Origin of the sequence: Pseudomonas palmensis, assembly GCF_049942755.1 — a bacterium.
Classification (GTDB): Bacteria; Pseudomonadota; Gammaproteobacteria; order Pseudomonadales; family Pseudomonadaceae; genus Aquipseudomonas; species Aquipseudomonas palmensis.
In genome coordinates, this window is record NZ_CP187958.1 from 4452689 (window position 1) to 4508681 (window position 55993).

Sequence of the window (55993 nt, forward strand, 5' to 3'; positions counted from 1 at the left end):
AAAAATAAAAATCTCCTGTGGGCCGTGACCACGGGCGGAGAGCATGATCATTTTGAAGGCGGTGACCATCCGGGTTTCGCGGTGCTGTCCCAGCCTCTTCAAGCAACCGCGAATTACTGTGGAATGCGTTGGTTAAGCCCAGTCGCAGTTCATGGTGCATATAGAGCAGACCAAGACGGACTGCTCAAGCAGATCCGCCATTACGGCGAGCGCCTGGCCTCGTGGAAGGAAGATTGAATGGACACTCATAGCCTGATTGAAATGCTCATTTACTTGGGCTCAGCTGCCTTGATAGTCCCAATTGCCGTTCGGTTAGGTTTAGGCCCGGTTCTGGGGTATCTGATAGCCGGCTGCTTAATCGGCCCGTGGGGCTTGAAGCTTGTGACCGACGTCGAGTCCATACTGCACTTCGCTGAAATTGGCGTGGTGTTGATGCTGTTCATCATTGGTCTCGAACTCGACCCCAGGCGTCTTTGGGCTATGCGCCGGATGGTGTTCGGTGGTGGTGCGATGCAGATGCTGGCATGTGGTGCAGCCATCGCAATATTTTGCGCTGCACTAGGCTTGAACTGGACAGCTGCGCTGCTGGTAGGGCTAACGCTGAGCCTCTCGTCGACAGCTATCGCGATGCAGGCCATGAATGAGCGGAACATGACCTCGACCGCCGTGGGTCGAAGCAGCTTTGCCGTGTTGCTTTTCCAAGACATCGCGGCGATTCCCCTGGTGGCTATGATTCCACTGCTGGCCGCAAACGGTGGCACGCCCTCGGGTGCGGAACTGGCCCTGTCTATCGCGAAAATCGTAGGTGCAGTTGTCGCAGTTGTTCTTTTGGGTCAGTACGTATCCAGACCCGTCCTTCGCTTTGTAGCGCGCTCTGGCCTGAGAGAGATCTTTAGTGCTGTCGCGCTGTTCCTGGTATTCGGATTCGGCCTCTTATTGGAAAAGGCAGGCTTATCGATGGCCATGGGTGCTTTCTTAGCGGGCGTTCTGTTGGCTAGCTCGGAATATCGTCATGCCCTAGAGAGCGATATCGAGCCTTTCAAGGGATTATTGCTGGGTCTGTTCTTCATCGGCGTAGGCATGTCGATTGACTTCGGAACGCTGATCGACGCCCCTTTGAAAGTCATCACTCTGACGTTGGGCTTTATCCTGATCAAGCTGCTCGTGATAAAGCTTCTGGGGCGTTTCTTGAGTGTCCCAAGTGATCAGCGCTCGTGGCAGGCGGTGTTCCTCGGCCAAGGCAGTGAGTTTGCCTTTGTGGTATTTGGCGCAGCGACTGTCGCCGGCATCCTGATCGACCCTTGGGGTAAAAGCCTGACGTTGGCGGTGGCGCTGTCCATGTGTATAACGCCTCTGCTGATCCTCTTGCTCAATCACTTGGACTCGTCGGGCAAACAGGGTAGCAAGGAATCGGACATCATTGATCAGAGCAATCCTCGGGTCATCATTGCTGGCTTCGGTCGGTTCGGTCAAATCGCTGGGCGTCTACTGATGTCCTGTGGCTTTGAGGTAGTGGTCTTGGATCATGATCCCGACCACATCGAGACACTGCGAAAATTCGGAGTGAAGGTGTTTTATGGGGATGCCACACGTCTCGATTTACTTCACGCTGCGGGTGCCGCGAAAGCCGTGGTGCTGATCAACGCCATCGACAACCAGGACGATAACCTGGCACTGACCGAGCTGGCTCAAGAGCATTTTCCATCCCTGAAACTGGTGGTGCGTGCTCGTGATATGGGGCATAGCATTACCCTGCGCCAGATGGGCATAGAGGCCGTCGAGCGGGAAACTTTTGAAAGCGCGTTATCCCTTGGGCGTAGAGCCTTGGAGCAACTGGGTGTAGGGCGCTACGAGGCTCGTGAGCGTGCGGATCGGTTCCGTCGCCTGAATTTGGAAATGCTGGAAGAAATGGCCGCTCAGCCCGCTGATGACACCGAATTCAAGTACGACGCTTACAAACGAGCCAACGCTTTACTGACGGAAATATTCAACGAAGATCGTGCTCATCCAATTGACGCAGGCCCAGGAAAAAATGAGTCTTCAGCACCGAGAGGTGAATAGCCGGCCAGACTGCGAGTTATGGAGAACGCTCCGTTAGCTAGCGTCTTCCAGCTCAGTGATAATTGCTTTCTTCAAGGCTGAAACTGACTTAGACCCAGCGAAGACTTTCAATAAGCGGCCTTCGTGAAACACCGCCAAGGACGGCACAGAGCGGATGCCATACATCGGCGCAATTGTCGGAGACACCGCAATATCAATCTTTCCAAAGACCGCTAGAGAATGGAGTTTTCCCTCCAGTTCCAAGAAGATCGGCTTCATCTCTTTACAAGGTTTGCACCAGGAGGCTGAGAACATTACGACACTGCTCCCTTTGGCTACGAAGCGAGCAAATTGGGGAGCGCTCAACTCAACGATACGACTCATCTGGATTTCTCGTTCTGTATTGAGGAAAGGCGGCACCTTGAGAATGCCGCCATCCATTGCCAGTCAAATTTTGCAGCCATCGATCCCGCAGACTTGGCCCATTGATGAGCTATCCAGGGATTTCGCCTCAGCTGCCATCTGATTCAACGCCTGAAGAAAGGATGCGTCTGTCTGTGCGCCTGATACCGAGAACGCATTATTGAAGACGAAGAGCGGTACGCCGGAACCCAATTGGGCGGCAAACTGTTCATCCGCCTTCATCTCAGCGCGCAACTCTGCAGATGACCAAGCCAGCTGGATGGACTCGTCCGACACACCTGCGCCTTTAGCAATCGCCGCCAAGCTGGCGCGATCAAAAAGGGACTTACCGTGGCTTGTACTCTGCTCGTACAGCGCTTCCACAAGACGCTTCTTTACCTCCGAGTCTTCAACAGCTTTTACCAGCACATGAGCATCCGCAGTATCGCCAAACATCATGGTGTCAAAGCGGTAATCAAGCCCGTCGACCTCGCCATATTTACTGACGGTACTCATCATCGATAAAGCGGAGTTTGCGTTACCAAGCTTACGCTTCAAGGCAGGAATCATCGGCTCCGGAGCATGGTTGGCAGCCAGCCGATAGGCCCGAACGTTGACCTGTACGTCGTCCTTCTCTGGGAAGCATTCAAGTGCTTTCTCAAAGCGGCGCTTGGCAATCCAGCACCAAGGACACACATAATCAGACCAGATATCGACAACGTATTTTTTCGAAGGAGTTTTCATAATCTATCCTGCACGAAGAAATGAAGACCGAATTGCCGCCATTTCAAGCAAATGGTTAAAACCAGCCAAAGGGTCGGTTGATCGACCGAGTGTCCAATCAATGAGGCTTGCTCCCTCCAACATACTCAACAGCATGAAGGCGAAGTTTTCAGCCGTTGTTCCCAGCGACCAGTTGTGCTGGCGGACTGCGTCATTCAGGGTGCTTTGGAGCCAGGCGAGCTGAGAGTTGAAGAAGTCCCGCGTGAGCCCTTGGAGCGACAACGGCAACGCAGCCATTTCCGCAGCCAAGGCGCCGCATAAAGGCAGCAGCCCATCATTCGCGCTGATCACGAAAAGTCGAGAAAAGGCCTGCAGACGCTGCAGTGGCTCGGGATACATGGCTTCGATTGAGGCCAGCGTTTCATTGAACCGGGAGATGTAATCGTTGATCAGCTCTGCGCCCAAGCACTCCTTCGTAGGAAAATGATGGTGAATGCTGGCTTTTCTGATACCGATCTTCGCAGCGAGATCAGCGTAACTGAATGCTGAGTAACCCTTTGAACGCATCTGGGTTTCCGCGTAACTCATGAGCGCAGCTTTTGTCGTGATAGGCATTTGGAACTCCTACAGCCAGCACCTTTTTCCACCGGAGGCAGTGCACTGGGAAAGCGCCTCACTGAGAGGCGCTATATGCAGCGCTTGCTACGGTATTAGGCCCGTACTGCCATCACCCCTGCATCAACGTCCCAGATAGCACCTGTCACCCAGGAAGTTTTATCCGAGAGCAGGAAGAGGATGGTGTTGGCGACGTCCTCGGGAACACCGACACGCCCCAGCGGGTGGAAATCGTTGAGCGACTTCATCGCATCCGGAATCGCGTCCTTGTCCATGAAACCTTCATAGATCGAGGTGTGAACGATGCCAGGAGACACGGCATTAACTCGGATACCGGAGTGCGCCAGCTCAATTGCCAGGTTTCGGGTGACTGCGTGCAGACCCGCCTTAGCCATCGAATAAGCAGTCGCTGGAGAGCCTGCCAGTGCAGCTTGGGCGCCAATCGAACCGACGTTGACAATGGAACCTTCGCGCTTGGCGGCGAGCATATTCTTGACCACGGCCTGCGTGATAAAGAACGTGGCGCGGTTCAAATCCAGATACATGTCGTAATCAGCCTCATCGTGCTCGATGAAAGGCTTCGGAATGAATATGCCTGCGGAGTTCACCATGAAGCCAATGTCACTGTGATTGGCATTGATTTCGTTGCGTACGAAATTCATCCCTTCTTCGGTCATGAGGTTGGCAACGATCACCGATACGTTCCCCAACGAACTCAGCTCAGCGCGAACAGCGTCGGCTTTATCCTGTTTACTGCCGGTGAGAACCACGCTGCCACCAGCCTTCAAAAACAGGCGTGCTGTTTCCAGGCCCATGCCGCTTGTGCCGCCCACGACCAACAGTTTTTTGCCTTTAAAAAAATCGTTCATTACAGACTCCAGTACCAGATAACCGAAAGGTCGCTGGCCGCCAGGTGCCGTACACACCTGCGGCCATGACAGTTAGCCTTCGATGACTTCGAGCTTAGGGAGCATGCGGATGGCTTTAGAGAAGTTTGCGTAGTTGACCGAAGTCTTAAGCACCACCTTGTGCAGCTCTTCCACGCGCTCACGGGAGGCGTCGGTGTGCAGGCGGATTACGACGCTTACCTCGTCGTAGCCTGGGTTAACGCTTTCATCGATACCCAGGAAGCCACGCAGGTCGAGAGTGCCGTCGGTCTCAATTTCCAGGCTGTGGATCTTGATGCCCATCATCGCGGCATTGGCGGCATAGCCGACCGACATGCAGGCGTTGAGAGCAGCCATCAGCAGTTCCTGAGGGTTAGGCGCAGTGTTTTCGCCCAGCAGTTCATTGGGTTCATCGGCGGCGATTTCGAAATCACGCGAGTAGGTTTCACCGGCCAGGCTATAACGGCTGACTTTGGCTACAGAGCGGGTCTGGCCTTTCCACGCGGTCTTAACGTTGAAACTGGCGTGGCGCTTGCTCGCATCCTCAGCAACGGCTTGGGCAAATTGTTGCAGGGCAGCTACGTCAATACCGTTCAGATTGGTAGTCATTTGATAGATCCTCGGTGCACGCATTTACGGGGGTAGGTTGTTCGCTGAGAAACAACTCTACCAACTGGTAGGTTGGCGCGCAAGAAATTCTTTTCCCGTGAAGTGTGCGCACGCATGCGGCGACGTTTCGATCCGAAGAGGCTCGTATCTTAAGCTTGGTGAAATACCTGCTATTTCAGCAGGTTAGGCGACTGAAATGCCAGGCTCTCGGAGGTTTTAGATTTACACAGAGGGGAAGAGGCCAGCTCCGTTAAGAACTGGCAGCGGACAGTGCGGAGCTCCACTGCGAAGAGGTGGTAGCGGCTCAGAGTGAAATACTCCAAGACGTTGTTTTTAATATAATTAATGAAAACATAAACCAGACAAGAGGGGTTTTAGGCTGGCAGCAGTTGTCTTCGGCTGATGCACCTTAGGGGCACGTTTTTCATGCATGTTTTTGGTCGAACAGGGAGGGTGGCGATGATGGCATCGACCATCGACCACTTGCGCAATGAGAGACCTTTGTCGAGAAGAAGTCGTCGATGATCTCCAGAATGCCCCTCGCAAGCAGATGCTCTTCCAGCAGATGCCGGTAACTCACCATCGTGGTGCCCTCAGGGGTCGGGGCGCTGAGTGTCAGCTGTGCAGACTGGCGCATCGAGGTGATCTCTTACAGCGCTTCTTCCATGGCTGGATCGCTAGTGAGACCAGTATTGCAGAGGTGGATGCGCAGCATGGTTTCCAGTGGATAGGGCTTCCTACCGCTGTCAGCTTTTGGATTATGCGGTTCGCAATGCAACCAGTGCATGCCACGGCACGACCTGTTTCATCTCAGCCAGGAAACGCTTGTGGCGTGTTTGCAGAGCACGGCGAGACTGATCAAGTTGTTTGCGCTCTCAAATCTGTGGCTGGTGCGCCTACATTAGTTGGGGGACGTGCGTCCGTGAAGAATGTAACCAGGGCGTTGCCCTGGTTTCTCAATAATCAGCGCATGAAGAACAAGCTTTTCTGAGCCCCAAAACGCCTAATTAATGGTAAGGGGCCGGCGAACACACCTTCCCGATGCAAACGCCGGAGGCCATGGTATCCACCTAATTTAAGTGGGCGCCATTTCTGACCCATCAGGCGGACTCTTCATGCGCCTTCAGCGCCGTACCTACAGCAAATCCTTCAAAGCCCAGGTCATTCAAGAGTGTTCAGAGCCCGGCGCCTCCATCGCCAACATCGGATTGGGCCCCAGCCTCAACGCCAACCTCGTGCATAAATGGATACGCCTGCACACGCAGAAATCCACCGCGTTGCAGCCAGCGTTCATCCCTCTGCATACCCAGATGCTCCCGACCAGATCACAAGGCCAACCCGCCTACATTTGCCTTGAAATCCAATATCCGCGCACGCTCATCAAAATGAGTTGGCCCGTCGACAGTGCCGCCGCCTGCGCAGCCTTAGCTTGAAGGCCAAGCGGGACGAGGCTGGCCTGCATCATTTTCGCCCTATCTCCCGAGCGTCTCCGCCACCAGGTGCAGGCCAATTCAGCATGCGTGAGCGCTTCAGATCCTCACGACGAATCACGTAATGGCCAGCGTCAAAAAAAAGTTCGAAATTTTTGGGGCGCGCTGCAAGCCAAGCGGTATGCAGCTTGGGCTGTACGCCCAACAGGATATGCACACATTATCCACAGGGCATATGTGTCTTCAACGCTTGATAACTAAGCGGAAATCGCTCATCTTGTGGTTGCTGCGACAAAGACACCCTAGATATGGTGTTTGCAGTGCCGTGTCCCTAGACGGGAGGCGAGTTCAGCGAGCGGTCACGTTAGGTCGCCAAACGTTCCGTGATCCACTCGCTCTCAAAGCCATACGGTTGGACAACCTGACTTGAGTGAACGCATTACATCGAATTGCGCACTGCCGCGTCAAATGAAAGGTGACGCGTGGTTCGATGCGCTAGCGCTCGGTCGGGGCACTTAATCTCTGATCAAAAGGTAAGACTATGAGCTTTAATGCGAAACAAACCAGCAGTTCGATCGCCAGCCTGGCCTCGGCTGTACTGCTTGACTCTAAATCCTCCGCTTTGGCCAAGGAGCTAGCTGGCTCGGCGCTTTCTCAGGCCTCATCTACCAAGCAAACCAGTGCTCGGATGGAGGAGCTAGCCAGCAAAATTCTGGGTGAGTTGGGCCACAGCCAGACGGTGTTGAGCCTGGCCGGCTCCGTGCTTTCGCAGGCGAACAAAGAGCGCTGAGTTCGGTGCTGGTAACCACGCCCCGCCCAGGCGGGGCGTTTCTATTTCTGTTGCGGAGCCCGACGGTTCATCTCCTACCTGTGACACCCCGCCATGAGGTAGTTTTTGCGAGGTGGAGCTTGGCTCCGGCTGCCCGTTGAGGCGAGTACCGTAGCGGGATTTCTTGATTGTGGGCCAGCAATGGATAACCCCCGTCTGCTTTAGATTGAGCTTCGAGTTGTTCCTGTGCATTGATGGCCTATTGCCCTGGCGATGCCTTTTCGGTCTTTGAGCGTTAGAGCGAGTGGAATGGAAAGCATAATCGTCAGTGACGTCTGGGGCGCGCCTCGGGTTGCTATGGCGAGGGCGTCGCGAACGCCCTCAGCGAATTGCTGGACGGATACAGGCGTATGCTAGGGAAAGATGACCCTGTTCGAGTCACGTAAGAGGTCGAAGAACGCACCTTCAAAACCCCAGTATTGAGGGCGATGGTGTCCACTCGATTAGGTGGACACCATGGCTTGCAGCGGGTGGGGCGGGAAGATGTGTTGGCCGGACGGTTACTATCAATGTTTAGTTTCAGAATTCAAAAGCCCAGCCAGAATCAAATCAAACCCAGAAGACTTCTGGTAATCATCGTTCATGGCCCAAGACACAAAGCTGGCACCCTCCAGGGCATTCAATATAAATCTTGAAACCTTCGTAACGTCTAGGTCGGCCTTAAGCTCACCCAGAACCTGGCCATGCTTGATGTTATCTTGAAGCCAAGTGAGATGGATTTCGAAAAAATCCTTTGTTATCGCCTTGAGGCTTTCAGGTAAGGCCAGCAGCTCTGCAGCCAACGCCCCGCAGAGTGGAAGCATTCCATTTTCACTACTGTGCGCGAACATAAGAGCAAAGGCGTTCAACCGGTCAACAACGCCAATATTTTCATCATTGATGGCATTCAACTGCTTCTTGAAACGAAACAGATAGCTTTCGACGATGGCAATTGCCATGCCTTCCTTGGTCGGGAAATGATGATGAATACTCGCCTTCTTGATGCCAATTTCCTCTGCCAAGTCGGCATAGCTGAAGGCTGCGTAGCCCTTCGTGCGCAACAGAATTTCAGCGCTGGTCAAAAGGTCTGAACGTGTACTCATGATGCGGCATCCAAATTTGTCATCCAGACATCATAAATTAGTCACCCCTCATAAGACAGCGCTCGCCATGCGCGCACTGGGCTTCCTAACCCTTAGCGCCCATCTCGAATAGGCTCCATGCGGGATTGGCGAGCCTAGGAGCCTGCTTAGGACTACCGATCCACCAGGCGGCGGCTGATCTGAGGCCATTTCGAAATGAGCCAGAAACGCTAAGACGCAAACTGGTTCGGGATCAACGAATTTTGTTGGGATTGGTTGCGAATGCGCAGATCAAAATCCATACGTGAGCAATGAGGCTTCCCAGCCAGGCTATCTATTTTTTGGAGGGCAGGGCGGGAAAAAGCTTACCAAGAGCGGGAGTACGGGGTCATGCCGTTTGCCGCCTTGCTTGATCACTGAGTTTTCTGGGGTGATTCTGCGTCTGACACCCGCTTGCCTAATTCGACGACGTCATCATTGAGGTCGGGCACGCAAAAAATGCATTCGTTTGGATCGATTTGCGTTCCTTCAATGTAACGCATTCGCTTATTAGCCGACGATCGATTGATGCCGAACCGAAAGGTAGCTCGGGTGGGTGGTTTATCGTTTGTGTCCACGTGTAAATTCCTCCGACTTGTGAAGTCAGGATACCATCCAGTAGGTAGGCTTGCAATGGGTGGTGCCATCTGGCATCACTTATGTCGCGGGGCAGTACTAAGGAATTTGGATTCAGAGGTACACGGAATGGGGCACTGCTGCATCCTTGTGAGCTGGAGTGTGGCTGTGCCAGTCCTGCTGGTGCGCGGCTGGCTGGCTGGCTGGTGTATAATGACGCACGAGAAATGGTACGATTTCATTACAATTTGGCGAGCCAGATAGTTGTTTAGGTTATCGTCACATTTTCAATGTGGTTGGCTGGAAATTATTCCATGATCGATTGCATATTTTACTAGCGCTGCAGGTTTGTCGATTTTTAATTTTCGTCGAATGCTCAGGCGGTGCGTCTCTACTGTTCTGACGCTTATATTAAGTTCACGGGCCATTTCTTTGTTGTTCAGTCCTTGAGCCATTTTATAAAGAACTTGGCTCTCCCTGGGCGTTAGTTCGCTGGACTCGCCGTCTTCAAGGAGAAGTTTTTGTGCTATTTCGGCACTGTAAAAAGTACCTCCAGTTGCGATCGCTTCAATCGCCGCAACTATTTCTCTCGAAGGGGAGTTTTTTAACACGTAGCCGCTCGCGCCTGCACGCAGTGATTCGCTGACGTATTCTTTACTGTCGTGCATGCTGAGCACCAGAACCCGCAATGAAGGATGCTTTTCGCGTATTTTTCGTGTGAGTACAAGACCGTTTATGTCTGGTAGATTGATGTCTACTAGAAGTAGGTCTGGCTTGCACTGTTCAACCATTTCCATGGCGCGTGCGCCGTTTTCGGCCTCACCAACAACAGTCACGTTGTGTACTACTGAAAGCAGTGCCTTGATTCCATCGCGAACGAGCGAGTGGTCATCGACTAAGGCTAAACGAATTTTTGTTGATAGGCTCATTGGGGGTGTCCATCGTTATCGAAATAAGTGATTCAAACTTTTCTACAGGGGATGCTCATTGGGATCTCAATGTCGACCTCACTCCGGCCAGGTGAAGATGCCAGATGAAATCGACCACCCAAGTGTTCGACGCGTTCGCGTATGTTTCTGAGCCCGATCCCGGCATGGCGACGCTCAACTTCATCGACGTTAAAGCCAATTCCATCGTCGATGACTCTTAAACGAACAGATTGCTCGGTTCCAAACAAAGTAATGGCTACATCCTGAGCTTGAGCGTGTCGCTCGATGTTGGATAACGCTTCCTGAACAATTCGAAAAAGCGAGACGGGCACCCCGTCGTCCAGCAGGCACTCAAACTCATTAGTCTCAAACGTTACCCGCAGCCCACTGCGCTGCTCGAACTCCTCAGATAATTGTCCAATCGCGGCAGGAAGCCCCAGGGTGTCCAATAGCGAAGAGCGAAGGTCGTGTGAGATGCTGCGAACCTCCCCAATTGCCTCCCCAAGCCGCTCGGTAGCCTCTTTTAAGATGACTGCACCTCGGCTTTCTTCGTTTTCGAGCAGAAAGCCTGCTAGCTCAAGTTTGTATTTTATGGATACGAGAACTTGGCTAATGCCATCGTGAAGCTCGCGAGAAACGCGCGAACGCTCCTCTTCCTGAAGGCTGACAATTCGCTGGTTCAAGCGTTGCAGCTTGGTGTCGGCTAGCCGATGCTCACTCAGGTTCAGCGTCATTCCGCTTGCAAATACGAACAAGACCGCCACAAGTGCGACGACGGCAATTGAAACCATCGTCTTGCGGATACCCTGGGCCACTTCATCACGAGCTTGCTGAGTGGCTTTCTCAACGTCTTCGAGGTAGATGCCCGTACCGATCATCCACCCCCATTGTTCTAACATTACGACGTACGCTAGCTTTTCGGTCACTCTTCCGGATGAAGGTTTGTTCCACGCATAGCGTTGAAAACCCTCTCCAGACCGGGCACTTTGCAGCAACGCTTGAATTACTAGCAGACCGTGTGGATCTCTCATATCCATGAGGTCTTTGCCGACAAGCTCCGTCTGCCGTGCATGCATCAGACTGCGGCCTTGGCGGTCGTAGACGAAAAAATAACCATTTATACCAAAGCTTAGCTTCCTCAGCTCGTCTAGGACTTTTTGCTTGGCCTGGTCGTCACCATGGCCATCGTTATAGAGGGGGGCGATCAAGCTCCTCGCCATCGCTACGTAGTTCTCCAGCTCTGCGCGCTTACTGACCAAAATACTGTCTTCGATCAGTTGTGCTTGCTGGTCACCTAGCTGGTTGTTCAGGGAGATGACAAGCGCGCAGATAGCGGCAATAGCCAGTACAAGTGGCAAGATCCCCAGGGCGACAATTTTGTGTTTGAGCTGCATTCCTACTCCTGTCCAGACCTTGTACTCGACCAGCGGTCTTGGGCTCTGCGGTTAGAGACCACCGAGGCACCAGCATCTTATGTCAATCCCCGATGCACCGAGTAGCCGAAAGCGGCTAGCGGTCGAAAGGCCCGATTGCATAGCCGGCAGCTCAGTAGAACTACGTAGCCTTGTGGGCGTAGTTCTGCGGATTTATTTGTGGTGGGTATACGCGGATATTGGCCGCTGCCGCGAAGCGGACACAAATATAAAAATCACGGTCGACGACCTACAGGCTGTCGACAGGAGACACGTAATGACCCATATGGCTAAACACATTGCCTGGTTTGCCGTGGCTGTTCTGGGAGCATTCGCGCTGAGCGTCGTGGCCTTGCGCCGTGGCGAAGCTATCAATGCTCTCTGGATCGTAGTCGCAGCAGTCGCCATCTATCTCGTTGCATACCGATACTACAGTCTGTTCATCGCCGAGAAAGTGATGCAGCTAGACCCTCGTCGAGCCACTCCCGCCGTAGTCAACAACGACGGCCTGGATTATGTGCCGACCAACAAACACGTGCTCTTCGGGCATCACTTCGCTGCCATCGCTGGTGCGGGGCCTTTGGTTGGGCCGGTACTCGCTGCCCAGATGGGCTATTTGCCTGGAACGCTTTGGCTGATAGCCGGCGTGGTGCTTGCCGGCGCGGTACAAGACTTCATGGTGCTATTCCTGTCTACCCGCCGCAACGGTCGCTCTTTGGGAGACATAGTGCGAGAGGAGATGGGCAGAGTTCCAGGAACGATCGCGCTGTTCGGCTGCTTCCTGATCATGATCATCATCCTTGCCGTATTAGCGCTGATTGTGGTCAAGGCGCTGGCCGAGAGCCCTTGGGGTATCTTCACCGTCATGGCCACCATTCCGATCGCCATGTTTATGGGCGTCTACATGCGCTATGTTCGTCCCGGGCGCATCGGAGAGATCTCGGTAATTGGGGTGCTGCTGCTGTTGGGCTCAATTTGGTTGGGAGGGCAGATTGCTGCTGATCCAGTTTGGGCCAAGGCTTTTACCTTCACCGGTATTCAAATCACCTGGATGCTGATTGGCTACGGCTTCGTCGCTGCGGTGCTGCCCGTCTGGCTGATCTTGGCACCGCGTGACTACCTGTCCACATTCCTCAAAATTGGCACGATTCTCGCACTTGCCGTCGGGATTCTCGTCACTATGCCCGAGCTGAAAATGCCGGCGTTGACTCAGTTCACCGATGGCACGGGGCCGGTGTGGAAAGGCGGCTTGTTCCCGTTCCTCTTTATTACCATTGCATGCGGTGCCGTGTCGGGGTTCCACGCGCTGATAGCCTCTGGCACAACACCTAAATTGCTCGCAAGCGAAGGCCACGCCCGCTACATCGGCTACGGTGGCATGTTGATGGAGTCCTTCGTAGCGATCATGGCTATGGTGGCTGCGTCGGTAATTGAGCCTGGTGTGTACTTCGCCATGAACAGCCCTGCGGCTATCGTTGGTGGTGATGCAGTGTCCGTAGCGCAGACGGTTAGCAGTTGGGGGTTCACAATTTCACCTGATCAGCTTGAGGCTGTTGCCCGAGATATCGGTGAAACCACAATTCTTGCCCGGGCAGGAGGTGCACCGACGTTAGCTGTAGGTATTGCCCAAATCCTGCACCACCTCTTGCCGGGTGAAAATACCATGGCGTTCTGGTACCACTTTGCGATCCTCTTCGAAGCGCTGTTTATCTTGACCGCAGTCGATGCTGGCACCAGGGCAGGACGCTTCATGCTGCAGGATTTGTTAGGTTCGTTTGTTCCTTCCCTACGCCGCACAGAGTCCTGGACGGCGAACCTTATTGCCACCGCTGGCTGTGTGGCACTGTGGGGCTACCTGCTCTACCAGGGCGTGATCGATCCGTTGGGTGGTATCAATACGCTTTGGCCGCTGTTCGGCATTTCCAACCAGATGTTGGCAGGTATCGCTCTGATGCTAAGTACCGTCGTGCTTATCAAAATGAAGCGTCATCGGTATGTTTGGGTGACCCTGCTACCAGCGATTTGGCTGCTGATTTGCACTACAACTGCAGGATTCATCAAACTGTTCGATGCTAACCCTGCTATGGGCTTCCTGGCGTTGGCCCGTAAGTACAGTGATGCGCAGGCCAATGGTCAGATTTTGGCGCCGGCGAAGGACATTTCGCAGATGCAGCATGTGATCTTCAACGCCTATACGAACGCTACGCTCACAGCCCTGTTCTTGCTTGTTATGTTTAGCATTTTGTTCTACGCGCTTAAGGTTGGGATTGCGGCGTGGGGTAGCAAGGAGCGGACGGATAAAGAGTCGCCTTACCAAGCACTGCCTGATGCATAAAGGAGGGTGGTAGCGTGTTCAATGACCTGAGCCGCCTCGGTAAATACCTGGGTCAGGCAGCGCGTCTGATGGTGGGCATGCCTGACTACGACACCTACGTCGAGCACATGCAGAACAAGCACCCTGACAAACCTCTGATGTCATATGAGGAATTCTTTCGGGAGAGACAGGAAGCTCGATATGGCGGTGGCAACGGTCAGCCACGTTGCTGTTAGCACCTTGAGGTATTTATCTGCGTAGTCAATCGCGCCCGATGCAATGCATCGGGCGCTTTGCGTCTTGGTCTGCGAAAACGGTGTCAGTCATCTAAATGGTTGGTAACGCCATGGTTGAGTTGCTTTCCGAGTGCTCCCGAAAATTCCAACGCAAATGCTAGTCCCCGTCTGACATCCGGATCAGAGGTCATCCGAAGCAAACGGATTAAAGAGGGGGGTTCCGAAAGCTTGCTCACTTGCGCGCTTGCGACGCGAGCTGCGTTACCCGCTAACCATGCAGCAGACGTGCCTTCTTCGAAGACATTTGCTAGCTTTTCGACCATGTAAGAATCGCTCATGTCGACGATGTCGGTCGCAACTGACATTAGGTCGACCAGCCTTGAGAGTCGATCTCCGGCCAAGAGTGGCTCAAGCTTTACGACAAGCAGCCTGAGCCCTTCGAGCGCCGCCTCGCTAAGTTCCAACGATTCCAAAATCGAGGGCGCTCCCGGTTGATTTTCCGAGGCGCTTCCTTGTTCAGAGAGTAAGCTCATCTGAGGTGTCCTGTAAAATTATTGATCGTGTTACACCAGGCCGCGCGCGACCGCCCAATATATGCCTCTATTGAAGCTTTTCCTCATAAGTCCGCCAACCTTAGTGGGGGGCGTAGGCTTTACATCACTTTCATAGTCGTACCAGAGCGGCATTCCTGCCTCCAGTCCCATCTGAGCAATTGCAGCAACCTTGCCCTCGTAACTGTCGCAAGTCCGCCCGAAACGAAGCTCGGAGGCTATGTTATTTACTACAACGGGGGACTGGCTATGGCATGCGCCTCCGGCCTTGCTCACGGGGAGATCAACGGTATCGCCCAAAACATAGACGTTTTCTAAGCCATAGACTTTCATGGTTTGATAATTTGTAGGGAGCCACCCTTCATCGTCTGCAGCTTGCGATAGTCCGGAGTTTCTGACCGCCTCTACGGCGCGGATAGGTGGGGTTGCCATAAGGATATCGAAATCTTCAGCCCCACCCTCTTCTGAAAAGGCGATATTGCTTTCTGGATCAACTCTGTTGAGAGTAAAGCTTCTTTGATGCTTGATGCCCCTTTGCTCAAATATGCTTGGTAGTACTTCGCAGGTGTCCTTTTGCAAAAAAAGACAGTTTCTTAACAGTTGAGCTACGGTGGGGTACGTGTAGACAATTTCCACCTTGTTTCTAACGCCGCGTTTACGTAGCAGGTCGTCAAGCATTAGTGTAGTTTCAATGGGCGCAATACCACATTGATGAGGTACATTGGGCGTCTTGGGGAATGTTACCGTGACTAGGATGCGACCTTTTTCGATCGACTTTAACTTATCTGCAAGCTGCCGCGCAGGCTCATGCTGATAGAAGTGATCACCGCCTTCTTTTAGGCCGTCGATTCGTTCAGGGCTTGGTATGCACCCTGTGGAGATAATGAGTTGGTCGTATCCGTATGCTTTTCCGCTCTTACATTTCACGCGGTTTATATTGAATTGGAATTCCTCGACCTCTTCAATAAGAAAGTCAATCTCAGGGCGGAGTAGGCTGCGCTGAGGCCGCCTGAGTTCATTCTTGAAGAAGCTGTCAAAGGCGATGTACATGAAGGCTGGTTTGTAGTAGTGCCAGGGGGAGTTTGACAACATCAAGATTTCTACTTTACCACTGCGTATTTCAGGGTAGAGTTTGGTGGCAAGGTGATTGGCAGTCATTGTGCCGCCAATACCGCCGCCGACAATAATTATCCGATGGGGCATGTGTTCTCCTTAGCTTTGTCTAAATGAAGGCCAGTCTTGCTCTGAGCGAGACTGGCCACAATGAGGCGCTAGCGGATTAGACCGAGGGGATGCCTGTATTCACTGCACCTTCTGTAGACATATTGAGTTTTGAGTGTTTTTTGGCGTATAGGAAGTAAATTGCGGCACCAATGAGCAGCCATGCTCCGAATGCAATCCATGTGTGCAGTTTCAGATACGACATCAGCGTAATGCAGGAAATAATTGCGAGTGCTGGTACGAGCGGCACGAGCGGGCACTTGAAGGCGCGTGGCAGTTCGGGACGCTTCTTCCTAAGCACGATTACTGCAAACGAAACTAGGCAGAATGCGGCTAGCGTGCCGATGTTCATAAGTTCGGCAAGTACATTCAGTGGTACTACTGCTGCGATAAGACCAAAAATGATGCCGATCGCCCAAGTAGTGAAGAATGGTGTGCCATATTTAGGATGAACTTCGGAAAACTTTGAGGGTACCAGTCCATCGCGAGACATAGCGAAGATAATTCTGGATTGCCCATAGAGCATTACAAGAACACCCGTGGTCATCCCCAAAATAGCACCCAGGTCGACAAAGCCCGCTACCCAGTTCTCACCTGCATACTGGAGGGCGAGCGAGACGGGATGGTCGACGCCGAGGAACTCACCGAATGGAACGATACCTGTCATGATCATGGATACCACGACGTACAATATCGCGCATATACCAAGTGAACCAATAATCCCGATTGGCAGATCACGCTCAGGTCTTTTGACTTCCTCAGCTGCAGAAGATACTGCGTCAAAACCAATGAACGCGAAGAAGACCAATGCTGCTGCGCTCATTATTCCATTGAATCCAAAAGGCGCGAAGGGCTGCCAGTTCTCGGGCTTTACGTGTCGGGCGCCGACGAGAATGAACAAAAGTACTACTGCAATTTTGAGTGCCACCATGATATTGTTGATTTTTATAGATTCACGTATTCCAATAGAAAGCAGCCAAGTGATTACCATCATGATGACAAACGCAGGCAGATTGAAGAACGTACTAACGCCTGGCAGCGCCCCAGGTGCTGCCGTCAACGCAGTGGGTAACGATAATCCGAATCCGCTTAGCAGGGATTGAAAGTAACCAGACCAACCAACAGAAACTGCTGCGCTAGCCAGGCCGTATTCGAGCATAAGATCCCAGCCGATCATCCATGCAACAATCTCCCCAAGGGTGAAATAGCTGTAGGTATAGACGGAGCCTGCTACTGGAATGCTTGATGCAAACTCTGAATAGCAGAGTGCTGCGAGCCCACATGCTAAAGCAGCTATGATGAACGAAATTGTTAATGCGGGGCCGGCTGTTAGAGCCCCTGTGCCCGTTAACACAAAAATACCTGTTCCTACAATGGCGCCCACACCGATAAAAATCATATCGACTGGCCCTAGCACTTTTTTCAGAGATGCGTTCGAGTTCTGTAATTTGCTTATTTCGTCTAAGCTTTTTGTTCTAAAAATGCTCACAATTGCCTCCGGTTTTATTATTCGCGGCAGTACGTGAAGAAGGGGGGTAACCTACCGGCTCCCCCTGTTTTAGCGTGCGCAAGGCTTTATTTATCTTCTCGGTTAATTAACGCTAGACCAATGTTAAGCCTGATGGCAAATCAGATCGAATCTATCAAAGCCTAGTTTGAGGTCGGCGATCAGGTCTTCTGCATTTTCCAAGCCGATATGAAGTCTAATCAGGTGACCTTCTTCCTCCCAAGTGGTTGTGGTACGCATTTTTCGTGGATCAACTGTCATCGCTAGGCTTTCAAAGCCACCCCAGGAATAGCCGAGTCCGAAAAGACTTAGATCATCAAGAAGAGCTTTGACTGCTTCAATGGGGGCGGACTTGGTAACAAACGATAGGAGGCCTGTTGCGCCGGTAAAGTCCCGGCGCCATAGGGAGTGATTTTTGTGGGATGGTAGCCCAGGGTAAATGACACGAGAAACTTGGTCTTGCTCTTCCAACCATTTTGCCACGCACAGGGCGCTGCGTTGATGTCGCTCCAGACGAACGTCTAATGTCCGAAGTCCTCGCAGTGCCAGATTCGCGTCGTCCGGGCTCACATATGTGCCCGATTGGAAATGGTAGGCTTTCAGTTGCGGCCATGCGCGTGATGATGCGGCGATGGTGCCGATAAGGGCATCAGAGTGACCAACGATATACTTGGTGGCAGCCATAATCGAGAGATCAACGCCATGATCGATCGCTTTGAAGTAAAGCGGCGTCGCCCAGGTGTTATCGAGCAGAACCAGTGCGCCATGGGCGTGTGCGGCCTTGGCGATTGCCGGGATGTCTTGAATTTCAAAGGTGTGAGAGCCTGGGGACTCAGTAAACACCGCCTCAGTATTAGATTGGAAAAGTTCGGAGATGCCCGCTCCAATTTGAGGGTCGTAGTAGGTTGTCTGAATACCCAGCCGTTTTCCTGCAGTATCCAAAAAATGGCGTGTCGGGGCATAAACACTGTCCGGTACCAGAATATGGTCGCCTGAGCCTACAACGGACAATATCGCGGTAACGCACGCGGATAGGCCGGAAGGGCACAGAACGGCCCCAGTGGCGCCTTCCAGCGTTGATATAGCTTCGCACAGGGCCTCGGTCGATGGATTGTTCCATCGACCGTACTGATAGCGCTGGTCGCCATTCTGCATACAGTCGACGCTTGGGAAAACGACTGTCGAACCTCGGTAGATAGGAGGGTTGACGAAACCGTAGTGGTCTTCGGGATGGCTACCTGCGTGAGCAATCACCGTCGCGCTTGAGGTGGTTAACTTATTGTTATTCAAGGCTTTTCTCTCTGATCGATGCGTGGCTAGACCAGTTAATTATATTTATTTCCTAGAGAAATTTTCTTTCGTATATTTCTTGCATGGCGGTTATCTAGTTAATATTATTAGGGCTGTCTAGGAAAATTCCGTATCCGATTAATTTAGATTTTTCTGCCATTGCCCGAGATGCGCCCATGATTGAGCTGGATAAGGTGGATCGAATGATCCTTGAGATCGTTCAGTTGAACGGTCGTCTCACCAACGCTGAGATTGCAGCTCGCGTCTCGCTTTCGGCCCCTGCAAGCTGGAAGCGATTGAAGCGGCTTGAAGAAGAGGTGATCGAGGGGTATCACGCTTCCCTTAACCGAAAAGCTATTGGTTTGAATGTTTTTGCTTTCATCAGTATTACGTTGGATACGCATTCTGAGGAGGCGATGGACAACTTTGAGAAGGGAATCAATTCACTTCCAAGTGTGATTTCCTGTCATAACATATCTGGGAAGTATGACTATTTACTTCAGGTGGTGGTTAAAGACATGGACGATTTCCATCAGCTGGCTATGTATAAGATCCGCCGCTTGGGAAATATTAAGGAGATGTATACGGGCTTTTCTCTCAAAGAGATCAAAAGGTGCCCGACTCTTCCTTTGTGAGTGCCAAGGTTACGCGCGATGTGGAACTTGCCTCAGCGATTGATGCAGTGCGTGCAGCCTAAGATCGACTGTGCTGCACGTGTCGATGCTTTTCAGTCTCTCGGCTTTAATGAAGCTGTTTGCTTAGCTGACAGTACCAGGGCAATGCCACCTAGTACTGTGAGGGAGCTTAGGCCAAGTCGAGTAGTAAAGGTTTCCCCTAGCAGTAGAACTCCGGCGATAGAGGCAATCACTGGCACGGTCAGCTGTACCGTAGCTGCGCGAAAAGATGAGAGATTTCGAACCGCCGCGTACCAGATAGCGTATCCCGCGCCTGATGCGATTGTGCCTGATACGACGGCAGAGGTAATACCGACAACGTCTGCATGGAAAGAGGATATGAAGGGCAGGGAGGTAAGCATGATTAGCGGCACAGACATCATGAAGTTGCCAGCTGTAGCCGCCAACGGATCAGTTAAGCTTTTACCGAGGATTGAGTAGACCCCCCATGCCACCCCTGATGTTAGCATTATTACTACGCTTGTCAGCGGCGGAGCGCTGGATCCAGGAAGAAGCAGCACGACAAGGCCAGTAACCGCCAACACTAGGCCTAGCAGTGCCAAGACGCCCATACGCTCTCCCTGCAGAACTCCGTACCCGAGCATGGTTAGCTGCACTGCGCCGAACAGAACAAGTGCGCCGGTACCGGTGTCTAGTTTCAGGTACGCGTAGGAAAACGCAAAGGCATAAACATAGAGTGATACAGCTCCCCCCCAGGAGCCTGTCGCCTTTTTTACTGGCCGCTGAAACTTAAGAATCACCCATAGGATCAGTGCACCACTCACCAAACGTATGACACTGAAGCTGATCGGATCGATAGCGCTGTGGCGCAGTGCGACGCGGCACAGCACTGAGTTCGCAGCAAAGGCGGTCAAAGCGATAGCGGTGAGAATGACAACGCGTTGTGTTTTTTTTGTGGTGAGAGCGGCAGATAGACGTGTATTCAAAAGAAGTCCTCCACTGGGTAGGGTCAGATTTCCAACCGAGAATCTGTTATAGAGTGTCAACCTTAAAGGTCGCTTCAGTCCATGTATTTGAGTTCAATTTCCAGAGCTTTCTGCAACTCCCTGTATGAATTCGCACCCATGATCAACTTAGAGAGAATCCCCTCTCTAAATACTGCGATTGAAGGAACGCCGTGAATATTTGATGCTTTCGCAACCGTGGGGGATAGGGCGACATCAACGTGTCTGAATGACGCGAGCTGAGAGTAGGCGTCAGCGAGCTTTTGGAAGACTGGCTTCATTCCGGTGCACGGGCCGCACCAAGGAGCAGAGAAGTAGACCACAAAAAGTCTATGGGGTACGCTAAGTTCTCTATACAGCCCGTCTGCATCTAAGTCATGAACGTCACTCATAGAAACATATCCAAGCTTGTTCTTAAAGTGCTGCGTAGGGCCGCCAGGTAGTACTTTGGCGTCCCTTCAGCGATGATGCTGCCAGATATTATATGATCTCTAGTTTAGGTGATACTTTGATTTCTCTCGCCATATTATGGAAGTTTGGCGAGGTTTTAATGACGTGTGCATGAAGCTCCTCGATTTGATGCTGAGGCGCGTCTGCGCAAATTTTTACTTTGTAGTTAATTTCATTTATGCCAGGGTTGAGGCTTTCATCAAGACCCAAGAATCCACGTAGATCTAGATTAGTGTCCGTTTCAATTTCAAGACTCTTGATTTTGATGCCCCTCGCCGCAGCGCCTGTTGCGTAACCCACCGACATACAAGCATTCAGGGCGGCAAGCAGCAGCTCCATTGGGCCGGGAGCTGTATTCTCACCCAGCAGCTCAACAGGCTCGTCCGAGACGATCTGGAAGTCTCGCGCTATTTGCCGACCGGCAAGCCTGCATTGAGTAACATTCGTAACGCTTTTGGTTTGGCCCATCCACTTAGTGTGGACATTGAAGCGGACTTCAGCTTTTGTGTCATCCGCCGCTACTTCGCGAGCGAAGTTCTCTAGATTAGTAACGTCGATACCATTCACAATGTTGTTCATGCTGACGGCCTACAGAAATTAATATTTATCGTTAATGTGCGAGCACGTTCATCAGCTGTCACATCCGTTTAGGCCGCAGGTCTGCCCTTGAAAAGATTCATCTTCGGTGGCATCCGAATGCATTCGTTGTAGCGCCAGTTTGAATGCGTCAACGGTTTGGGCTCCCGAAATGTAGAAGCCGTTGTTGAAGACAAACAGAGGAACGCCGTTTGCGACCTCACGAGCCTCTTTCTCATCCTTGGCGACTAGGTAAGGCAGCGTCTCATCATTCCAGGCATGCTGGACGAAACTTTCTGAAAGGCCGACTTCTCCCGCAATTTCCGCTAATGAGTTCACTTCGAAGATCGAGCGTCCATCTGTGGTGCAGGCCTTATAAAGGCGTTCGCTGAGAGCCTTTTTGATGTCGTTATCGTCGACTGCTTTGACGAGAGCATGTGCTTTTGTGGTGTCTCCAAAAAGCATAGTGTCAAAGTTGTAAACGAGGCCTGTTTCTGTGGCGTTCGCAACAACAGCCTGGATCATCCCCTTGGCAGACTGCTCGTTGCCAAACTTCTGCGCAAGAACCTGTTTTATCGGTGCAGCTTTTTGGCCAGCAGCGAGTCGAAATGCCTTGTAGTTAACTTGAACCAAGTCCTTGTGCTCGAAATCGGCGAGGGCAATCTCGAACCGACGCTTTGCAATCCAGCACCAAGGGCAGACGAAGTCCGACCAAACGTCAATCGTGATCAATTTGGATTCTGCGCTCATTTTGTATCACCTGAAAGATTCAGCAGCCCAGTTATTAGTCTGGGCGCGGACGGGAAAAGGATGGCTGCTCATTAGGAAAACAGCCCCTTTAGGTCATTCTTTGTCGAAGGCGTCTAGCACATGGGTGCTATAAACCAGAGCTGCGCCTGCGTTCATGTTGATTGCGACTCCCAGAGCTTCTGAGACCTCCTCAACCGTAACACCAAGCTTCTTAGCTTCGGCTACATGGAATGCAATGCAGCCGTCGCAGCGAGTGGTCACCGCTACCGCAAGAGAAATCAGCTCGCGGGTTTTCGCGTCTAGGTGATTGGTTTTTGCGCCAGCCCCACCTAGTGCCATTACGCCTTTAATGGTTTCTGGCGAAAGCGAGCCAAGCTGCATAACGCGGGCGTTGATGTCTTGTCGGGCCTGTTCCAATCTTGCATGTGATCCTCTCAGCTACGGCAAGGCGTAGAACTGAAACATTTAGTATGGTTACGTGAAAGCAAAACAAGCCTACCACCTAGTAGGTAGGAATAGCAATCCTGTTTCATTTATTAGGATTTCCCAGCCAACAGGCGCAATCACTTGCGCCGAGCCTCTGTGTCTGGTCGGCTGGACTTGGCTTGATATCTGGCTTTCAGAAGCTTCCGGCGGTCACGGAGCGCTGTGGATGCTGAGCTACCTGTGCTTTCCTCACCCCTGCCGCTTAGCCGTTTCCCGCAGTGGATATGAGTGAGCCGATGCTGTACGTGATCGACTCGACTGGCGGAATTGGTCTGAAGGGGAGCTACGGCCATTCGTTAGGTGTCTAGGATGGCTTCACGATTGAGCTCGTCATTGGTGGCGGCAACAACACAGCCTTGCGACCGCTGAAGAGTAGGGTGCCAGCCCTATGCAGAATTCTCGCACCTACGCTAACGCTGGGATTAGGACGATTGCATTAGAGCTAACGCAAAAAACGCCACTAATATGATGAGAAATATCATAGACCAGGAACTGCTACTGGCACTCTCTTTCCCTTGTCGCTGTGCCGATTCACTATCGCAGCAGAGGGGAGTTTCTTTCCCTTGTTCCCTAGCCTTCTTTAGGGCCAAAATTGAGCAGTATCGCATAAGACAATTCCTTTAGATCGAGGCAGTAACACTGTTATAGATATCTAGAGCTCCAGGCGGCAATGCATGAGGCAACATACTCCGCATCTCGACTGTTAGTTAATAGATGGTCGGCGGAATCCAGTGAAATGAAGCTTTTAGGGTGTTTAGCTGCTTGGTAAATCTTCTGCGCTTGTTCTATCGATACGATGTTGTCCGTGGGGGAGTGAAAGACAAGAAGCGCACGTTTCAAGTTCGCAGCACTGTTATCCTGCTGGTGGCTCTCAATGTCGTCAAGAAACTGCTTTTTTATTGTGAATTGTCTATCTGCAAGCGTTACGCTGTACTCACCAATGTCTCTGATGGTTTCCACCTGACCTTTGAACTGTTTCATGACATGGGACGCATCGGCGGGAGCGCCGATTGTAACTACCCCCTTTGCCTCTGGAATGTGCTTGGCCGCTGCTATAACTGCGGCGCCGCCTAAACTGTGTCCAATCAAAAGGGATGGTGCCTGGTGGAAATTACGCAAATATTCTGTTGCAGCTACTAAGTCGGCAACATTAGAAGAGAAATTACTGTTGGAGAAATCTCCATCACTGCCACCAAGACCTGTGAAGTCAAATCGAAGCACAGCGATATTATTGTCTACCAACGCTTTGGCAATTCGGGCGGCTGCTTTTATATCTTTTCCACACGTGAAACAGTGCGCGAACAATGCGTAAGCTTTAGCTGACTGAGGCGCCTCAAGCAGACCTGAAAGGTTCATGCCCTGGGAATTTGGAAACGTAATTTTCTGTTTGGTCATGTTTAGCTCCGTAGGAAGCATTGGTCTTGGAGTAGGCTTGCTGAGAGTTTTGCGTGTGTGAATTGTCGCAAAGGTGGTAGGGAATTGAGGGTCGAACTCGAATGGATCGAAGCCTACCATCTAGTAGGTGTGCTTGCAATCGTGATTGACAGCCTCGATTTTTAGAGGGGGGCGAACTGGCACAGGGCTGCACGGTGCTAAGCACTGAGGGGGGGGACTGATCACCAGAGCGTGTTTTATACGTTACTATTGGAGCGCCCGGTTAAATGCCGAACTTCACGGACAGCGTCAGACCAATCTTGTCATTCGCGACGCTTTTTGTCAGTTAACGACTTTTCCGTCTGGTTGGACAAACCTATTGGTTGGAGGCATGCCGAGCATTCGCAATGCCTTGGCCGGTCTGGCCAAGGGGTTGTTGCCAAAGAAATTGACTGCCACATGGTGGCCTACACCCTTCACACGGCAGCTTCGGCCATCGTACTATTCGTGCAGTCTCACCAGGCTCTGCCTGAGGCTCAAAACGAGCCTAACCAATAATCTAAAAGGAACCGATATGTCTAGGCTCGCTGAATTCCGCGCCCTTGAACAACAGCTCGCTGCACAGTTGGCTGAGCTGGAAAGCTTGAAAAACGATGATGGTCTCAAACGCGAGATCGAATTTGAGAAAAAGCTTCGCAACTTATTGGGCGAGTACAATTATAGCTTGCGTAACGTTGTTGCCATCCTCGATCCTCAAGCCGCTTCTCGCCGGGCAGCTCCTATCGCAGTTGCTGAAAAAGGCAATCGCAAGCCGCGCCAGGTCAAGCAGTACAAAAACCCGCACACTGGTGAAGTCATCGAAACTAAAGGCGGCAATCACAAGCAGCTCAAAGAGTGGAAGGCTGAACACGGTGCCGAAGAGGTCGAATCCTGGTTGGCTAAGTAACACTGTTTGAGTACAAATCAGGGCCCTGCGGGGCCCTTTTTTATGGGATAGTGAAATCCAGAGAAACCCAATCGGCGTCCCTCAGAAGCTGATTTTTTGTAAGGTTTCCAACCATCTACGGAAAGGAATCCTGTGATGGCAAAGCGTTGCGAACTCTCGGATGAGGCTTGGGCTGTGATTGGTGATCTCTTCACCGAAACCCATGGCCGGGGGCGGCCCCGTCTGAGCGACCGCCTGATGCTAGATGGCGTGCTCTGGGTGCTCTGCTCAGGTGCTGCGTGGCGAGATATGCCGGAGCGCTTTGGCCCGTGGTCAACGGTGTATCAACGGTTTCGGGTTTGGCGAAACCAAGGCACGTTCGATCAGATGCTCATACGCTTGCACCTGAGGTTCAATGAGCAAGGTTTGATTGATCTACAGACCTGGATGATCGACTCAACTGCTGTACGCGCAACCCGAGCCTCATCAGGCGCCGGGAAAAAAGGGGGCCTGACGAGCCTGCCGATCACGCTCTAGACCGCAGTCGCGGTGGCTTGACAACCGACGCCAACGGGACACCGTTGCACTTCCTCCTCTCTGGCGGTCAGGCCAGTGACATCAGCTACGCCCAACCCCTGTTGGACGAGGTCAGCATTCTATTGAGCCAACGTGACCGCCCGCGTAAACGCTGTAAATGGTTACTTGCCGACAAGGGCTACGACGCCGAAGCGCTACGCCGTTATTGCGACAGATATCGAATGCAACCCGTCATCCCGCTGCGCTCGATGAAGCGCAACCCCAAGCCTGGCTTACCAAGGCTGTTTGATCGGCCCAAGTACCGACAGCGCAACATCATCGAGCGCATGTTTGGCTGGCTGAAAGAGAACCGACGCATCGTGACGCGCTTCGACAAGCTCGCGAAAAGCTATGCCGCTATGGTCTCGCTGGCTTGTTCCATGCGGTGTTTGCGACATCTCTTTTCGTACAGAACCTAGTGTTAAACTTGTCTACGCAGAATGTTCATTACGCTACATTTCCATTTGTTTCGCTTTCTGGTAATTCGATGTTCGCACTGAATGATCAGCAGGCCATTATTAGTTATCCAGTTGGTCAGTGAAATGATGATGTGAGGCCTGGTTGGAATCTAGGCCTCACATGAATGAGTGCTAGCTTTTAAGTTGGGCTGGTACATAAAGCGTAGCAAGATTGAATTATGTCAATTTTGCCTAGCGAGTAGCAGACAAGCATTCCTAATAGCAGGGCAAGTGCGACCCATCCTGTCAAAGGTATTTTGTCTCGCCAGAAGCTAAATTTCTTCTGCTCTTCTACCCAGTCGATTTGATACTGCCAGAAAAATTTGTAATGAGCGTACCAGTCGCTGAAAAGGATTTGCTTGCTAATCGAGTTGGAATAGTATTCGTTTTCGATTTCCATTAGCTGATTGTAATGTTCTTCGTTCTTCGAGTCGTCTTGGCTGTTTTGAGCGGTGCGATAAAGGTCGCGAAGCGAGTTGAAGTTTCTAGTAATCGATTTGGCTGCCTTTTCGTAGTCGCTCTTTTTAGAGTCGTAGAAAGATATGTACAGTCCTATTACGCCAAGCACAACTAGAGCTGCAGATATGTCTTTAGCCGAGAGGGAGTCATATACCAGGGCAAAAACACCCATGGCAGTCGAGAAGAAGCCGATGAATCCTGGCACCTTGTCGACTATGTCGTAGGTCGCCCAATGCTTCCTTCCGCCGAAACCTACGTTGTAGCCGGTTTCGGCGATGCATTTCAACAGCGCGTCTTTTTTCATACGGTCTCGCTGATAGGGACAAGGACTTGGTCGCGAGCTACAACGACACCGTTTTTGAGAACGTAGCATTCAACGAGATGGTCGCCTTTGAAAGTCGTTGACTCACTGACCTCATGCCTGCCGTAGTCATTGAAAATCTGCCCGCGAACGCAGTCACGCTTTTCGGCTTCCTCGCCAATATTAAGAACTTTCCACTTAATATCATACGGCTCTGGAACACTGTTCTTCGTGATGTGAAATTTCAAGTTCTTGCGAGCCCTGAGCGGCATTCCCATCGCGATAAGCTCGCTGAGCAGGCGCTCACGGAAGCCGTTTTGGATCACTTCGCAGTCGATGGTCAGTGGGTAGCGGATATCAACTGGAACTTGATCTTCAATCTGCTGCTCGGTGTCGCGGAAGCTGCGAGTATTGGTGATTAGGCTCTCCATGCCGGCTTTGGCCAAAAATACCCTCGTGCTCGGAAACTCAGGGCCAAAGACCTTTTTCCAGCGATCGCCCTCGTATTCCTTACCAGTTGCTTCAATGGCCTTCACGCACAAGTCATGGGCTTTTCCCGCAGATTTCTGAAACTTCTGTTTTACCTTCACGTGCTGACGGCTTCCCAGCGCAGCCCAGCGATCCTGATTGGGCAGTTTAGACGCATACCCGAAGAAGTCTCGAATCATGCAGTCGTGCCAAGAGAAGCTCTTGTCGGCATACAATGTAGTCGACTTCAGGAAATTATGCGCTAGGGTGTCGATTAGAAGTCCACCAATCCCGATCCCGTGCTTGTTCTTCCAGGCGCGGATCATTTTGCAGAGATAGCGAAGATTGCGGTTGTTCTCATCGTTGGTTGTTTTCGTAGCCTCGATTTCTTCTCGCGGCTTGGTGATCTTCCATGATCCACCATTGTAGGTGTCCGGGTACTTGAAGCTTCCGTCGGCCTGCTCGAAAACAGGTTGTACTTCCACGTGGAAGCTGGCGAACGTAACGCATACCACTAACCGATCAACGTAGATGTTTGTGTTAGGGTACCGTTTCAGTAGCGAATTTTTGACATCTGTCAAAAGGCTGAATTGACCTCCAGATTTATTGTATGTTTGCCAAGCAGATCCTGGCATGATGTACAGCATGTCGAGATCTGAGATGCCTTTGATAGCTGTCCACCGACCATAAGACCCAACCTGTAGGTTGTATCGTGTGCGAGATTCGAGATCGCGGAATCGCTTGTTCAGTGAAAGCGTAATTTCCTCGTACCTGGTCTCAATGGTCTCATGGTTGGTGATTTTGATATTGTCGAAGAACGTTTTGAAATTGGTAGCAGTCGACATCGTGGTCTCGGTTTTAATTGTCCATAACATAAAGGCCGGGCGCAATCGATTAGGCAGCCCTAAGCTGCTTTAAATAAAAATCCACAACGCAAATCGATAGCCGTCCTTCATACGAATCAAGAGAAGAACAAACTGCATTTAAAAGGGGGCAGCATCTTGGCGTGCCCCTGGAACTGTTTAGAAGTCGAAAGATAGCTGCCCTGGATGGCACCGGAAATGGGATGTCACATTCTCCCAGCGTCCAAACCGAAACCGGTGATAGGCATGCACGAATACTGTCTTACTACGAGGTCGGTTGCGGGGGCGGCGGCGGAGAAGGCTGAGCGAGCTCATTGGCCACCTCCCTTCCGACGCTTCACCCTTAACCGCCAAGCTTTCAGGCCGAAGGCGTCCAGCAGACGCTTGCCACTGCACCTGAAGCGGCAGTAGATGGACTCGAAATTTTCGTCGTTCGACTTCTCGTTCTGTGTATCCATACCGCACTCCTAATGAGTCGGTAGGCAGTAAGAAGCTCGGATAATTTTTATGACACAGCCCTTGACCGCTCAGCCCTTTCAGGCTTAAAACGATTGTGCCACTGCGGGCTGGTACGTATACTCCCGCGCCACCTCCTGTCCTAACCGACTTGGGCAAAAGCGATCTTCAGAGCCTAGTTTTCCAGACAAAATCTCTGTTGACCGCATCGAGACCTCTCTCACGTTGGCGCGTGGGAGGGGTTTTTTTTCGCCTGTACATCTGTACAGACGCCTTCATGTTACCACTTTTTCGTATGAGGGAAGTGCAACCGAACATGGCAAGAATTTTGTTCAAATCCGCTTCGCTCTAGACCGAACACAAGATATGCCAACTCCTGGGTAAAGTGCAAGGCGAGCACCTGTGGATAACTTGTGTTTTTTTTGGAGCGCCTGTGGGCTATTTCCGTTACGCGTAACGGCGAGTATGGGCTTTCCCCTTAAAGTGGACAAAAAATGATCGCTGTACGTTTTTTGTACAATCTAGCGCGTTAGAAATTTCTAGACTACTACATGTTGTGTTTCCAGCGGTGGCTTGAGCATATTTGCACAGCGCATTTCTGTGGATAAGTCGGTTTATAACCTGGCCGCCCTGTGCAGAAGTATGCTCTGAATACCTCTGGTTCTAGATGCCATTTCTGCCAAAAGGGACGGTTATTGAGTAGCTAATGACAGGAAAAATTATTCAGAATCCGTAGCTTTCCCTTCTGGTCGGGAAGAGGTCTTTGATTTAGGTTCTGTACGAAAAGAGATGTCGCAAACACCGCATGGAACAAGCCAGCGAGACCATAGCGGCATAGCTTTTCGCGAGCTTGTCGAAGTGCGTCACGATGCGTCGGTTCTCTTTCAGCCAGTCAAACATGCGCTCGATGATGTTGCGCTGTCGGTACTTGGGCCGATCAAACAGCCTTGGTAAGCCAGGCTTGGGTTTGCGCTTCATCGAGCGCAGCGGGATGACGGGTTGCATTCGATATCGGTCGCAATAACGGCGTAGCGCTTCGGCATCGTAGCCCTTGTCGGCAAGCAACCATTTACAGCGTTTACGCGGGCGGCCACGTTGGCTCAATGGAATGCTGACCTCGTCCAACAGGGGTTGGGCGTAGCTGATGTCACTGGCTTGACCGCCAGAGAGGAGGAAGCACAACGGTGTCCCGTTGGCGTCGCAGAGCATGTGGATTTTGGTTGTCAGGCCACCGCGACTGCGGCCTAGAGCGTGATCGGCAGGCTCGTCAGGCCCCCTTTTTTTTTCCGGCGCCTGATGAGGCTCGGGTTGCGCGTACAGCAGTTGAGTCGATCATCCAGGTCTGTAGATCAATCAAACCTTGCTCATTGAACCTCAGGTGCAAGCGTATGAGCATCTGATCGAACGTGCCTTGTTTTCGCCAAACCCGAAACCGTTGATACACCGTTGACCACGGGCCAAAGCGCTCCGGCATATCTCGCCACGCAGCACCTGAGCGGAGCACCCAGAGCACGCCATCGAGCATCAGGCGGTCGCTCAGGCGGGGCCGCCCCCGGCCATGGGTTTCGGTGAAGAGATCAGCAACCACAGCCCAAGCCTCATCCGAAAGTTCGTAACGCTTTGCCATCACAGGATTCCTTTCCGTAGATGGTTGGAAACCTTACAAAAAATCAGCTTCCGAGGGACGCCGATTAGGTTTCTCGGGATTTCGTACAGAGCCTAGCTTGATTTCAGCCCATGGCAGCCCCAATGAGTGCCCTGAGAGTGGGATCCTCGGCTGAGGAGGGGAGGATCTATAAGAAAGCCGTGACAAGACATCTCTCCCTGTTGTCTGGGGTGGGGGAGGGGTAGCCGGGTTGGTGGTTTAACCCCGATGGAGTCCACACTTAATGGATCGCGGCCTCAACCAACTGGGTGTAGCAGCCGAGAGCAGTACGTCTTATCGCGATGGAACGCTACTGAGAATAGATTAGGAGCGTTTCCTTTGAGAGGTGCGCGATTGGGCTGGCAACGAGGTGATGACCTGATGGGCAGATGTCCAGATGTCCAGCCAAGACCATCATCTCGCGCTCCGTTAATGCCGAGGGGCGCAGTCAAGCGTTTAGCCGTTCGGTAAGATGCAACACCCTAAGCTGCAACTAGTTGCGTCTTTCTGGGCGAGAAAATGAAAAAGCTTGAAAGGCCCGGTTTTATTGGGTTAAGCTTGTTTTCAAGGTGAGCAGTGAAAAGAGCGAACCACCCGTATAAGGGGGCTCTCCTTAGAGAAGGGTTCGAATCTCTACGCTTCCGCCACTTCTAAAGCCCTGATTATTCAGGGCTTTTTGCGTTTCTGAGGGTAGGGAAAAAGGCCTTGGAAACATACTTGGGAATTCTTTTCTTTCGCATTGTCCCCCCTATTGTTCATTCTGAGCCAGGATGATGCTGATCATGGCCACTAAACTGCGCTCTACTCCGTAACCTCAAGCAGGGCCCGCAGCTTTTTGTGTGTCTTCTGCTGCTTCACGCCCAGGGCAACGCCCTCGATGTAGTTCCTCCTCAGCACCCGCACGTCCGCAGGACGCTGTCCTGTCAGATACGCCAGATCCATGGACAGCATGGCTTGAAGCGTTATACCCAGTTTCATTCGGGCGTACTGGCTGCCAACCAATAGTCATCTGCTGCGGCGTTCGGTGAAGTGCCAATGGAGCTCTTCAAGCCAGCCGCGCTGGTAGCTACCTTCTAGCCGGTCAGCTCAGCCAGCTCGTTGTCCAGGAGTATTTCGATTTACGTGGGATAAGCCCCACGTCGCAAATGGTGGCGGAGGCGGGGAGGAGGTAGTCGCAGCTGAAGCTCGAACCGCTATCACTTGAGCTGGATGAGGTGCAGTTGGCGCTGGAGTAACCGCTGTGTGTGCGTATGATCTCGTAGCTGCCGACCTGGTTTCTATCTAGAGTCCATCTTGTATCCGAAATGTGATACTTGCATGAATCGGCTTGGGCAGTTATGTTCAAAAGTCTTCATTGAATTAATCTTGCATCGAGATTCTCCCGAAATGAATAATTAATGCGTATTTGCTTTTTGCGGATTTGCCAAAAGTCAAAGCACGTAATTGTTTGAGTTGATATGGCCTGTTACCTTGAATTGATCGATGGTGACGGCTAATAAAGCCTTCTTGCTTTACTGTTTGGCGTTGTTCTCTTCTGTAGGGATAAGTAACGATGACTGCCCGATTCTCCTCAAAAGATGTTTATGATCATAATCAGAATGTCTGGAACCGACTTGCTCGCGAAGGTTGTGATTGGTCGAAGCCAGTTTCTGCCGAAGTTATTCAAGCTGCTCGAAGAGGGGAGTGGAAAATACAACTTATCCCCGCAGAGCTCCCGACAGCGTGGCTTAACGATGTGCAAGGGAAGCGCATTTTGTGCCTAGCTGCTTCCGGAGGGCAGCAAGCCCCCGTGTTGGCGGCTGCGGGGGCTGAAGTGGTTGTGATGGATGCCTCTCGCGATCAGCTGGCATTGGATGATATGGTTGCAAAGCGAGACGATCTTTCTCTACGCACGGTCTTGGGAGATATGCAGGACTTGTCTGAATTTGATGATGAGTCATTTGACCTGATTTTTCATCCGATCTCGAATCTGTATGTGCCCGATATTCGTAAAGTATGGGCTGAATGTTATCGCGTACTCGGTAAGGGAGGAAAGCTGCTCAGCAGCTTTTACAATCCGGTAGTATTCATTTTCGACCGCTCTACTGACCTGGCTAAAAGCGGTTTGATGAAACCGCGCTTCACACTGCCTTACGCAGACATAACCGATCTGAATGCTGACGAAATTGAGGGTAAGATAGCGAGAGGTGAGGCATTCGTATTTGGTCACACGTTAGCGGAGCAAATAAGCGGGCAGCTGGAGGCGGGCTTGCTGCTAACAGGCTTCGAAGAAGCTTTTCAGCCGGTGCCCCGATTTCTGATCGACAACTACATGCCAACATTCATCGCAACGTGTTCCGTCAAGCCGGGGTAGCTTTTGTCTGGCCCCGCTAAAAGTGCGGAGCCAGCAACATCCGGTCTTTGCAATGACATTCGATACGTTCAAATCTCTCTGGCCACGCCCTTGGCCCTGATACCGAGGTCGTGGCACCTGCCTGTCTTCCGCAAGCTCCATGAGCTGCTCAGCGCACAGCGGTGCGTCGAGCATCTGGCGCGAGGCGGAATCATTGAATAGGGGTGATATGCTTTGCCGCTGACCAAACAGGGAGCGTGGCAATGGGGTGGAGAAGCAAGCTGGTAGCGCTCAGGCAGAGGTTCACGCGTCGGCAGCGGTTAGTTGTTGGTGGCGGCGTGTTTGTGGTCGCCCAAGTGGGCTCTTTCTCGTACCCGAGCCAATACTGGCTGTACCTGGTGATCTTCGGGGTTATCGTCCTGAGCAGCGCCTGGTCACCCGAACTGCACCGGAAGCGTTGATGCTCTGACGGGCAGCGTCGTCATTGAAGCACTCGCCAGCTCTTGGTAGGCCCGCTAATTGGTCTGGCTACGAGTGCCAGTCCGCCCGCACCGAACATCGCTGTCGAGGATGCTGGCCTCACTGTAAGCGATGACCCGGCGCACAACCAGTAGTGCTGCCTGGTAGATAGACACTTATTTTCTCTCTGAAAAAAGTTAGCCGCGCAAAATAATCGGGCTGTTTCGTGCACTATTTTTTCAAGGCGCTCAGGTGCGTGACGAGTGAACGACGATTGGCGGGTGGGCTGATCAGGGCCTAAAAAGAAAAACTTGCGAGCAGGCCATGGCGGCCTGCTGCAATAACAGTCAGGAGTAGCGAGTGCAATAGTGTTTTTTACTTTACAGCTTTTCTGGAGGGCTACTCTTTTTACGGTGCTTTCTGGCTTTTAAGATGCACTCCGGCAGCTTTCGCAGCGCCATCCCTTGTAACTTTCGGCTTTTTCAAGCGCTGCAACCAGATCACGACCGGCTATCGTGTTTTGGCAGTTGTTGTGTTTTTCGTTTGGTTTTCTCATCCCCTCGCATTGTTTCTTCAGGAAGGGGCTCACCACCGCCTGCTGCCTTGACGTAAGCGCTCTGAACCCCTTGTCTACGGCTAGCTGGGCGTAGCTTTGTACGCTCGGCTTTTCACCTTGGAATGCGTTCTGCGCGATAAGGGCCGAGAAAATCTCTCGCTCGATAGTCATTCGTTAATCCTTTATTCAACCAACAAGTTTGCTCATGTTTTTTATTATTCTGAGCAATGCGAAAGCATACGTTACCATCGGGTGAGGTTTTATTGAACTGGGTTTCCATCCAGCTATAAAAACGCACGGCTTCACATTTTTTGGTCAATAAAGGTTGGGTTCCTGGTATTTAAAATATTTCAATAGGTCATTGTTACAATTTATTTCTTGTTCAAAAAAAGTTTCGCTCTCACTTTAATGGGTTCGTGCACCGTGTAAGTTTCCTGCCTTTCCCGCTAAGTTTTACGGTGACGACACGCCTTATGAGTTTTTATGAAGTTCCGCGATTTCCTGTGCCGGGCTGCCACTGAGTGCGCAGCTCGTGGGGAGCACTCGCCCTGTCGATTTCAGTTGCAGGTCGTGCAGGTCCTTCGTCAGCCCCTGGTTCATCGCCACAAGCTTGGCAATGTTCCTGCGCGCCTTGCCCAGCTCTCGGGTCAGGTATTCGGCCTCATTCGTAATGAGCACCACCTGGTGCTTCCACATCTCCAGCTCAGTGGGCGCTCCGAAGCCGTCAAAGTCTTCAATGTCTTGGGTCATTTCCGCCACCATATGGGTACTGTTTGTATATACAGTAATCCAGTCGAGCGAGCGCGGCGAGCCGAGGCGACGAATTGCACGGGGAGGGGGATTTTTTCGGTCGGCAGGACGCCGGAACAGGGGTGAGAATCGGTTTCAGAACGCCAGCGGCGCCACTTGCAGCATGCGGCCTGTCGCATTCCGAGTTATCGCCAGCACCACGCCCCTTCAGTCATGCTCCATCTGAACATACTCCAGCATCTTCTGGCTCCCATCCAGAATGTCACTGCAGATCGCCAGGCGAGCCGCCGCACCATCGCGCTGCTTCAACGCCTCCAGCACATCCCAGTGATGATCAATCGCCATGCGCTCGTTGAACCCGCCGTAGGCCCGGGCAATCAGCGGCCCGGTACGCATCCACAACCCATCCAGCAGGCTGACCAGCACCGGCATATCGGCGATTTCCGCCAAACTGAAGTGAAACTCGTGGTTGAAGGTCAGCGCGGACCTCAAGTCATTGTCCTTGATCGCCACCAGGTTGTTCTGAATGCAGGTTTGCAGCCGCGCCACTTGCTCCTCGGTCGCCAGCGATGCAGCTGTTTCGGCCGCCAACCCCTCGAGCGAGAGCCGGATGCTCCTGATCTCCAGGTACTGCTTGGAAGTCAGTACCGGCACACGAATGTCCCGCGGTGTCTTCAGAACCAGCGCCTGCTCCTTTGCCAGTTGAAGAATCGCGTCCCGCACTGGTGTGACACTCGTACCCAGCTGTTCGGCAAGGTCGCGTATGCGCAGCCGGTCGTTAGGCTGGAAGCGCCCTGTAATCAGGGCTTCGCGCAGCAGGCCATAGATACCGCTGCCAAGGTAGGAGTGTTTCAGGTGCTCAATCGGATAATTCATCGCGTACTCGTGTGCGGCGCAGGCCCGGCGGGAGAGGGGAGGCTACCGGCAGCGATTATCGAGTAACTCAAACATGTTGCCCACCGTTTACATGGATTTCTGCGCCATTGACGTACGAAGCGCCCTGCGTGCAGAGAAAATGCACCAACGCCGCGACTTCCTCGGGCTTGCCCATGCGTTTCATCGGAATCGATCGCTCCACGATCAGCTCGGTGCCAGCGGACAGGATGGAGGTGTCGATCTCCCCCGGGGCGATCGCGTTCACCCGAACCCCATAGGGCCCGAAGTCATGCGCCATCTCGCGCGTCAGCGCCGACAGCGCCGCTTTGGAGCAGGCATACGCCACCCCTGCGAACGGGTGCACCCGCGAACCGGCAATGGAGGTGACGTTGATCACCGAGCCCTTTGCCGCCTTGAGCTCCTCGAACAACCCCCGTGCCAGCAGGGCCGTCGAGAAGATGTTCACGTTGAACACGTTCAGCCAGGTCGAGTAGTCGGACTCCAGCACCCCCAGTCGCTCCCCATCCGGGCCTTTGGGTGAAACGCCGGCGTTGTTGACCAACGCATCCAGCCGCCCCCCGAGTTTTTCCCGGATTTCCGGAAGCCTGCGCTGTATGTCCTCCACGCTCCCCAGGTCGAGGTGAATGTGGTTGGCGATGCCTTCGGCCCAGGGGCAGCCTTCGCCCAGGTCCTGCCTCGAGGCGGTAAACACGCGCCAACCCGCAGCACTGAAATGTTTCACGGTGGCGTGGCCGATGCCCCGGCTGGCACCGGTGAGAAGCAGCGTACGTTGATCGGTCATGGCGGGTTCCCTGTTCATTGGTGAGGGCAAGTGTAGCGTAAAATATGATGCATCATATTTATTATGTGTTTTAATGCGTCCCGTCCCCACCGGGGAAGCGTCACGTTCGATCGATTGCTGCCACTACAAGAAAACTGCCATCCCTTTAAAGCTGCCCACGACCCGTAGCTGACCTGGAGAGACGCATGAATAAGAAAATCGCAGCTGTACTTTTGCTCGCAACCATCGCAAGCCCGCTGTATGCCGCTGAAAAGCTGACCGTGGTGTCCTTCGGCGGCAACAACCGCCAGGCGCAGGAGAAGGCGTTCTACAAACCCTTCACCGCCCAGACCGGCGTGGCCATCACCGCCGACGACTACAACGGCGAAATGGCCAAGATCAAGGTGATGGCCGACACCGGCAAAACCAGCTGGGATGTGGTGGAGGTCGAATCGCCCGAGCTCATCCGTGGTTGCAGCGAAGGGGTGTTCGAACCGCTGGACTGGAGCCGGATAGGCAACAAGGAAGACTTCATTCCTGCGGCCGTCAGCGACTGTGGTGTCGGCATCTTCATCTGGTCCACCGTGCTGACCTACGACCCCAACAAACTCGCCTCCAGCCCGCAAGGCTGGGCCGACTTCTGGGACCTGAAGAAGTACCCCGGCAAGCGCGGCCTGCGCCGCGGCGCGAAGTTCACGCTGGAGTTCGCGCTGCTGGCCGATGGGGTAGACAACAAGGACCTCTACACGCTGCTGGGTACTGAAGAGGGTGTCAAACGTGCGTTCAAGAAGCTCGATGAAATCAAGTCCAGCATCCAGTGGTGGGACTCCGGCGCGCAGCCGCTGCAATGGCTGATCGCCGGTGACGTGGTCATGACCTCCGCCTACAACGGCCGTGTCACCTCTGCCCAGGAGGAAGGCCAGTCGTTTGCGATGCAATGGAATGGCAGCCTCTACGATCTCGATCACTGGGCCATCGTGAAAGGGGCGCCGAAAAAGGAACTGGCCGAGCGCTTCATCGCGTTCGCCAGCGAGCCCATGCAACAGAAGAACTTCGTCGAGGCCATCCCCTACGGGCCCAGCAACACCGGCGCGATGGACCTGCTGGACAAGCGCGTGGGCGAAAAACTGCCCACCGCCCCGCAAAACCTGAAAAACGCCCGTGCCACCGACGCCGAGTTCTGGATCGACCACGGTGAGGATCTGGAGGAACGCTTCAACGCCTGGGTCAACAAGTGATACATGGCGCCCCTGAAACCGGGGGCGCCATTCAAAGGCCGTATAAGGATGCGAGTCATGCCCCTTGAAAATCTGGCTGTCGATGACAGCCTGCTCGAAGCTGCTCCGGCACGGGTCACCGATGCGCAGGCGTGTGCAGTGCTGCGCCAGCAATTCGGTTTGACCGGCACGCTCGAAAAACTGGGCGGCGAGCGCGACCTCAATTTCCGCGTGATGCTTCAAGACGGCTCATCCCGGTTGTTCAAGCTCTCCCACCCGCTTGAAAACCCCGATGTGGTCGACTTCCACAACCAGGCGATGCGAAGAATCGAGCTTCGCGATCCCGGGCTTGCGGTTCAGCGCGTGCACCCCTCGCTTGAGGGCCAGTACGCCACCTTCGTCGAGATCGACGGGCAGCGCATGCTGGCGCGGCTGCTGTCCTTCGAAGATGGCATGCCCCTTCACTGCGTGAGTCACCCCACACCGACGTTTCGCCGGGTCATCGGGCAGTCCATCGCCCGGCTTGACGTGGCGCTGCAAGGGTTTGCCCACCCCGCCGCCGGGCATGCGCTGCTGTGGGACATGCAGCACGCCGCGCACCTTCGACCGCTGCTGGTGCACATCGAACCCGGCCCCGGACGAAGCCTGGTGCAGCGCAGCCTCGAGCAGTACGCGTCGGTGGTGGTGCCAAGCATCCCCGGGCTGCGCAAGCAGGTCATTCACAATGACACCAACCCGCACAACATCATCGTGGATGCCCACAACCCCGATGTGCTGCGCAGCATCCTCGATTTCGGTGACATGGTGCATGCGCCCCTGGTCAACGAGGTCGCGGTTGCCGCTTCCTACCACCTTGGGCAGGTGGGCGATGTACTGGAGCCGGCCCTGGATGTGATTGTCGGCTACCACCAGTGCAACCCCCTGAACCAGCAGGAGCTGGCGCTGCTGCCCGAGCTGCTGGCCACGCGCCTGGCGTTGGCCCTGTGCATCAACTCCTGGCGCGCCGAACTGCATCCGGACAATCGCCAGTACATCCTTCGAAACACCCAGCGTGCCTGGGCAAACCTGAAGGCACTGTCGGCGCTGTCTCGTGCTGAAACAGAAGACCGAATTGCTTCGGCCTGCCTGCGAGCAAATCGAGCATGAGCATGATCAACGGCTTCACGTCAGCCGACGCCACCCGGCTTTCGGCATCGCAGCGACGCCTGATCGAGCGCCGCGAGCGGCTACTGGGCCCGGCATACCGTCTGTTCTACGAGCGACCGCTGCACACCGTTCGAGGGGAGGGCGTATGGCTCTTCGACGAGCAGGGCCGTCGCTACCTGGACGCCTACAACAACGTTGCCTCCATCGGTCACTGCCATCCCCGGGTGGTCGAGGCGATGCATCGGCAGTCGCAGGTGCTGAACACGCACACCCGTTACCTGCAGGAGGGCATTCTCGACTATGCCGAGCAGTTGCTCGGTACCTTCACCGATGACCTGGATCGCGTCATGTTCACCTGCTCCGGGAGCGAGGCGAATGATCTGGCGCTGCGCATCGCCAGGCACTGCACCGGTGGCACTGGCGTCATCATCACCCGGTTCGCCTACCACGGCGTCACCGCAGACATCGCCGAGCTTTCACCATCGCTTGGCAGCGCCATGGTGCTCCCGGCGCATGTGCGCACCGTTCGCGCACCTGACGCTTACCGTCTGGGGGCCGAAAACGTGGCGTCGATGTTCGCCGCAGACGTGCGCGCCGCAATCGATGACCTCAAGGCGCACGGCATCCGCCCGGCGGCAATCCTGCTGGATGGCATCTTCTCCAGCGACGGCGTGCTGCCCGGGCCGGCGGGCTGTATCGCCGAGGGTGTGGCGCTGGCCCAGGCCGAAGGCCTGCTGTACATCGCCGATGAGGTACAGCCGGGTTTTGCGCGTACCGGCCTTAACATGTGGGGGTTTACCAGGCACGACGTGCGCCCGGACCTCGTCACCCTCGGCAAGCCCATGGGCAATGGCCAGCCCATTGCCGGCATCGTCGGGCGCTCCCAGGTGGTCGATCACTTCGGCAGGAGCATGCGCTACTTCAATACCTTTGGCGGCAACCCGGTCTCGTGTGCGGCAGGTCAGGCGGTGCTGGACGTCATCCGCGAAGAACACCTGCAGCAGAGGGCCCATCACATTGGCAGCTATCTGCTGGACGGCCTGACACGGCTTGCCCTGCGCCATCAAATGATCGGCGACGTCAGGGGGGCCGGCATGTTCCTTGGGGTTGAGCTAGTCACCGACCGCGCCACCAAGGCACCCGCAGCCAGGCAGGCCCGCCAGGTGGTCAACGCGATGCGCGAGCAGGGCGTACTGATCAGCGCCGCTGGTCCGCACCAGAACGTGCTCAAAATCCGTCCGCTGCTGGCGTTTACCCAAGAGCATGCGCAGATGCTTGTGGAAGCGGTCGATACCGCGATGCAAGGGGCTTGTTGAGAAGGCCAGGCCCCTGGTTCCTCAGCCTGCGCCGTGGGCGGCGAGGTTGCAGTATTGCCCCTTGAAGTACAGCAAGGGCTGTGTGGCGGCAGTTTGCTGCAGGTTCAGCGCCTTCACTTCGCCAATCACGATCAGGTGATCACCGGCGACGTGTTCGGCGTGGATCTCGCAATCGAGCCAGTGCAGGCTGCCGGCAATGATCGGGTTGCCCAGTGGCGATGCCTGCCATTGCACGCCCTGCCACTTGTCGGTACCTCGTCGGGCGAACTGATTGGAGATCCCGACCTGTTCACCGGACAGGATATTGACCGCGAAGCGGCCTGCCTGGCGGATCCTGGGGTAGCTGGCCGAACCGGCCATCACGCTGAACGACACCAGCGGCGGGCTCATCGACACGCTATAGAACGACTGGCAGGTAAAGCCGACCGGCTCCTTCTCGATCTGCGACGTGATCACCGTGATACCGGATGCGTAGTGCCCGAGCGCTTCGCGAAAGCGCAATGGCTCGATGGCAGTACTGGAACGTGACATGGTAGGTCCTGGCTGAAGGGGCGGGTCCAAAGGCGGCGGGGAGGGGGCAAGTCGCTCGATCAGCGCTGCAACCCCTCCTGCACCCTTATCGGTTCAAGAGCTCTCTGCGCACGATGTCCGCGCCGGCGCTCAAGGCGTTCAGCTTGCCGCGCGCCACCTCGCGGGGCAGAGGGGCCATGCCGCAGTTGGTGCACGGGTAGAGCTTGTCGGCGTCCACGAACTGCAGCGCTTTGCGCAGGGTGTTGGCCACTTCCTCGGGGGTTTCGATGGCGTGGTTCGCCACATCGATGGCCCCCACCATCACTTTCTTGCCGCGAATCAGCTCGATCAGGTCCATCGGGACATGGGAGTTGTGGCACTCCAGCGAGATGATATCGATGCCGGATTTCTGCAGCTTGGGGAAGGCTTCCTCATATTGGCGCCACTCCGAGCCCAGCGTCTTTTTCCAGTCGGTATTGGCCTTGATGCCGTAGCCGTAGCAAATATGCACGGCCGTTTCACATTTGAGCCCTTCGATCGCCCGTTCCAGGGTGGCCACGCCCCAGTCATTCACCTCGTCGAAGAACACGTTGAAGGCAGGCTCGTCGAACTGGATGATGTCCACGCCCGCCGCCTCCAGCTCTCGGGCTTCCTGATTGAGGATCTTGGCAAATTCCCAAGCCAGCTTTTCCCGGCTTTTGTAGTGGCTGTCATACAGCGTGTCGATCATGGTCATGGGGCCGGGCAGGGCCCATTTGATAGGCTGGCTGGTCTGCTGGCGCAGAAACCTGGCATCTTCGACAAACACCGGTTTTTGCCTGGCAACAGCACCCACAACGGTCGGCACGCTTGCGTCATAGCGGTCACGAATTCTGACGGTTTCGCGCTTCTCGAAATCCACTCCGCTCAGGTGCTCGATAAAGGTGGTAACGAAATGCTGGCGGGTCTGTTCGCCGTCGCTGACGATATCAATGCCTGCGTGTTGCTGTTCCTGCAGGGCCAGGCGCAAGGCATCCTGCTTGCCTTCGAGCAGTTCCTCGCCGTGCAGCTTCCAGGGCGACCAGAGCGTCTCGGGTTGTGCAAGCCAGGACGGTTTGGGCAGGCTGCCCGCAGTGGAGGTGGGTAGCAGTTTTTTCACGATAGATGACCTTGTATGTTCTGAATGATCAAAGCGCGTATTGGGCGGACCACTGCTCAAGCACGGTCTGGTAGGGCTTGATGAAGTGCTCTTCGACAAACCTGCCCTGTTCGATGGCCAACTGACTGCGCTCTTCTCGATCGTAGACAATGCGGGTCAACGAGTAATCCTGGTGATTCAAGCTCGGCTGATAGGATCGACCTGCTGCTGAATTCGCGTTGTAGATTTCAGGGCGATAGATCTTCTGGAAGGTATCCATCGTGCTGATGGTGCTGATCAGTTCAAGGTTGGTGTAATCCCCAAGCAGGTCCCCAGCAAAGTAGAACGCCAGCGGTGCCACGCTGTTGGCAGGCATGAAGTAGCGAACCTTCAGGCCCATCTTCCGGAAGTACTCATCGGTCAGGGAATATTCGTCCTGCTGGTATTCGGTGCCCAATACCGGGTGCTGGTTTTCGGTGCGCTGATAGGTCTTGCTGCTGGAAACACTCAGGCAGATGACCGGTGGTTTTTTGAAGTGTTCTTTATAAGTGCTCGAGTTCACGAAATGCTTGAACAGCTTGCCGTGCAGCTCGCCGAAATCATCCGGCGTGCTGAACCCCTGCTGGTTCTTGTTGTGCCCCAGCAACAGCACGCTGAAGTCATAATCGCGCACGTACGAGGAGAAGTTGTTGCCTACGATACCCTCGATGCGTTCGCTTGTTTTGCGATCCACAATGGTGGTCTGCAATATTTCAATCAGCGGCAGGGCGGTGTCCCTGTGCTCGGCATCCATGTTCATTTCCACGGAAATGATTTCAAGTTCGACGTTGTAGCGGTCGCCTTTCGGGTTGTCCCAGTGCGCCAGGGCGTTGAAACGATTGTCGATCATCGTCAGGGTATTGCGCAGGTTCTCCTGGCGACGCTGCCCCCTCGCCAGGTTTGCGAAGTTGGTGGTCGTGCGGGTGTTTTCAGCGGGGCGATAATGTTCGTCGAAACGAATACGCTTGATCGAGAATGTAAATGCTGTGCTCATTTTAATCGGGTGCCCTGATGGTCCGAGATAAAAACCGAATCTACATTTTCCCTCTTCGGCAAGTTTGATTCGTTGCAGGTTTTTTTGCTCGGGCGTCTTGAAGTGTTCCTTAATTGGGGCGTATTTTATGTCCGGGCATCGAACGAGTTAAATTGAATTGATTTCATGGGAACGTTAGCCACCCTCATGATGCTCATCTGCAGGGCTTGTGATTATTATTTTCCGCCTTGGCCAATAAGCGGCAGGTTCGCTTTTTCAAGATGCGCGCAGGCCATGGTGACCATTGAGGCCTCAAGGCGCTGGAGGCCATGGCGTCACTTGTTGCGGATATATAAATGAAACCACTGATCACGGCCCTTGCGCTGTTCATCCTCGCCGGCTGTACCTCCAGCGGCGCTCCCGCGGCTGAGCAGCAAACCCGGGAATGCATGAACTATCACGCCATGATGACTGCGCCCATGGCGCCCGATGCCATGCAGCGCCTCAAGGCTGCATGCGAACAGTCCAGGCTTCGATAACGGCCTAGGCTCTGTACGAAAAGCCTTGATACTCGGTGATGCTGCGTTGAAAACAGCCTGACCTTCGTCTCAAGACTTTTCATACAGACCCTAGTCCCAGGCCATCACCACGCCTTCCAGCCGGCGAAATTCATCCAGTGTGCGGTGGAATTCGGCGCGTTCAAAGGTGGCGGTGCAAGCGGCCTCGAACCAGCTGACGCGGGGCTGCTCCAGGGTGATCACCTCGTGCAGCAGGCCGAAGCGCCGCCAGTGGATGTGGTCCTCATGGGCGTGTTGCTCCACGACGATGACCGTGCAGCTAAGGTCCAGGTCATCGGAGCACACCAGCAGCGGCACCAGGGTGGTCCACCCAGGGGCAGTGGAGTAGCTGCGGTCCCACACCAGTTCATTATCGTCTTCGCCGTAGAGGCCGGCATGCGCTGCCACCAGATGAAGCTGTGCAGCGGGGTCTCGTGTTGGCAGCCAGACTTCCAGCGGCGCGCCATCGATGGCGAAGGTCGAGTAGAAGCCCTGGCTGTACTTCGATTTGAAGCTGGCGATTGAAAGCTGGTTCACGTTGGTTTCTTTCCTTTGGCAAAACCTGGCAGGCCCTCAGTGCCCGCCCTTCATCCGCCGCGCTACCAGGTAGATCCCCAACCCCACCAGCGCAGTCGCCGCGCCAATGTAGCCGGTACTGGTCCAGCCGAACCCCGCAGTAATCGCCATGCCGCCAAACCATGGCCCCAGCGCATTGGCCAGGTTGAACGCCGCATGGTTCGATGCCGCCGCCAGGCTCGGCGCTTCATGTGCAATGTCCATCAGGCGAATCTGCAAGGGGGCGGCCAGTGCGATCATGGTGCCGACCAGCCCGCAGCCCAGCAGCACGCCCCACGGCGAACTGGCCGCGAAGGGGAACAGGCTCAGCACGAGAATCGACCATACCAGCACCAACCCCACCGCGCGAAACTGCAGGCGGTCGAACAGCTTGCCGCCCGCGATGTTGCCGATGATGCCGCCCACCCCGAACGCCGCCAGCCCGAATGGAATCCACTGTGGCGACACCTTGGTCACCTGCAGCATGGTCGGCGCCAGGTAACTGAACACGCAGAACATGCCGGCAAAACCGATCGAGGCGATGGCCAGCGCCATCCACACCTGCGGCAGGCGAAACGCCTGGAGCTCCTTGCGCGGGTCGCTGCGCACTTCATCGTGACGCTGCGGCACGTAGCGCCACACCAGCCCGATGGTGCACAGCGCAATCGCGCCCACCAGCACGAACGCCGCACGCCAGCCGAAGAACTGCCCCAGGAAGGTCGCCACCGGGTTGCCCAGCAGCATCGCCAGGGTGAGCCCCATCATCACCCGTGCCACCGCGCCCGCGCGCTGGTCGGTGGCCACCATGCTCGAGGCCACCACCGCCGCGATGCCGAAGTAGGCGCCGTGGGGCAGGCCGCTGATAAAGCGAAACGCCACCAGCCCGGCGAAGGAGGGCGCGAAGGCCGTGGCCAGGTTGCCGATTGCATACAGCGCCATCAGCAACAGCAGCATGTGCTTGCGCAGCAGCTTGGCGCCCAGAATCGCCAGGGCCGGCGCACCCACCATCACGCCCAGGGCATAGGCGCTGATGGCATGGCCCACCTGGGGCTCGCTCAGGTGCAGGTTGCTGGCAATGTCGGGCATCAGCCCCATGATCGCGAACTCGCCGGTACCGATGGCAAAACTTCCCAGGGCCATGGCGGCTTCCATCTTGCCGACGGTGGCTCTGGAATAGGCGAGTGGCGGCGCTTGCTGAATGGTCATCTGAATCCTTGAAACAAACTGAAACGTTAAAGCGGGAAGCTTAATCAATCTGCACCCTACGCGTCGAGAATCAGGGCACGCGCATTGGAATCGCCGCACAAGGCGCGGTGAGTACCGGGCCTGCTCGCGTCAATCACGCTACCATTGCCCGCGTTCCCCAAACGCCCAATGGAGTTGGTCTTGACCGGTTACCCAACCACCCGCAAACACCTGATGCACGCCCTCGGCTTCTCGATGGCAGCGTTGCTGCTCGGCGCCTGCACCAGCGCAACCCCGCCTGCGCCATCCAGCACCGCCTTGCCCGCCGCCCCGGAAATCGCCTCGGGCTACCGCGCAGGCATGGCCCCCGTACAGGCACAGCACCATATGGCCGCGGCAGCCAACCCCCTGGCAAGCGCCGCCGGCCAGGCGATGTTGCGCAAGGGCGGGTCTGCGATCGATGCCGCCATTGCCATGCAGGCGGTGTTGACCCTGGTGGAGCCGCAGTCCAGCGGCATCGGCGGCGGCGCCTTCATCCTGTACTGGGATGGCAAGCAGGTGCAGGCGTTCGATGGGCGGGAGACGGCGCCCCAAGGGGCCGACAGCCGCCTGTTCCTGAAGCCGGACGGCACGCCGATGGGATTCAAGGACGCCCAGATCGGCGGTCGCTCGGTGGGCGTGCCCGGTGTGCTCAGGGCCCTGGAGATGGCGCACCAGCAACACGGCAAGCTGCCCTGGCGCGCCCTGTTCCAGCCGGCCATCGATTTGGCCCGCGACGGCTTCCCCGTGTCTGCGCGGCTGCACGCCCTGATTGCCGCCTCCACCTCGATACCGCAGTCGCCTGCACTGGCCCGCTACCTGCTCACGCCCCAGGGCCAGCCCTTGCCCGTGGGCACGCTGCTGAAGAACCCCGAGCTGGCGCAAACCCTGGAGGCCATCGCCAACCAGGGCCCGGACGCCTTCTACCACGGGCCCATCGCCGAGGCGATGGTGCAGCAGGTCAGTACCCACAGTAACCCCGGCACGTTGTCGCTGAGCGACATTGCAGGCTATCGGGCCAAGGTGCGCGCGCCGGTATGCGGGCCGTACAAGCAGTGGACGGTCTGCGGCATGCCGCCACCGTCGTCCGGTGGCGTCGCGGTACTGCAGACGCTGGGCATTCTGGAGGCGCTGCAGCACCAGAAACCGGCACTGGACCTGGCCGCGATGGCGCCCGAAAAAGCTCGCCCCGGGGGCGTCATGCAACCCTCCGCCCAGGCCGTGCACCTGATTGCCGAAGCCGAGCGCCTGGCCTATGCCGACCGCGCCCTGTACCTGGCCGACAGCGACCAGGTGCCGGTCAATGTGCCCGGGCTCACCAGCAAGGCGTACCTGGCCCAGCGCGCCACGCTGATCGGTGATCGGAGCATGGGCGTCGCCACTGCCGGTGTGCCGCCCGGCATGCCCCTGGCGTGGGCGCCTGACCGCTCGCCATTGCGCATTTCCACCTCGCAGATCGTCGCGGTGGACGATCAGGGCGGCGCGCTGTCGATGACCACCTCGGTCGAGGCGGCGTTCGGCTCTCATGTGCTGGTCAAGGGCTTTCTGCTCAACAACCAGATGACCGACTTTTCGTTCATCCCCGAGGAGAACGGCAAGCCGGTGGCCAACCGCATCGCACCGGGCAAGCGGCCGCGCTCCTCGATGGCGCCGACCCTGGTGTTCGACCAGGCCAGCGGCCAGCTGGTGGCCGCCCTCGGCTCGCCCGGCGGCTCGCAGATCATCGAGTACGTGAACAAGGCGCTGATCGGCTTGCTGGACTGGAAGCTCGACCCGCAGCAGGCCGTCGACCTGCCCAACTTCGGCAGCCGCAACGTCGGCACCGAAGTGGAGGCCGGGCTGGTCGGCCCCGCCCTGATCGAGCAGCTCAAGGCCCGCGGGCATGCGGTATCGCCCATCGAGATGACCAGCGGCACGCAGGTCATCGTGCGTGATGGGCAGGGCTGGTCGGCCGGTGCCGACCCACGTCGCGAGGGCGTCGCGTTGGGCGACTGAGTTTTTTGCCTGCCCAAGCTGGTAGGGTACGCAACGGTATCCCGCCAGGGCTGTTTTTTCAGAGGATCAAGCGAAGATGAGTCTGCAGTCAGTCAAAGCGTTTTTCTCCCACCATTCACCCGACCTGCAGGTGCTGGAACTGGCGTCCAGCACCGCCACCGTCGCCCTGGCCGCCGAGGCGCTGGCGGTCGAGCCGGGGCAGATCGCCAAATCGCTCTCGCTGCGCGTGGGCGAGGAGGTGATCGTGCTGGTGGTACGCGGCGATGCGCGCCTGTGCAACCGCAAGTACAAGCAGCAGTTCGGCGTCAAGGCACGCATGCTCGAGGCCGAGCAGGTCGAGCAGCACACCGGCCACCCCATCGGCGGCGTGTGCCCCTTCGGCCTGAGCCAGCCGCTGCGGGTGTACTGCGACGAGTCGCTGAAGGACTTCGAGGTGGTCTTCCCCGCCGGCGGTGCGGTCAATGCGGCGGTGCGCATCGAGCCCGAGCGCCTGGCCACCCTGGTCAACGCGCAGTGGGTCGACGTGATCCAGCCACTGGCCTGAAGTCGCCAGGCGCGCGGTGGTGGCGCCGGGCGCGATTACCCTCTATAAAAACCGCTCCATTATCTAAGGAGCGGTGCATGGAAATCTCGGCTTTGTCTATCGGTGTCGATATCGCCACCAGCGTGGCGATCGTCGGCTCGGCGGTCACCTTCATGCTCAACCAGCGCCGTCAAAACAAGACCGAAGCGGTGATGAAGCTTCACGAGCAGGTGCGCACCATCTCCATCCAGCAACTGCAGGAAGAGCTCGAAACCCTGTCCCGCCAGTTCACCCACCAGATCATCGCGCCCACCCAGAAGATCATTCACATGGCGCACCTGTCGCGTCGCCTGAGGGAGCAGGACGCGTCGCCCGCCAGAATGCGCGAAATGCTGGTCGACAGTGATCGCTTCCAGGAAACCCAGGCCAGCATAGCCGAACTGATCGAACAGACCCGCCTGTTCGTCAAGGAAGTGCACGCGGCCAAGTACCGTATCTTTCCGGTGCTGTTCAACCTGCATGAAGGCAACGCGCTGATCCAGGAATACCGCGAGTGCAGCGATGCGCTGCTGCAGGCAAGCAACCAGCTTGGCCCGCGACACACCTCGCTGATGCAGGAGACGCTGGCCTTCACCCAGGCGCTGCAGGCGTCCGGGCAACACATCGAGCAGTTGAAGGTTCAGTGGGCGCAAATGGCCTTCAGCATCGCGAAGGACGAAGAATACCGGGCCTGGGTCGACCTGTTCATCGAGGACGGCCAGGAAGACGCCTACTGGCAGGCCATCAACGGCTCGGACATCGAGCTCAAGCGCGACCTGTGCAGCACCGTTGCCGTACGCATCATGCACATGCTCGAGCATGATCCGGGGCGTGCCGCCAGCACCCAGATCAGCATGGTGCACAAGCCGGCCATCGCCTTGACCACCCAGGCCAAGCGCCTGCTGGTACTGCTGTCGGCGTCCATCGCCTGGCTCAGTTGCAAGGCCGAAGATCGCACCAGCGATACCATGGAGCACCTCAAGGCCGCCTTTGCGTCCGACCAGATGCTGGCGCTGGATTCCGAACTGTATTGAGGGCAACGGCGGGCAGGCCGACTTGCCACAGCAAGCCGGCCTGCCCGGGGGTCACACGCAGATCTGCTTGCGCACACCGCGTGGCAGGCGGCAACGGTCGGCCTGGCTGCTCAGGCGAGCCTGCCAGCTGGCCTTGACGCTGAACGCGGGCACCGGCGCCGGCGCGGCCTGTTGCTTGCGCTGCTTGCGCAGTTCGGCCAGCGAAGGGGTCTTGGCCTTGGCGGCCACGGCTGCGGAGTCGGGGGCTGCCAGCGAGCGCAGGCAGGACTTGCACGACACCTGATCCGCTGCCTGAGTGCTGTTGAGGGTCTGACTGGTACGCCCGCAGGCGGCATTGGCGCCGTTCGCCGAATAGTGTGTAACCAAACCGTACATCTCCAACCTGTTGATAACAAAGGCGCTATTTTCGCACAGCCGCGCCGCTGGGTGGGCACCGGCTTCAGTTCACCAAGGAGAAGGCACATGCAATACCGCGTGATTAAAGCGCACCGCAGCGAATTCCCTCAGCCCATCACCTTTGCCAAGGGGGCCGTGCTGGAGGTGGGGGAGGTGTACCAGGGCGATGACGGATGGGACAACTGGTACTTCTGCACCACGCCCGGCCAGCAGGGTGGCTGGGTGCCGGCGCAGGTGATCGAAAGGCTGGGCGAGCAGGCAGGCCGCGCGCGCGAGAACTACACCGCCAGGGAGCTGGACGTGGACATTGGCGATGAGTTGCTCTGCGTGAGGTCGCTCAACGGCTGGTCCTGGTGCACAAGGTCGCGCGACGCGCAGGCCGGCTGGGTGCCTTCAAGCCATCTGCGCCACATCGAACAGGCGCCGGCGGCACCGACCCGCTGAAGGGCTGCACGCGGGTTCAACGGTGCGAGCGCTGATGCTCGCTGCACCTGTCGCGTATTGACGCCCGCCCGTGACGCCCACTAGGCTCGCTGCCGGTCCCTTTCATGGAGTGCTGCAATGGTTACCTGCTACCTGCGCTACATCGTCGATGCCTACAAGCTGCAAGAGTTCGAAGCCTACGGGCGCATGTGGATACCGCTGGTAGAGAAATTCGGCGGCCAGCACCATGGCTACTTCCTGCCCAGCGAAGGCGCCAACAACGTCGCCCTGGCGATGTTCTCGTTCCCGAGCCTGGCAGCGTACGAACGTTACCGCGAACAGTCGAAAACCGACGCCGAGTGCATCGCCGCGTTCAAGTACGCCGAAGACACCCGGTGCATCATCAGCTACGAGCGCAGTTTCTTCCGCCCTGTACTGGGCTGACCCCATCACGGCGCAAGCCCCCTCCAGTGGGAGCGGGCTTGACCCGCGATCGGGCCGCAGAGCGGCCCCAACTGCCGCCTACAGCTTCATCACCACCGACTTCAGCTCGGTGTAATGCTCGATGGCTGCCGCGCCCATCTCGCGCCCTACGCCCGACAGCTTGTAGCCGCCAAACGGCAGCGCCGGGTCCAGCGCACTGTGACAGTTGACCCACACCGAGCCCGACTTGATGCGCGGCACCATGCGGTGCACCTGCGCCAGGTCGTTGGACCAGATGCTCGCGCCCAGGCCATAGGCACTGTCGTTGGCCAGGCGAATCGCCTCGTCCATGTCGTCGAACGGAATCGCCACCAGCACCGGCCCGAAAATCTCCTCCTGCACCAGCGGGCACTGCTGGTCGACGTCGGCAATCACCGTCGGCTGCACGAAATACCCCGGCCCGTAATACTCGCCGCCACACGCCACCTTGGCGCCCAGCTCGCGGCCCATGTCGATGTAGCGGCCCACCCGTGCCTGCTGCTTGGCCGAGATCAACGGCCCCATGTCGATGCTCGGGTCCAGGCCATTGCCCAGCTTCATGCCGTTGGCGATGCCGGCAATATCGGCCACCACGCGGTCGAAATGCTTGCGGTGCACATACAGGCGCGACCCCGCGCAGCACACCTGCCCCTGGTTGAAGAAGATCGCGCTGGCGGCACCGGCAGCGGCCACCTCAAGGTCGGCGTCGGCCAGGATGATGGTCGGCGATTTGCCGCCCAGCTCCAGCGTCACCCGCGTCATCGAATCCATCGCCGCCTTGCCGATCAGCTTGCCCACCTCGGTCGAGCCGGTGAAGGTCACCTTGTCCAGCAGCGGGTGCGCCGACAGCGCCGCACCGGCCACCGCGCCCACGCCGGTGACCACGTTGAACACGCCCGCCGGGTAGCCGGCCTCCAGTACCAGTTCGGCCAGCTTGAGCGCGCTCAACGGGGTTTCGTCCGCCGGCTTGAGCACCACGCTGCACCCGGTGGCCAGCGCCGGGCCCAGCTTCCAGCAGGCCAGCAGCAGGGGGAAGTTCCACGCCACGATGGCACCCACCACACCCACCGCCTCGCGGCGCACATAGGCATGGAACTCGCCGTCGAACAGCGGCAGCGACGGGTCGACCGTGGTGCCTTCGATCTTGGTTGCCCAGCCGGCCATGTAGCGCAGCGAGTCGATGGCCATCTGCACGTCCATCACCCGCGCCACCTGCGCGCTCTTGCCGTTGTTCAGGCATTCGAGCTCGGCGAACACCTGGGCATCGCGCTCGATCAGGTCGGCCAGCTTCCACAGCAGGTTCTGGCGCTCGCGCGGGCGCATGCGGCTCCAGGGTGAGTCATCGAACGCCTGGCGCGCGGCACGTACCGCCTGGTCGACATCCTCGACCGTGGCGGCAGGCACCTGGGCCAGCGCCTGGCCGTTGGCCGGGTTGAGCAGTTGCAGCGTGGCGCCATCGCTGGCGCCGCGCCAGTCGGCACCGATCAGCATGCGGTGCTGACGCTGTACGAACGCCTGGGTATCACTGTGAACCGGGAAGGCATGGGTCATGGGTGTGGCTCTCTTGTTATTGAAAGGAACCCGAGGCATTCAGCAACCCTTGTGCCAGCTTTTTTCTACTACCAAAGTACTTGTTTTTCAGGGGTTTGGAGGGCTTGCGCCGGTTCTGTGCGTATTAGGTCGAGACAAACGGTGAGACACATGAGACGCCCCTGAGAAACCCCGCAAAGCCTTGCAAACCGGGCCTGCAACGGGGCAGGTGGCAGCCGGGCACCTCACCGCAGGTTGACGTCCTCAAAGCGCAACCAATTGATATCAATGGATTAATTTCGTTGGCACGAAGCCTGCTACGGCCTGTGTGCCGCCCATTGGGTGGCTCATCCGACAAAAACAATAAACAGGTGACTCGATGAGCAAGACCGTATTGTCAAGCGTGCCGGCACACCGCCGTCGTACTGCATTGGGCTGGGCACAGGCCTGGACGCTGGGCCTCGCCGGCTGCCTGGGCAGCCAGGCGCACGCCGTGGATGTGGACGCCGGGGACTACACCGCCTTGCCCGAAGGCACCAACCTGGGCATGGTCTACTACCAGCATGCCGAACGTCGCTCGCTGTACTCCGGTGGCCACAAGCAGCCGGTGCGTGCCGGGCTGAACTCCGACATCGGCATTCTCAGGGGCGTGCACTTCATGAAGCTGGGCGGGTTCACCATCGACCCGCAGTTCCTGCTGCCCTTCGGCCAGCTCGAAGGCAAGCGCGACACCTCGGGCCTGGGCAAGAGCGATGGCGGCATCGGCGACCTGATCCTGGCCTCCACCGTGTGGCTGGTGGAGCGCCCGGAAGAAAAGACCTATTTCGGCATCACCCCGTTCCTCTACGTGCCCACCGGCCGCTACGACCGCGACGACGCGCTCAACATCGGCGAGAACCGCTGGAAGTTCGCGCTGCAGGCCGGCTACATCCAGGGCCTGGGCGACAAGTGGTGGCTGGACCTGATCGGCGACGTCACCTGGTTCGGCAAGAACGACGACGCCACCTCCGCCGGTCTGACCCTGCGCCAGTCCGCGCTGTACCAGGGCCAGGCGTTCCTGCGCTACCAGCTCACCCCGAGCCTGGACCTGCGCGTGGGCTACTCCAGGCTGTGGGGCGGCGAAACCCGCCTGGACGGCGTCGACCAGCACGACAAACCCGACACCGCCAAGTTTCTGGTGGGCGCAGGCTGGTTCGTCACCCCCAAGACCCAGCTGCTGTTCAACTATGGCCGTGACCAGTCGGTGGAAAACGGTTTCAAGGAAGGCGACCGCTTCAACGTACGCCTGATGCAGGTGTTCTGACCCGCACCTGCAGCCATCACCGAGGACACCGAACATGAAAAAACCTTTGCGTACTTCATTGCTGATGCTGTGCCTGGCCACCCCGCTGGCAGCCCTTGCCGCCGGGGTGGACGAGGCCGCCATCCGCGCCACCGAACAGGCCGGCGGCGAGTGGCTCAGCCACGGCCGCACCTATGCCGAACAACGCTTCAGCCCGCTCAAACAGATCGACGCCAGCAACGTCAAGTCGCTGGGCCTGGCCTGGTACATGGACCTGGACAACACCCGCGGCCTGGAGGCGACACCGCTGTTCCACGACGGGGTGATCTACACCTCGATGTCCTGGAGCCGGGTGATCGCGGTCGACGCCGCCAGCGGCAAGGAGCTGTGGCGCTACGACCCCGAGGTGGCCAAGGTCAAGGCCCGTACCTCGTGCTGCGACGCGGTCAACCGCGGCGTGGCACTGTGGGGCGACAAGGTCTACGTCGGCACCCTGGACGGGCGTCTGATCGCCCTCGACGCCAAGACCGGCAAGGCCATCTGGAGCCAGCAGACCACCGACCCGGCCAAGCCCTACAGCATCACCGGCGCGCCACGGGTGGTCAAAGGCAAGGTCATCATCGGCAACGGCGGCGCCGAATACGGCGTGCGCGGCTTCGTCTCGGCCTATGACGCCGACACCGGCAAACTGGCCTGGCGCTTCTACACCGTACCGGGCGACCCGGCGCTGCCCTACGAGCACCCCGAACTGCGCGAAGCGGCCAAGACCTGGCAGGGCGACCAGTACTGGAAGCTCGGCGGTGGCGGCACGGTGTGGGACAGCATGGCCTACGACCCCGAGCTGGACCTGCTCTACGTCGGCACCGGCAACGGCTCGCCGTGGAACCGCGAGGTGCGCAGCCCGGGCGGTGGCGACAACCTGTACCTGTCGTCGATCCTCGCCATCCGCCCCGACACCGGCAAGCTGGCCTGGCACTACCAGGTCACCCCGGGCGACAGCTGGGACTTCACCGCCACCCAGCAGATCACCCTGGCCGAGCTGAACATCGACGGCAAACCGCGCAAGGTCCTGATGCAGGCGCCTAAAAACGGCTTCTTCTACGTGCTCGACCGCACCAACGGCAAGCTGATCTCGGCCGAGAAGTTCGGCAAGGTCACCTGGGCCGAGAAGGTCGACCTCGCCACCGGCCGGCCGGTCGAGGCCCCTGGGGTGCGCTACGAAAAAGAGCCCATCGTGATGTGGCCCAGCCCCTTCGGCGCGCACAACTGGCATTCGATGTCGTTCAACCCCGGCACCGGCCTGGTGTACATCCCCTACCAGGAAGTACCCGGTGTGTACCGCAACGAAGGCAAGGACTTCGTCACCCGCAAGGCATTCAACACCGCCGCCGGCTTTGCCGACGCCACCGACGTGCCGGCCGCCGTGGTCAGCGGCGCCTTGCTGGCCTGGGACCCGGTCAAGCAGAAGGCTGCCTGGAAGGTGCCGTACCCCACGCACTGGAACGGCGGCACCCTGAGCACCGCCGGCAACCTGGTGTTCCAGGGCACTGCGGCGGGGCAGATGCATGCCTATTCCGCCGACAAGGGCGAGGCGCTGTGGCAGTTCGAGGCGCAAAGCGGCATCGTTGCCGCGCCCATGACCTTCGAACTGGCCGGGCGTCAGTACGTGGCGATCATGGCCGGCTGGGGCGGCGTGGCCACCCTGACCGGCGGCGAGTCGATGAACCTGCCGGGCATGAAGAACCGCAGCCGCCTGCTGGTGTTCGCCCTCGATGGCAAGGCGCAGTTGCCGCCACCGGCCCCGGCGCCCGCCAAGGTCGAGCGCGTGCCCCAGCCCGTCACCGCAGCACCCGAGCAGGTGCAGGCCGGCAAGCAGCTGTATGGCCAGTTCTGCAGCGTGTGCCACGGCATGGGCACCATCAGCGGCGGTTTGATCCCCGACCTGCGCCAGTCCAGCGACGCCACCCGCGAGCACTTCCAGCAGATCGTCCTGCAGGGCGCGCTCAAGCCACTGGGCATGCCGTCGTTCGACGACTCGCTCAAGCCCGAGGAGGTCGAGCAGATCAAGCTCTACGTGATGTCGCGCGAGTACGAGGACTACATGGCGCGCCACAAAGCCGCACCTTGAATCGCGCCGGCGGCCTGTGTACGTCACAGGCCGCCGGTCGGGTGCGTGTTGGTGCTCCGGGTCGATCTGGTCTTTTCTGAAAGTAGTCACATCGCTGGCAGTCTTTGTGACCTCAACGGAAGAACCCGACTACCTCAGGAGCCACTGCCATGTCCGCCATCCCTTCGCGCAGCCCCCGCAGGACGCCACTTGCCCGCAACAAGGACGTGACCGCGCTGGTCCCGGACTTCCCGTTCCACTACGCCGACTACCTCGCCGCCGCCCGTGCCGCCGGCCAGCCGCTGTGCCGCGTGCCGCCCGAGTGCTGGGGCCGCAAGGTGCTGGTGGTCGGCGCCGGTATCGCCGGCCTGGTGGCGGCCTACGAACTGCTGAAGATGGGCCTGCACCCGGTGGTGCTGGAGGCCGGCGAGCGCATCGGCGGGCGGCTGTATTCCAGGGTCATGGGCGACCCCGGCGCCGAGGTGATCTGCGAGCTGGGCGCCATGCGCTTTCCGGTATCCGGCAAGGCGCTGTTCCACTACTTCGACAAGGTGGGCATGAGCGCGCAGTCGGCGGACTTTCCCAACCCCGGCACAGCGGCCGCAGTCAGCACCGTGGTCGACTACCAGGGCCGCGTGAAGTACTACGAGCACGACAGCCCGGTGTTTCCCGTGCCACCGGAGTACCTGCAGCTCGAAGAGCAGTTCTTCGACACCTTTCTGGCGGGCGCGCCGTTCCACTTCCATGAACTGGAAACCGCCATGACCGAAGGCAGCATCGACCAGAAAGCCATCAAGCGCCTGTGGAATGCCATCGTCCACTGCGGCGCCGGCCGCAGCTGGGACGACGTCAGTTTCTATCAGGCCCTGCTGCAGGAGTCGGGGTGGAGCCGCGAGCAGATCAACCTGTTCGGCCAGATCGGCTTCGGCACCGGTGGCTGGAACACCGACTACCCCAACAGCATCCTCGAAGTGCTGCGGGTGCTGTACACCGGGCTGGATGCCAGCCACCGGCTCATGTACCAGGGCGCCGATGCACTGCCCAGGGCGCTGTGGACGCAATCGCCCACTGCGTTGGGCGACCCCTGCGCCAACGGCCAGGGTGACAGCAGCGTCGAGTCGATGACCCGCCAGGTATTTGCCGAGCCGTTCAACCAGGAAGTCCGGCATATCAGCCCGCTGGCGAACGGTGAGTTCTCGGTACTGGTCCACGACCTCAAGCGCGATACCAGCGCCTGGCTGACCATCGGCCACGTGGTCTACACCCCGCACCTGCGGGTGCTCGACAAACTGCGCGCCAGCGGCACCGTGCCGCAACTGAAGGCCATGGACGCGCTGCTGCCCAGCGCGACCTGGGAGGCCGTCAAATACACCCACTACATGCAGTCGGCAAAGATCTTCGCGGCCACCCGGCGGCCCTTCTGGCACGAACGACCGGGGCCGATGCAGGAACGCACGCTGAGCGTGACGCTGTCCGATGGCCTCACCCGTGGCACCTACCTGGTCGATTACGCGCAGGCGCCAAGCGGCTACCGCGGCAGCGGCATCTTCCTTTCGTACACCTGGAACGACGATGCGCTGAAGTTCCTGGGCGACCGCGCCAGGCCGGCGCCGCAGCATGCCCAGCTGTGCACCACGTTGCTGCAGGCCATCTACCCCAACGTGGACCTCGCCGCGCACTACAGTGCCAGCAACACC

At 56.5% G+C, this 55993-nt stretch carries 54 protein-coding genes and 2 pseudogenes (2 of these 56 cut by a window edge); 22 read left to right on the forward strand and 34 right to left on the reverse strand.

The window, feature by feature from the left end; genetic code table 11:
- On the forward strand, positions 1-237 hold the 3' end of the coding sequence (gene kefF / locus ACPRTJ_RS20605; RefSeq protein WP_100633693.1) for a glutathione-regulated potassium-efflux system oxidoreductase KefF. It extends 285 nt beyond the left edge of the window; the window shows 237 of its 522 coding nt (coding positions 286-522); the start codon falls outside the window, past its left edge; it ends in the stop codon at positions 235-237.
- Complete coding sequence (gene kefC, locus ACPRTJ_RS20610) at positions 238-2061, forward strand: glutathione-regulated potassium-efflux system protein KefC (protein ID WP_100633695.1); 1824 nt, start codon at positions 238-240, stop codon at positions 2059-2061.
- A gap of 33 nt (positions 2062-2094) precedes the next feature.
- On the opposite strand, the gene ACPRTJ_RS20615 is transcribed toward kefC, so the two are convergent.
- The 6 genes and pseudogenes from ACPRTJ_RS20615 to ACPRTJ_RS20640 form a co-directional block, all read right to left on the reverse strand.
- Positions 2095-2424: a thioredoxin family protein gene (locus ACPRTJ_RS20615; RefSeq protein WP_100634008.1), complete on the reverse strand. Its 330-nt coding sequence runs from the start codon at positions 2422-2424 to the stop codon at positions 2095-2097.
- A gap of 63 nt (positions 2425-2487) precedes the next feature.
- The gene (locus ACPRTJ_RS20620) at positions 2488-3186 is read right to left on the reverse strand and encodes a DsbA family oxidoreductase (protein WP_100633697.1); all 699 of its coding nucleotides are present in this window, start codon (positions 3184-3186) and stop codon (positions 2488-2490) included.
- A gap of 3 nt (positions 3187-3189) precedes the next feature.
- Positions 3190-3780 carry a TetR/AcrR family transcriptional regulator gene (locus tag ACPRTJ_RS20625; RefSeq protein WP_100633699.1) on the reverse strand — a complete coding sequence of 197 codons (591 nt, stop codon included), beginning with the start codon at positions 3778-3780 and terminating at the stop codon, positions 3190-3192.
- A 95-nt stretch (positions 3781-3875) separates the two neighbouring features.
- On the reverse strand, positions 3876-4649 hold the full coding sequence (locus tag ACPRTJ_RS20630) for an SDR family NAD(P)-dependent oxidoreductase (protein WP_100633701.1): 774 nt from the start codon (positions 4647-4649) through the stop codon (positions 3876-3878).
- 72 nt (positions 4650-4721) lie between these two features.
- Positions 4722-5276, reverse strand: a complete 555-nt coding sequence (locus tag ACPRTJ_RS20635) for an OsmC family protein (RefSeq protein WP_100633703.1) — start codon at positions 5274-5276, stop codon at positions 4722-4724.
- A 393-nt stretch (positions 5277-5669) separates the two neighbouring features.
- Positions 5670-6118 (reverse strand): annotated as a pseudogene (locus tag ACPRTJ_RS20640) (transposase); the annotation flags it as partial.
- Positions 6119-6391: 273 nt separating this feature from the next.
- Here ACPRTJ_RS20640 and ACPRTJ_RS20645 point away from each other — a divergent pair.
- Together ACPRTJ_RS20645 and ACPRTJ_RS20650 are read left to right on the forward strand one after the other, a co-directional pair.
- On the forward strand, positions 6392-6709 hold the full coding sequence (locus tag ACPRTJ_RS20645) for a transposase (RefSeq protein WP_100633705.1): 318 nt from the start codon (positions 6392-6394) through the stop codon (positions 6707-6709).
- A gap of 538 nt (positions 6710-7247) precedes the next feature.
- Positions 7248-7496 carry a hypothetical protein gene (locus ACPRTJ_RS20650; RefSeq protein WP_100633707.1) on the forward strand — a complete coding sequence of 83 codons (249 nt, stop codon included), beginning with the start codon at positions 7248-7250 and terminating at the stop codon, positions 7494-7496.
- Between the two features lie 545 nt (positions 7497-8041).
- Here the strand turns inward: ACPRTJ_RS20650 and ACPRTJ_RS20655 are convergent.
- The 3 genes from ACPRTJ_RS20655 to ACPRTJ_RS20665 all read right to left on the reverse strand — a co-directional run bounded on the left by ACPRTJ_RS20655 (position 8042) and on the right by ACPRTJ_RS20665 (position 11534).
- A complete protein-coding gene (locus ACPRTJ_RS20655; RefSeq protein WP_100633709.1) occupies positions 8042-8617 on the reverse strand; it encodes a TetR/AcrR family transcriptional regulator in 576 nt (191 codons plus the stop codon).
- 881 nt (positions 8618-9498) lie between these two features.
- Positions 9499-10140: a response regulator gene (locus ACPRTJ_RS20660; protein ID WP_100633711.1), complete on the reverse strand. Its 642-nt coding sequence runs from the start codon at positions 10138-10140 to the stop codon at positions 9499-9501.
- Positions 10141-10172: 32 nt separating this feature from the next.
- Positions 10173-11534: a cache domain-containing protein gene (locus tag ACPRTJ_RS20665; RefSeq protein WP_100633713.1), complete on the reverse strand. Its 1362-nt coding sequence runs from the start codon at positions 11532-11534 to the stop codon at positions 10173-10175.
- A gap of 295 nt (positions 11535-11829) precedes the next feature.
- Between ACPRTJ_RS20665 and ACPRTJ_RS20670 the strand changes: the two genes are divergently transcribed.
- Together ACPRTJ_RS20670 and ACPRTJ_RS20675 are read left to right on the forward strand one after the other, a co-directional pair.
- A complete protein-coding gene (locus tag ACPRTJ_RS20670; protein ID WP_100633715.1) occupies positions 11830-13887 on the forward strand; it encodes a carbon starvation CstA family protein in 2058 nt (685 codons plus the stop codon).
- 14 nt (positions 13888-13901) lie between these two features.
- On the forward strand, positions 13902-14102 hold the full coding sequence (locus ACPRTJ_RS20675; RefSeq protein ID WP_014860748.1) for a YbdD/YjiX family protein: 201 nt from the start codon (positions 13902-13904) through the stop codon (positions 14100-14102).
- Positions 14103-14185: 83 nt separating this feature from the next.
- On the opposite strand, the gene ACPRTJ_RS20680 is transcribed toward ACPRTJ_RS20675, so the two are convergent.
- The 4 genes from ACPRTJ_RS20680 to metC all read right to left on the reverse strand — a co-directional run bounded on the left by ACPRTJ_RS20680 (position 14186) and on the right by metC (position 18671).
- Entirely contained in the window at positions 14186-14635 is a 450-nt protein-coding gene (locus ACPRTJ_RS20680) for a DUF1641 domain-containing protein (protein ID WP_100633717.1), read from the reverse strand.
- Positions 14636-14665: 30 nt separating this feature from the next.
- On the reverse strand, positions 14666-15856 hold the full coding sequence (locus ACPRTJ_RS20685) for an NAD(P)/FAD-dependent oxidoreductase (RefSeq protein WP_100633719.1): 1191 nt from the start codon (positions 15854-15856) through the stop codon (positions 14666-14668).
- A 76-nt stretch (positions 15857-15932) separates the two neighbouring features.
- Positions 15933-17363 carry an amino acid permease gene (locus tag ACPRTJ_RS20690; protein WP_100633720.1) on the reverse strand — a complete coding sequence of 477 codons (1431 nt, stop codon included), beginning with the start codon at positions 17361-17363 and terminating at the stop codon, positions 15933-15935.
- A gap of 123 nt (positions 17364-17486) precedes the next feature.
- Entirely contained in the window at positions 17487-18671 is a 1185-nt protein-coding gene (gene metC / locus ACPRTJ_RS20695) for a cystathionine beta-lyase (RefSeq protein ID WP_100633722.1), read from the reverse strand.
- Positions 18672-18847: 176 nt separating this feature from the next.
- On the opposite strand from metC, the gene ACPRTJ_RS20700 reads away from it, so the two are divergent.
- Positions 18848-19306 carry an Lrp/AsnC family transcriptional regulator gene (locus ACPRTJ_RS20700; RefSeq protein ID WP_100633724.1) on the forward strand — a complete coding sequence of 153 codons (459 nt, stop codon included), beginning with the start codon at positions 18848-18850 and terminating at the stop codon, positions 19304-19306.
- Between the two features lie 92 nt (positions 19307-19398).
- On the opposite strand, the gene ACPRTJ_RS20705 is transcribed toward ACPRTJ_RS20700, so the two are convergent.
- The 6 genes from ACPRTJ_RS20705 to ACPRTJ_RS20730 form a co-directional block, all read right to left on the reverse strand.
- A complete protein-coding gene (locus ACPRTJ_RS20705; RefSeq protein WP_100633726.1) occupies positions 19399-20292 on the reverse strand; it encodes a DMT family transporter in 894 nt (297 codons plus the stop codon).
- Between the two features lie 74 nt (positions 20293-20366).
- Complete coding sequence (locus ACPRTJ_RS20710) at positions 20367-20702, reverse strand: thioredoxin family protein (RefSeq protein WP_100633728.1); 336 nt, start codon at positions 20700-20702, stop codon at positions 20367-20369.
- Between the two features lie 88 nt (positions 20703-20790).
- Positions 20791-21339, reverse strand: coding sequence for an OsmC family protein (locus ACPRTJ_RS20715; RefSeq protein ID WP_100633730.1), 549 nt, complete (start codon positions 21337-21339; stop codon positions 20791-20793).
- A 51-nt stretch (positions 21340-21390) separates the two neighbouring features.
- On the reverse strand, positions 21391-22086 hold the full coding sequence (locus ACPRTJ_RS20720) for a DsbA family oxidoreductase (RefSeq protein WP_100633732.1): 696 nt from the start codon (positions 22084-22086) through the stop codon (positions 21391-21393).
- Positions 22087-22179: 93 nt separating this feature from the next.
- Complete coding sequence (locus tag ACPRTJ_RS20725; RefSeq protein ID WP_100634010.1) at positions 22180-22467, reverse strand: carboxymuconolactone decarboxylase family protein; 288 nt, start codon at positions 22465-22467, stop codon at positions 22180-22182.
- 747 nt (positions 22468-23214) lie between these two features.
- Positions 23215-23967, reverse strand: a complete 753-nt coding sequence (locus tag ACPRTJ_RS20730; RefSeq protein ID WP_100633734.1) for an alpha/beta hydrolase family protein — start codon at positions 23965-23967, stop codon at positions 23215-23217.
- A gap of 553 nt (positions 23968-24520) precedes the next feature.
- Here ACPRTJ_RS20730 and ACPRTJ_RS20735 point away from each other — a divergent pair.
- Positions 24521-24892 carry a histone-like nucleoid-structuring protein, MvaT/MvaU family gene (locus tag ACPRTJ_RS20735; protein ID WP_100633735.1) on the forward strand — a complete coding sequence of 124 codons (372 nt, stop codon included), beginning with the start codon at positions 24521-24523 and terminating at the stop codon, positions 24890-24892.
- 135 nt (positions 24893-25027) lie between these two features.
- Positions 25028-25866 (forward strand): IS5 family transposase gene (locus tag ACPRTJ_RS20740; RefSeq protein ID WP_100633737.1). Its coding sequence is split into 2 segments (ribosomal slippage): positions 25028-25376 and positions 25376-25866, totalling 840 coding nucleotides; the frame shifts between segments, so codons are not numbered across the junction.
- A 178-nt stretch (positions 25867-26044) separates the two neighbouring features.
- Here the strand turns inward: ACPRTJ_RS20740 and ACPRTJ_RS20745 are convergent.
- From ACPRTJ_RS20745 to ACPRTJ_RS20760, 4 genes and pseudogenes are all read right to left on the reverse strand, one after another.
- Positions 26045-26668, reverse strand: a complete 624-nt coding sequence (locus tag ACPRTJ_RS20745; protein WP_100633739.1) for an SLATT domain-containing protein — start codon at positions 26666-26668, stop codon at positions 26045-26047.
- A complete protein-coding gene (locus ACPRTJ_RS20750; protein ID WP_100634012.1) occupies positions 26665-27978 on the reverse strand; it encodes an SMODS domain-containing nucleotidyltransferase in 1314 nt (437 codons plus the stop codon). Before ACPRTJ_RS20750 ends, ACPRTJ_RS20745 begins: the two co-directional genes overlap by 4 nt.
- 1242 nt (positions 27979-29220) lie before the next feature.
- A protein-coding gene (locus ACPRTJ_RS20755; protein ID WP_100633741.1) for an IS5 family transposase occupies positions 29221-30079 on the reverse strand; the annotation gives its coding sequence in 2 pieces (ribosomal slippage) (positions 29221-29736 and positions 29738-30079; 858 coding nt in all).
- Positions 30080-30913: 834 nt separating this feature from the next.
- Positions 30914-31045 (reverse strand): annotated as a pseudogene (locus ACPRTJ_RS20760) (integrase); the annotation flags it as partial.
- Positions 31046-31649: 604 nt separating this feature from the next.
- On the opposite strand from ACPRTJ_RS20760, the gene ACPRTJ_RS20765 reads away from it, so the two are divergent.
- Entirely contained in the window at positions 31650-32450 is an 801-nt protein-coding gene (locus ACPRTJ_RS20765) for a class I SAM-dependent methyltransferase (protein WP_043861030.1), read from the forward strand.
- An 865-nt stretch (positions 32451-33315) separates the two neighbouring features.
- Here ACPRTJ_RS20765 and ACPRTJ_RS20770 read toward each other — a convergent pair.
- From ACPRTJ_RS20770 to ACPRTJ_RS20785, 4 genes are all read right to left on the reverse strand, one after another.
- Positions 33316-33615: a hypothetical protein gene (locus ACPRTJ_RS20770; RefSeq protein WP_043861032.1), complete on the reverse strand. Its 300-nt coding sequence runs from the start codon at positions 33613-33615 to the stop codon at positions 33316-33318.
- 300 nt (positions 33616-33915) lie between these two features.
- On the reverse strand, positions 33916-34194 hold the full coding sequence (locus ACPRTJ_RS20775; protein ID WP_146095037.1) for a hypothetical protein: 279 nt from the start codon (positions 34192-34194) through the stop codon (positions 33916-33918).
- Positions 34195-34401: 207 nt separating this feature from the next.
- Entirely contained in the window at positions 34402-35070 is a 669-nt protein-coding gene (locus ACPRTJ_RS20780; RefSeq protein ID WP_088515149.1) for a GntR family transcriptional regulator, read from the reverse strand.
- Positions 35071-35137: 67 nt separating this feature from the next.
- Positions 35138-35872, reverse strand: a complete 735-nt coding sequence (locus ACPRTJ_RS20785) for an SDR family NAD(P)-dependent oxidoreductase (protein WP_043861035.1) — start codon at positions 35870-35872, stop codon at positions 35138-35140.
- Between the two features lie 185 nt (positions 35873-36057).
- On the opposite strand from ACPRTJ_RS20785, the gene ACPRTJ_RS20790 reads away from it, so the two are divergent.
- The 3 genes from ACPRTJ_RS20790 to ACPRTJ_RS20800 are packed head-to-tail and all read left to right on the forward strand — an operon-like array spanning position 36058 to position 39530.
- Positions 36058-37089 (forward strand): ABC transporter substrate-binding protein, encoded by a 1032-nt coding sequence (locus tag ACPRTJ_RS20790; protein ID WP_043861036.1) that lies wholly within the window; start codon positions 36058-36060, stop codon positions 37087-37089.
- A gap of 57 nt (positions 37090-37146) precedes the next feature.
- Complete coding sequence (locus tag ACPRTJ_RS20795) at positions 37147-38214, forward strand: phosphotransferase (protein WP_426427244.1); 1068 nt, start codon at positions 37147-37149, stop codon at positions 38212-38214.
- Positions 38211-39530: an aspartate aminotransferase family protein gene (locus ACPRTJ_RS20800; RefSeq protein ID WP_426427245.1), complete on the forward strand. Its 1320-nt coding sequence runs from the start codon at positions 38211-38213 to the stop codon at positions 39528-39530. The genes ACPRTJ_RS20795 and ACPRTJ_RS20800 overlap by 4 nt, the downstream gene beginning before the upstream one ends.
- Before the next feature lie 21 nt (positions 39531-39551).
- Here the strand turns inward: ACPRTJ_RS20800 and ACPRTJ_RS20805 are convergent, their stop codons facing one another.
- The 3 genes from ACPRTJ_RS20805 to ACPRTJ_RS20815 all read right to left on the reverse strand — a co-directional run bounded on the left by ACPRTJ_RS20805 (position 39552) and on the right by ACPRTJ_RS20815 (position 42190).
- Positions 39552-40061 carry a flavin reductase family protein gene (locus ACPRTJ_RS20805; protein WP_258659360.1) on the reverse strand — a complete coding sequence of 170 codons (510 nt, stop codon included), beginning with the start codon at positions 40059-40061 and terminating at the stop codon, positions 39552-39554.
- An 85-nt stretch (positions 40062-40146) separates the two neighbouring features.
- Positions 40147-41178: a methionine synthase gene (locus tag ACPRTJ_RS20810; RefSeq protein WP_043861040.1), complete on the reverse strand. Its 1032-nt coding sequence runs from the start codon at positions 41176-41178 to the stop codon at positions 40147-40149.
- Positions 41179-41206: 28 nt separating this feature from the next.
- Entirely contained in the window at positions 41207-42190 is a 984-nt protein-coding gene (locus ACPRTJ_RS20815) for a DUF1852 domain-containing protein (protein ID WP_058541190.1), read from the reverse strand.
- Positions 42191-42525: 335 nt separating this feature from the next.
- Between ACPRTJ_RS20815 and ACPRTJ_RS20820 the strand changes: the two genes are divergently transcribed.
- Positions 42526-42708, forward strand: coding sequence for a hypothetical protein (locus ACPRTJ_RS20820; RefSeq protein WP_426427246.1), 183 nt, complete (start codon positions 42526-42528; stop codon positions 42706-42708).
- A 90-nt stretch (positions 42709-42798) separates the two neighbouring features.
- Here ACPRTJ_RS20820 and ACPRTJ_RS20825 read toward each other — a convergent pair whose 3' ends face one another.
- Positions 42799-43263, reverse strand: a complete 465-nt coding sequence (locus tag ACPRTJ_RS20825; protein WP_235384191.1) for a hypothetical protein — start codon at positions 43261-43263, stop codon at positions 42799-42801.
- Between the two features lie 36 nt (positions 43264-43299).
- A complete protein-coding gene (locus ACPRTJ_RS20830) occupies positions 43300-44487 on the reverse strand; it encodes an MFS transporter (protein WP_058541189.1) in 1188 nt (395 codons plus the stop codon).
- Positions 44488-44721: 234 nt separating this feature from the next.
- On the opposite strand from ACPRTJ_RS20830, the gene ggt reads away from it, so the two are divergent.
- From ggt to ACPRTJ_RS20845, 3 genes are all read left to right on the forward strand, one after another.
- Positions 44722-46500 carry a gamma-glutamyltransferase gene (gene ggt, locus ACPRTJ_RS20835; protein WP_282362641.1) on the forward strand — a complete coding sequence of 593 codons (1779 nt, stop codon included), beginning with the start codon at positions 44722-44724 and terminating at the stop codon, positions 46498-46500.
- Positions 46501-46576: 76 nt separating this feature from the next.
- Positions 46577-47044, forward strand: coding sequence for a YbaK/EbsC family protein (locus ACPRTJ_RS20840; RefSeq protein WP_043861044.1), 468 nt, complete (start codon positions 46577-46579; stop codon positions 47042-47044).
- A gap of 77 nt (positions 47045-47121) precedes the next feature.
- Positions 47122-48096 carry a hypothetical protein gene (locus ACPRTJ_RS20845; protein WP_043861045.1) on the forward strand — a complete coding sequence of 325 codons (975 nt, stop codon included), beginning with the start codon at positions 47122-47124 and terminating at the stop codon, positions 48094-48096.
- 51 nt (positions 48097-48147) lie between these two features.
- On the opposite strand, the gene ACPRTJ_RS20850 is transcribed toward ACPRTJ_RS20845, so the two are convergent.
- On the reverse strand, positions 48148-48462 hold the full coding sequence (locus ACPRTJ_RS20850; protein ID WP_282362650.1) for a hypothetical protein: 315 nt from the start codon (positions 48460-48462) through the stop codon (positions 48148-48150).
- Between the two features lie 96 nt (positions 48463-48558).
- Between ACPRTJ_RS20850 and ACPRTJ_RS20855 the strand changes: the two genes are divergently transcribed.
- Positions 48559-48936, forward strand: coding sequence for an SH3 domain-containing protein (locus tag ACPRTJ_RS20855; RefSeq protein ID WP_415378191.1), 378 nt, complete (start codon positions 48559-48561; stop codon positions 48934-48936).
- A 117-nt stretch (positions 48937-49053) separates the two neighbouring features.
- The gene (locus tag ACPRTJ_RS20860; protein WP_043861047.1) at positions 49054-49359 is read left to right on the forward strand and encodes an NIPSNAP family protein; all 306 of its coding nucleotides are present in this window, start codon (positions 49054-49056) and stop codon (positions 49357-49359) included.
- Positions 49360-49437: 78 nt separating this feature from the next.
- Here the strand turns inward: ACPRTJ_RS20860 and ACPRTJ_RS20865 are convergent, their stop codons facing one another.
- Positions 49438-50928 carry an aldehyde dehydrogenase family protein gene (locus ACPRTJ_RS20865; RefSeq protein WP_043861048.1) on the reverse strand — a complete coding sequence of 497 codons (1491 nt, stop codon included), beginning with the start codon at positions 50926-50928 and terminating at the stop codon, positions 49438-49440.
- Positions 50929-51286: 358 nt separating this feature from the next.
- Here ACPRTJ_RS20865 and ACPRTJ_RS20870 point away from each other — a divergent pair, with 358 nt between their 5' ends.
- From ACPRTJ_RS20870 to ACPRTJ_RS20880, 3 genes are all read left to right on the forward strand, one after another.
- On the forward strand, positions 51287-52210 hold the full coding sequence (locus ACPRTJ_RS20870) for a transporter (protein WP_052504233.1): 924 nt from the start codon (positions 51287-51289) through the stop codon (positions 52208-52210).
- Between the two features lie 34 nt (positions 52211-52244).
- On the forward strand, positions 52245-54317 hold the full coding sequence (locus ACPRTJ_RS20875) for a PQQ-dependent dehydrogenase, methanol/ethanol family (RefSeq protein WP_116054624.1): 2073 nt from the start codon (positions 52245-52247) through the stop codon (positions 54315-54317).
- A 149-nt stretch (positions 54318-54466) separates the two neighbouring features.
- On the forward strand, positions 54467-55993 hold the 5' portion of the coding sequence (locus tag ACPRTJ_RS20880; RefSeq protein ID WP_426427247.1) for a flavin monoamine oxidase family protein. 309 nt of this gene lie beyond the right edge of the window; only the first 1527 of its 1836 coding nucleotides appear in the window; its start codon is at positions 54467-54469; its stop codon lies beyond the right edge, outside the window.

Bases quoted from the DNA above. Each gene is read 5' to 3' on its own strand.
- kefC (WP_100633695.1), top strand. From the start codon at position 238: ATGGACACTCATAGCCTGATTGAAATGCTCATTTACTTGGGCTCAGCT.
- ACPRTJ_RS20615 (WP_100634008.1), bottom strand. From the start codon at position 2,424: ATGAGTCGTATCGTTGAGTTGAGCGCTCCCCAATTTGCTCGCTTCGTA.
- ACPRTJ_RS20620 (WP_100633697.1), bottom strand. From the start codon at position 3,186: ATGAAAACTCCTTCGAAAAAATACGTTGTCGATATCTGGTCTGATTAT.
- ACPRTJ_RS20625 (WP_100633699.1), bottom strand. From the start codon at position 3,780: ATGCCTATCACGACAAAAGCTGCGCTCATGAGTTACGCGGAAACCCAG.
- ACPRTJ_RS20630 (WP_100633701.1), bottom strand. From the start codon at position 4,649: ATGAACGATTTTTTTAAAGGCAAAAAACTGTTGGTCGTGGGCGGCACA.
- ACPRTJ_RS20635 (WP_100633703.1), bottom strand. From the start codon at position 5,276: ATGACTACCAATCTGAACGGTATTGACGTAGCTGCCCTGCAACAATTT.
- ACPRTJ_RS20645 (WP_100633705.1), top strand. From the start codon at position 6,392: ATGCGCCTTCAGCGCCGTACCTACAGCAAATCCTTCAAAGCCCAGGTC.
- ACPRTJ_RS20650 (WP_100633707.1), top strand. From the start codon at position 7,248: ATGAGCTTTAATGCGAAACAAACCAGCAGTTCGATCGCCAGCCTGGCC.
- ACPRTJ_RS20655 (WP_100633709.1), bottom strand. From the start codon at position 8,617: ATGAGTACACGTTCAGACCTTTTGACCAGCGCTGAAATTCTGTTGCGC.
- ACPRTJ_RS20660 (WP_100633711.1), bottom strand. From the start codon at position 10,140: ATGAGCCTATCAACAAAAATTCGTTTAGCCTTAGTCGATGACCACTCG.
- ACPRTJ_RS20665 (WP_100633713.1), bottom strand. From the start codon at position 11,534: ATGCAGCTCAAACACAAAATTGTCGCCCTGGGGATCTTGCCACTTGTA.
- ACPRTJ_RS20670 (WP_100633715.1), top strand. From the start codon at position 11,830: ATGACCCATATGGCTAAACACATTGCCTGGTTTGCCGTGGCTGTTCTG.
- ACPRTJ_RS20680 (WP_100633717.1), bottom strand. From the start codon at position 14,635: ATGAGCTTACTCTCTGAACAAGGAAGCGCCTCGGAAAATCAACCGGGA.
- ACPRTJ_RS20685 (WP_100633719.1), bottom strand. From the start codon at position 15,856: ATGCCCCATCGGATAATTATTGTCGGCGGCGGTATTGGCGGCACAATG.
- ACPRTJ_RS20700 (WP_100633724.1), top strand. From the start codon at position 18,848: ATGATTGAGCTGGATAAGGTGGATCGAATGATCCTTGAGATCGTTCAG.
- ACPRTJ_RS20710 (WP_100633728.1), bottom strand. From the start codon at position 20,702: ATGAGTGACGTTCATGACTTAGATGCAGACGGGCTGTATAGAGAACTT.
- ACPRTJ_RS20715 (WP_100633730.1), bottom strand. From the start codon at position 21,339: ATGAACAACATTGTGAATGGTATCGACGTTACTAATCTAGAGAACTTC.
- ACPRTJ_RS20720 (WP_100633732.1), bottom strand. From the start codon at position 22,086: ATGAGCGCAGAATCCAAATTGATCACGATTGACGTTTGGTCGGACTTC.
- ACPRTJ_RS20725 (WP_100634010.1), bottom strand. From the start codon at position 22,467: ATGCAGCTTGGCTCGCTTTCGCCAGAAACCATTAAAGGCGTAATGGCA.
- ACPRTJ_RS20730 (WP_100633734.1), bottom strand. From the start codon at position 23,967: ATGACCAAACAGAAAATTACGTTTCCAAATTCCCAGGGCATGAACCTT.
- ACPRTJ_RS20735 (WP_100633735.1), top strand. From the start codon at position 24,521: ATGTCTAGGCTCGCTGAATTCCGCGCCCTTGAACAACAGCTCGCTGCA.
- ACPRTJ_RS20745 (WP_100633739.1), bottom strand. From the start codon at position 26,668: ATGAAAAAAGACGCGCTGTTGAAATGCATCGCCGAAACCGGCTACAAC.
- ACPRTJ_RS20750 (WP_100634012.1), bottom strand. From the start codon at position 27,978: ATGTCGACTGCTACCAATTTCAAAACGTTCTTCGACAATATCAAAATC.
- ACPRTJ_RS20765 (WP_043861030.1), top strand. From the start codon at position 31,650: ATGACTGCCCGATTCTCCTCAAAAGATGTTTATGATCATAATCAGAAT.
- ACPRTJ_RS20770 (WP_043861032.1), bottom strand. From the start codon at position 33,615: ATGACTATCGAGCGAGAGATTTTCTCGGCCCTTATCGCGCAGAACGCA.
- ACPRTJ_RS20775 (WP_146095037.1), bottom strand. From the start codon at position 34,194: ATGACCCAAGACATTGAAGACTTTGACGGCTTCGGAGCGCCCACTGAG.
- ACPRTJ_RS20780 (WP_088515149.1), bottom strand. From the start codon at position 35,070: ATGAATTATCCGATTGAGCACCTGAAACACTCCTACCTTGGCAGCGGT.
- ACPRTJ_RS20785 (WP_043861035.1), bottom strand. From the start codon at position 35,872: ATGACCGATCAACGTACGCTGCTTCTCACCGGTGCCAGCCGGGGCATC.
- ACPRTJ_RS20790 (WP_043861036.1), top strand. From the start codon at position 36,058: ATGAATAAGAAAATCGCAGCTGTACTTTTGCTCGCAACCATCGCAAGC.
- ACPRTJ_RS20795 (WP_426427244.1), top strand. From the start codon at position 37,147: ATGCCCCTTGAAAATCTGGCTGTCGATGACAGCCTGCTCGAAGCTGCT.
- ACPRTJ_RS20800 (WP_426427245.1), top strand. From the start codon at position 38,211: ATGAGCATGATCAACGGCTTCACGTCAGCCGACGCCACCCGGCTTTCG.
- ACPRTJ_RS20805 (WP_258659360.1), bottom strand. From the start codon at position 40,061: ATGTCACGTTCCAGTACTGCCATCGAGCCATTGCGCTTTCGCGAAGCG.
- ACPRTJ_RS20815 (WP_058541190.1), bottom strand. From the start codon at position 42,190: ATGAGCACAGCATTTACATTCTCGATCAAGCGTATTCGTTTCGACGAA.
- ACPRTJ_RS20820 (WP_426427246.1), top strand. From the start codon at position 42,526: ATGAAACCACTGATCACGGCCCTTGCGCTGTTCATCCTCGCCGGCTGT.
- ACPRTJ_RS20830 (WP_058541189.1), bottom strand. From the start codon at position 44,487: ATGACCATTCAGCAAGCGCCGCCACTCGCCTATTCCAGAGCCACCGTC.
- ggt (WP_282362641.1), top strand. From the start codon at position 44,722: ATGGCAGCGTTGCTGCTCGGCGCCTGCACCAGCGCAACCCCGCCTGCG.
- ACPRTJ_RS20840 (WP_043861044.1), top strand. From the start codon at position 46,577: ATGAGTCTGCAGTCAGTCAAAGCGTTTTTCTCCCACCATTCACCCGAC.
- ACPRTJ_RS20845 (WP_043861045.1), top strand. From the start codon at position 47,122: ATGGAAATCTCGGCTTTGTCTATCGGTGTCGATATCGCCACCAGCGTG.
- ACPRTJ_RS20855 (WP_415378191.1), top strand. From the start codon at position 48,559: ATGCAATACCGCGTGATTAAAGCGCACCGCAGCGAATTCCCTCAGCCC.
- ACPRTJ_RS20860 (WP_043861047.1), top strand. From the start codon at position 49,054: ATGGTTACCTGCTACCTGCGCTACATCGTCGATGCCTACAAGCTGCAA.
- ACPRTJ_RS20865 (WP_043861048.1), bottom strand. From the start codon at position 50,928: ATGACCCATGCCTTCCCGGTTCACAGTGATACCCAGGCGTTCGTACAG.
- ACPRTJ_RS20870 (WP_052504233.1), top strand. From the start codon at position 51,287: ATGAGCAAGACCGTATTGTCAAGCGTGCCGGCACACCGCCGTCGTACT.
- ACPRTJ_RS20875 (WP_116054624.1), top strand. From the start codon at position 52,245: ATGAAAAAACCTTTGCGTACTTCATTGCTGATGCTGTGCCTGGCCACC.